A 55723-nucleotide genomic window follows, 5' to 3' on the forward strand; every position below is an offset into this window, starting at 1 on the left:
ACGGAACGAGAAGAGGACGAAGCAGCGATGAGCCCCGCCGAAGACGATCCGCAACGCATCCTGATCGTCGACGACGAGCCCGCCGTGCGCGAGGCCCTGCAGCGCAGCCTCGCGTTCGAGGGGTACGGCACCGAGGTCGCCGTCGACGGTCTCGACGCCCTCACCAAGGCGGAGTCGTACGATCCCGACCTCATCGTCCTCGACATCCAGATGCCGCGGATGGACGGGCTGACCGCCGCCCGCCGCATCCGTGCCACGGGCACCACCACCCCCATCCTGATGCTCACCGCCCGCGACACCGTCGGCGACCGCGTCACCGGACTCGACGCGGGCGCCGACGACTACCTGGTCAAGCCCTTCGAACTGGACGAACTCTTCGCCCGCATCCGGGCCCTGCTGCGCCGCAGCTCGTACGCGGCCACAGCGGGCGGCCCCCTGCCCGACGACAACGTGCTGGCCTTCGCCGACCTGCGCATGGACCTCGCGACCCGCGAGGTCATGCGCGGCACCCGGCACGTGGAGCTGACCCGTACCGAGTTCACCCTGCTGGAGATGTTCCTGGCGCACCCGCGCCAGGTGCTGACCCGCGAACAGATCCTCAAGGCGGTGTGGGGCTTCGACTTCGAGCCGAGCTCCAACTCCCTGGACGTGTACGTGATGTACCTGCGACGCAAGACCGAGGCGGGCGGCGAACCCCGCCTGGTCCACACGGTGCGGGGTGTGGGGTACGCACTGCGGGCGGGGGGTGGGGACGGATGACGGGGGCCCTGCACCGCATCCGCGCCCTGCCGCTGCGCTCCCGGCTGGCGCTGCTGGTCGCGACGGCGGTGGCGGTCGCGGTGGCGGCGGTGGCGGGCGCCTGCTGGTTCGTGACGAAGGCGCAGCTGGAGCACCAGCGGGACGAGACCTTGCGCAACACCACGGTCGACGTGGACTACCTGAACAAGCTGTACGCGTACTGCAAGAGGGCCACCACACTTCCGCCGAGCAGCGACTCCGGCCTCACCGTCCAGCTCATCGACGCCCAGGGCGAGGTCTGCATCAACCCTGATTCGGAAGAGATCACGGTGGGCGCGGTGGACCTCGCTGTGGTCAACCACGAGGCGCGCAGCGTTCTGCACTCGGCGGACAACAAGGACGGCGTGAAGATGCGCGTCTACACCTACCCGGTGAAGGCGGTCCAGCCGGGCACCGGGCTGCCGCCCACGGACCTGGCCGTCTCCGTCGCCCGCCCCGCGAGCGAGGTGGACAAGCCCCTCTCCACCCTCGCCTGGGTCCTCCTCATCGTCTCCGGCATCGGCGTCATCGGCGCCGGCGCCGCCGGACTCTGGGTCGCCCGCTCCGGCCTGCGCCCCGTCGACGAGCTCACCGAGGCCGTCGAGCACGTCGCCCGTACCGAGGACCTGACGGTCCGCATCCCGGTCGAGGGCGAGGACGAGATCGCGCGCCTCTCCCGCTCGTTCAACTCGATGACCGCGTCCCTCGCCACCTCCCGCGACCGCCAGGCCCAGCTCATCGCCGACGCCGGCCACGAACTGCGCACCCCTCTCACCTCGCTCCGCACCAACGTCGAACTCCTCGCCCGCAGCGACGAGACCGGCCGGGCCATCCCGCCGGACGACCGCAGGGCGCTGATGACGTCGGTGAAGGCGCAGATGACGGAGCTGGCCTCACTCATCGGCGACCTCCAAGAACTCGCCCGCCCCGACGCGGCGGACCCCGGCCCGCTCCAGGTGGTGGCCCTGCACGACATCACCCGCACCGCCCTGGAACGCGCCCGCCTGCGCGGCCCCGAGCTGACCATCACGGCGGAGCTGGCCCCCTGGTACGTACGGGCCGAACCGGCCGCCCTGGAGCGGGCGGTCGTCAACGTCCTGGACAACGCGGTGAAGTTCAGCCCGTCCGGCGGCACGATCGACGTGGTCCTGCACCGGGGCGAGCTGACGGTCCGCGACCGCGGCCCCGGCATCCCCGCCGACGAACTCCCCCACGTCTTCGAACGCTTCTGGCGCTCCCCGTCGGCCCGCCAGCTCCCCGGCTCCGGCCTGGGCCTGTCGATCGTGGCGCGTACGGTCCAGCAGGCCGGCGGCACGATCGAGCTACGCCCGGCCCCGGGCGGCGGCACGGAAGCGGCCATCCGCCTGCCGGGGGCGCCGCAGCCGCCGCCGGAAGCCCCGCAGGGGCAGTAAGGCCCTACGCCCCCTCCAACCGCCCCGCCAGCGCCCGCAGCCCCGCCGCGATCTCGCGGGCATCGGGGGCCCCCTCCGGATCGGTCAGCCACTGGATCATCACGCCGCTCATCAGCGCGAGCTGCACGGACCCGAGCCCCCGCACATCCGCCTCGGCCACCTCCGCCTCCGGCACCCCGGTCAGCTGCGCCGCGACCCCCCGGCGCCCCTCGCGCTGACCGGCGGCGAGCAGGGCCAGCAGCTCCGGGGAGCTCTGGGCATGCACGAAGGCCTCGACCGAGGCGGTCCAGAGCCAGCGGTCGGCGCGGTACGAGGCGATCTCCCGCGTCCACATGTCCGCGTACCGCTCCGCGGCCGAACCGCCACCCTCCCCCGCATCCGCCCCGAACGCCTGGCCCCACTCGTCGATGGCCGCGAACAGGGCCTGGTTGAGCAGGGCCTCGCGGGAGCCGAAGTGGTAGCCGATCGCCGCCATCGAGACCCCGGAGGCGGTGGCGATGTCGCGCACGGTGGTACGGAGATAGCCCTTCTCCTCCAGGCAGCGCCTCGCCCCGGCCAGCAGATCCTCGCGGTTTCCCATGCCCGGGATCGTACGGCTCCAGCACTTGGGCAAGCGATCTATACAAACGTATTGCGCGCGTGATCTATACATGCGTACAGTCACTGCCATGACTCAGCACAGCGCATCCCGACGTGAACTGACCATCGACGGCCGCCGCCTCTCCTACCTGGACCACGGCCCCTCCACCGGCCGCCCGCTCCTCGCCCTGCACGGCCACCTCTCCGAGGGCGCGTCCTTCGACGACCTGGCCGTCGAGCTCGGCCCCGAGTGGCGGGTCATCGCCCCCGACCAGCGCGGCCACGGCGACTCCGACCGGGCGGACGACTACAGCCGCGAGGGCTACGTCTCGGATCTGGCCGCCCTGCTCGACCACCTGGACCCGGGCCCGGTCGTCGCCCTCGGGCACTCGCTCGGCGGCATCAACGCCCTGCACCTCGCGGCCACCCGGCCGGGCACGGTCACCGCGCTCGTCAACACCGACGCCCCGGTCGACCTGCCGCACCAGGACCCCGGCCCGCTGGCGTTCCTCGCCGGCTTCCCTTACACCGCACCCACCCGGGAGGAACTGATCGCCGCCTGCGGACCGTTGGGCCCGATGGTGGGGCCCCTGCTACGGCCACTGCCGGGCGGCGGCGGCTGGCGGCTGCCGTTCCACCCGCAGGACACGCTCGACTCCGAGAGTCAGGTGCACGGCGACCACTGGGCGCAGTGGCTCGCCAGCGACTGCCCCGCGCTGGTGATCAACGGCCGCACCAGCCAGGCACTCCCCGCCGAGCAGGCCGCCGCGATGGCGTCACTGCGCCCCCGCACCTCGCTCGTCACACTGGAGACGGATCACTTCGTGCAGCTCCAGGACCCGAAGGGATTCGCGCGGGCGGTGGCGGAGTTCCTCGCAACCGTGTGACAGCGGACCGTGAACAACCGGCCCCGCCCGCAAAGTTGCCGGTGATCACGTCACGTACACCGCCTCGCGAAAGGGCCCGATCCGCTCAGGCCGCCCCTCTCGGATCACCGACCGGCATACGGGGCGCCACCTCCCGCACGGCCGGAAGCAGACAGCGTGAAATCCGGGCCATCCGCACACCGGGCCTTCAGATCCCGGGAAGCGAGCGTGCTCTGATGCGCGCCAACCGCCCGCAGCACGTGCTCGTCCTGCGCGGTGAGGTGCTTGAGACGGTCCCGGACCGCCACCCCGGACGGGCCCGGGGCCACGAACGACGCAGCCAACTCACGCACACCACTCACCGCCACACCTCCGCCCCAAAACCGCCGAGCAACCCGCCACCTATACAACGAACTGCCACCGCCAAGGTCACCCATTCGGCCCTGAACGTCTGTTCCCACCCTCACCCACGGCACCACCCGACTCACTCACAGGCACCACCACTCACTCATACACACTTCGAAGGCAACAGCCCACAACCCCCAGTTTCTGCATTTCTATCTGGAGGACGGGAAGCCGCAGATGGATGGGACTGTCTACGCGGACGGCGGCGACCGCTATCCCTACGAATGTCACTACAAACGCACTTCTACCGACCCCGAGGCCCAGGGCGCTTCGTCCGGATCACGCTGACCGGATGACGCCGGCGCCGATCGACCATCGCATCCTCATGAGGTCGAAAGCGGAAGCGCAGCGGATCGGCACCCGGACCACCTTCTCCGACCATCTTGATCCCGCTCCGGGAATGGGGCGCTTCTGACGCGTTCGGGTGAGACATCCACGCACAGCTTGCCGAATACTCTCCGTATCCGTCTGCATACCCTGAGTCACCATGCCGCTTCGGCGGTCACGCCCAGGGAAGGAAACCATGTTCAAGACCATCAAGGCGCGCCGGGGAATCATCGGGACAGCTGCCGCGCTGAGCCTCCTGGCTGCAGGAGCGGTCGCGGGTGTCGCCATCGCGGATGACGCGGCCGTGAAGGCCAAGGCCCCGCACGCGATGGCCTCCGCGCTGATCAACGCGGACGGCACCCGCTCACAGTCCCAGGGGATCAAGTCGTCCACCAAGGCCGCCAAGGGCACCTACTGCGTGATGTTCGACGACAACACCAGGATCGACGTGAGCCGTAGCACCCCGGTCGCCACCCTCGTCACGTCCGGCGGCCCGCAGTACGCGATCAACCTCGCCACGTACCCGACGCCTTCATGCGGAAACGCGGCAGACACCCTGACCGTCTACACCGGCGAACGCCTTCTGCTGACCGACGCACCCTTCATGCTGCTCGTCCCCTGACCGTCCCGCCTCAAAGCCTGTGGGCGGGATCACCCGCTCGTCGGCATGACCTGGCCGCCCCGATACACGGGTGACGCGGCCGAGAAGAAGGAAGACCCCCCATGTCTCACAGCACCACCGGGCGTGCTCGCGCCATCGCCCTGACCGCCGCCGCCCTGGTGTCGGTCCCCCTCCTGGCCGGTACGGCAGCGGCGGACCCCATCGACCTGTACGCCCCCCACGCCCGCGCCGCCGCCAAGGTGGCGACAAACGGCACGCTCCTGGCACAGAAGAACGTCTCCGAGTCCTGGAGGACCGCCGCCGGTCAGTACTGCGTCAGGGTGTCGGATCCCGACATCGACGATCTGAAGGACGCGGCGGTCCACGTCACCAGCAACAGCAACTGGGCCACGTTCATCGTCCAGGCCCCGCCGAACACTCGCTGCGGCGGTGACCCGAACACCGTCTCCGTGCTCAGCATCAACACGGCCAACACCTACGCGGACACTGCGTTCACCCTCACCGTGCAGTAGCCACAGCAGTATGCGTTGCCGGCCGGCCTGAGGCCGGAGGTAGGGGGCGGCCCGACCGGGTCGCCCCCTACCTCCCGCCGTCCATGTGCTCAAGCAGCGTGCGGGCTTCGACGGTGCGGCGGTGGTCCGGGCCGAAGGAGTCCAGGCAGGCATCGTGAGCGGCCGCAGCCTGGCACCGGGCTTCGAGAGCGCGCCCCAACCCCAACAGGGCGGTAGCAAGGGCCAGTTCGACAGCGCCCGTATCCGGGTGGCGCTGGGATTCGGGCAGCGCGCGGTACTGCCTGTCCGCGCCCTGCGCCTCGGTGAGGGCGTCTTCGTAGCGGGCCTGGCCGTTGAGGCTGCGAGCCAGGCCGAGTCGCAGGACGAGGGACGCCCGGTCACGTTCGGGACGGCCGTCCAGGGCCTCGCGGGCGAGTGCCTCGGCCTCCTGGTGACGCCCCTGCCCATTGAGGGCGAAGACCAGCCCATTGCGGGCGGCCGCTGCCAGGAGTGACATTTCCGGTCCGGTACCACGGCCCGCGGCCTCGGCGACGGCCGCACATTCCGCCTCGCACTCGGCGTGCCGTCCGAGCGAGGTCATCTGCTGGGCGCGGTCCGAGCGCAGCTTCAGGGTCAGCCAGTGATCGGCTCCGAATATCCTGCTGAAGGCGGCCAGCGCCTCGTCATAGGTGGCGAGTGCCTCGGCATGGCGGCCCTGGGCGCCCGTAGCGAGCGCGGCGATGTTCAGCGCCACCGCCGCGTACTCGTCGCCCCGTGGCCGCGACCGGGCCACGGCACGGGCTTCGGCCTCCGCCTCGGCGTAACGCCCGGCTTCGTACAGGGCTTTGGCCTCCGCCACCGGCGTTCCCGCCGTGCTTCGGGCATCAGCTCGGCCGCGCGGCCGCAAGAGTCTCATGCCCGGGAGCATACGGATGCCCGGTCCGGTCGCCGACAGCCCACTACGACGAGGATCCCGACGACGCCGCCGGGTCCCTGTGGTGAGCCGTAACGCCGCTCTCAGGCCGCCGGATTGTGCCGGATCAGCGACTCCACCAGCCCCGACCGCGTCGCCGGGAAGTCCAGCGGGACGGTGCCGAGCCCGGTCCAGTCGGCCGTCTCCGACGAGTCGAGGAACGACTGGACCTGCGGGTTGAGGCGGTCCGCGTTCCAGCGGGGCGGCATCAGGGCCGCGGTGCTCACGTAGTTCATGAAGAGCTTGCCCGGCTGCGCGGCCGCCCTGCGGAACTGGCCCTCGATCTTGGGGTACTTGGCGAACGGCTCCGCCATGTAGTCGTCCTGGATGTCGAAGAGCGCAGGGTCTGCGTACCGCACGCCGGGCAGCCCTCCGTTGTCGGCGAGCAGCACCACCTTGCCGCGGGCCCGGCCGAGCGTCGGCAGCGCGCTGTCGATGTAGAACAGCGGACGCCAGCCCTTGGTGTCCAGGTACAGATCGAAGATCCGGCGGAACGCGTCGTTGCTCTCCTCCGAGTACTCCTGCTTGACCCGCATCAGCACGGTCTCGGTGGGCCGCTGGGCCAGGAAGTCCCAGCAGGCACCGAGTACATCGCCGAACATCAGGTTCTGGTACGAGGCTCCGTGATGGATCGCGAACGAGTCGCCGGTGATCCGGCACCGTACGTCGAGGAAGCGGATGCCGCTGTTCAGCTGCTCGGCGATCGTGGTGTTCTGGCACTCGGTCCAGGGGCCGCCGTAGCGGGCGCCGGAGTCGTGCGTGCCCGGGATGGTCAGCCGCTGGAGCGCGGTGGCGTCCGCGATGCCGCTCATCCAGTCCTGCACGGTGAGGGCCTGCCGGGCCGACGCGCGCGCGGGCGCCGTACCGATGAGGGTGGTGGCGGACGCGGCCAGCGCTCCGGCCAGGAAGGTCCGGCGGTTGGCGGTGTACGGGCTCATGCGGGGACGCCTCCGGGGTGCCGTGTGGGGTGAGCCGTCAGAGTATGACCGGTGCACGTCATGCAATCCAGGGTGCCGGACACCCGCCCCGGGCCTCTGGCGGTCCCCGACCGCCCCCCGCCACAATCGCCCGATGAGCATCGAACTGATCGTGGCATGCCTCTCGGGTGCGGTCGCTCTCGGCAGCATCGCTCTGAGTGGCAGGGGTGCCCGTCGACAGGCCCTGTTCGCCACCCAGCTGGAGCACGGCTCCGCGCAGCGCTCACGCCACGAGCAGCGTCTCGACGTCATGAGCCGGTACCGGGACCCCCTGCTGATGGCCGCCTTCGACCTCCAGTCCCGGCTGGAGAACATCGCGGACCGGCAACCGGGCTTTCTCACCACGCACTACCTCGGGGGCACACCGCGCAACCGGTCGTACGCCCGCACCAGCACCCTGTTCGTCCTGGCCGAGTACCTGGGCTGGGTGGAGATCATCCGCCGTCGTATCCACTTCCTGGACCTGGGCACGGACAGCTTCAACCGGACCGCCGTCGACCTGTTGTTCCGTACCCGCGCGGAGCTGGCCTCCGACGCACACGACAGCTGCTTCCTCCTCTACCGGACGGAGCAGCGCGCCATCGGCGAGATCATGGCCACCGAGGACGGCGAGGCCTGCATCGGCTATGCCGAGTTCTGCCTGCGGCTCGGCACCGACCCCGTGTTCTCGGAGTGGTTCGCCGGGCTCAGTGAGGACATCAAGGAGCTGGCGTCGAGGCCCGGACCCTCCTCGCGACTGACCGACCTGAGGACTGTGCTGCTGGAACTGGTCGACTGCCTCGATCCCCACCAGGTGCACTTCCCGCCCGAACAGCGCATGCTGATGCTGCGCCATCCCTCGGCCGACGCCCTGCCCGGGGCCCCGGACCGCCCCTGACACGCGGACGGGGCGGCAGGCCACCGGCCCACCGCCCCGCCCGCACATCCTCTGTGCCGTACGTCCCTACTGAACGACCGTGATCCGGTCCGTCGCCGGCGGAGCCAGCGGCGCCGCGGCCGTGGAGTGCGCGGCCAGGTAGGCGTTGAACAGGTCCAGGTCGGAGGCGCCGACCAGCTTGTTGGTGCCCGCGCCGAGGGCCGCGAAGCCGTCGCCGCCGCCCGCCAGGAACTCGTTCATCGCGACGCGGTACGACTTGGCCGGATCGATCGCCTCACCGTTCAGCCTGATCGTGTCGGTGACCACGCGAGCCGCACCGGTCTTCGTCATGTCCAGGGTGTAGGTGAGGCCCTTGGAGATCTGAAGGATCTTCGGGCTGGCGTCGTTGGAACCGCTGACCTGCTGCTGGAGCGCGGACACCAGCTGCGCACCGGTCAGGTCGACGACGTTCATCATGTTGGTGAACGGCTGCACGGTGAACGACTCCCCGTACGTCACGACGCCGTCGCCCTCGCTGCCGGTCGCCTTGTAGACCAGGTCGGCACGGATGCCGCCCGGGTTCATGAAGGCGACGACCGCCCCGCCCTTGTCCGCCGGGGCCAGACCCTCCAGCTGCGCGTCGGCGATCAGGTTGCCGAGCGGCTTCTCGGGGGCCGTGGAGCCGCGGCCGTTGATGTCGGCGGAGATGAAGCCCTGCGGCCGGTTCGCGATCGGCGCCGCGAGGGTGTTCCAGCGGGCGATCAGGTCCGTCATGTCGGTCGCCTTGGCCTGGTCCCGCGTGACGATGTGGTTCGCCGAGACCGGGTTCGCGGGCGCCGGGTGGTGCTTCGAGGACGTCTTCACCGCGGTGCGCACGATGTCCTTGGTGCGACGGTCGTACGTGAGCGTCGTGTCCGTGTACAGCTTGCCGAACGACGAGGCCGAGGTGACCAGGCGCGGGTTGCCCGCCGGGTCCGGGATCGTGCACACATACGCCTGGTGGGTGTGGCCCGTCACCAGGGCGTCGACCTTGGGCGAGATGCCCTTGGCGATGTCGGTGATCGGCCCGGAGATGCCGTCACCGGCTGCTGGGCTGTCGCAGTCGTAGTTGTACGAGGACGAGGCCGGGGCGCCGCCCTCGTGGATGAGCGCGACGATGGACTTGACGCCCTGGCGGTCCAGCTCCTTGGCGTACTTGTTGACCGTCTCGATCTCGTCGTGGAACTTCAGGCCCTTGACGCCGTTGGCCGTCACGATGTTCGGCGTGCCCTCCAGGGTCACCCCGATGAAGCCGATCTTGACACCGTTCTTCTTCCACACCGTGTACGGCTTGAGGATCGGCTTGCCGGTCTTCTCGTCCGTCACATTCGCGGCCAGGTACGGGAAGTCGGCACCCTCGAACTTCTTGCCCTCCTCGTAGCACCCCTCGACCGGGTGGCAGCCGCCGTTCTGGAGGCGGCCCAGCTCCGTCGCGCCCTCGTCGAACTCGTGGTTGCCGACGCTCGTCACATCGAGGTCGATCTTGTTGAGCGCCTCGATGGTCGGTTCGTCGTGGAACAGGCCCGACAGCAGCGGGCTCGCCCCGACCATGTCGCCGCCGGCCGCGGTGATGGAGTACGGGTGCCCCTTGCGCGCGGCGCGCAGCGAGGAGGCGAGGTACTCCACGCCACCGGCCGGGATCGCCTTCGTCGTGCCGTCGGCCTGCGTCTCGGTGACCGACCCGGCCGAGCCGGCCGGCGGCTCCAGGTTGCCGTGCAGGTCGTTGAAGGACAGCAGTTGCACGTCCACGGTCCGGGCCGGCGTGTGGTGGCCGTGTCCCTTGCCGTGCCCGTGCGCGCCGGCCGGCATGGCGGCGACCAGTGCGCCGACGGTGGCCAGACCGGCTGCGGCGGCGAGCACCCGCCGGGACGCGCGGTTCTTCTGCGGTGTCGCTGACATCGATCCCCTTGTGAGCTCAGCGGGAGGTGTGAGGGTGGTGACAAGACTGAGGACTGCGTGCCGCAGCCTAGAGTCAACGCGCGTAGCGCGACAGATGTTTGGGGTTACGAACTGGTTGCCGACCGATCGGAACGGGGCCATTCACCCATATGGCGTACACATGCGAGCAGAAACGTCACAGCTCGCATCAAGGCCGCAAATCTGTACGCCATGGACAGCAACATCACGCCGAAGGCCGTCGTCCCTGCCCAGCAGGGTTCCGAACTGCCTTCAGGATTCCACGAGATGATCGGCGATCTGAAGTCGATCGTGCGGGGCGCGCATGTGCGCGCACAGCTCAAGGTGAACACCGCGATGCTCCAGATGTACTGGGAGATCGGACGGACGATCCTGGAGCGGCAGCAGGAGGAAAAATGGGGCGCCAAGATCGTCGGGCGCATCGCGACAGAGCTCCGTACCGAGTTCCCGAACCAGCGGGGGTTCTCCCGCAGCAGTCTGCACTACATGCTGAAGATGGCCCGCCTCTGGCCTGAGCCAATTGTCCAGCAGGCTGCTGGACAATTGCCCTGGACTCACCTCCAGGTCCTCATGGACAAGTGCAAAACCCGTCCCGAGCTGGACTTCTACATTCAGCACGCCGTCAGCAACGGCTGGTCCCGGGACGATCTGACCTCAGCTATCCATCGCACCCTGCACCTCTCCCACGCGGCTGCTCTCAACAACTTCGACACCGTGATGCCCGAGCGGTCGGCCGCCGCGAAGGAGATCGTCAAGGACCCGTATCGCCTCGACTTCACCGAGCTGGAAGGCTGGCGCACGGAACGGGACCTGGAGAACGCACTGGCCTCCCGGCTCGTCGCGTTCCTCACCGAACTGGGGGTGGGCTTCGCCTTCGTCGGACGCCAGTACCCGGTCGTCGTGGGCGACAGCGAGTACCGCATCGACCTGCTCTTCTACCACTGCAAGCTGCACTGCTACGTCGTCCTGGAACTCAAGACCCGCAAGGCCCACCCCGAGCACTTCGGCCAGCTCGGCTTCTACGTCTCGGTGGTCGACGGCCTTGTCCGGGACAAGGAGCACGACGCTCCCACCATCGGCATCCTCATCGCCGAGAGCCGCGACCGGTCGATGGTCGAGTACGCACTGGGCAGCTACAACCAGCCACTCGCCGTCAGCACCTACGCCGGTCTTCCCGACCGGGTACGCAAGTTCCTGCCCGCCGCCGAGGACCTCTCCCGCATCGCCGACGACGTGCTGCAAGGCCCCGCCGGACCCGGCTCAGCCCCAGAGCAGCCGTAGCGCGGCCTGCGACGGGCTTCCGGCCGTGGCGCTGTAGAGAAGCAGACGGTGATCGGGCTCATCGGCCAGGAGCAGCGTCTCCAGCTCCAGCGTCACCTCGCCGACCACGGGATGCCGCAGTCGACGCGGACCGGACGCGTGCTCGGCGACCGGATGTCCGGCCCAGAGCGTGGCGAACTCCTCGCTGCTCATGGCCAGATCGCCGATCAGAGCGGCCAGTTCCCGGTCGTCCCGGTTCCGGCTGACCATCAGCCTCAGCGACGCGACGGCGCAGGACACCGAGGTCTCCCACTGCGGGTAGAGGTCGCGGTGGTGGGGATCCAGGAACAGCATCCTGGTGAGGTTGGGGCGCAGGTCGGGGCGGTCCGGCGCGGCCTCGTCGAGGTGCCCCGCCAAAAGCCGGTGCCCGAGGGGGTTCCATGCCAGCACCTCGGTGCGCGGTCCGACCAAGACCGCGGGCACGTCCAGAGAAGCGATGAGCTGCCGGGTGCCGTGGCGTGCCGTCGCGGGTGCAACCGGATGCGGACGAGCCGGTACGGGTCTGGCGACGTTGTGCAGGTATAGCCGTTCGTCGTCGCTCAGTTCCAGCGCGCGGGCCAGCGACTCGATGACCTGCTCCGACGCCTGGTGACTCTGCCCCTGCTCCAGCCGCGTGTAGTAGGTGACGCTGACTCCCGCGAGCTGGGCCAGCTCCTCACGGCGGAGTCCGGGGACACGACGTGCTCCGTACGAGGTGATCCCCACGTCCTCCGGCTTGAGCCGGCCCCGCCTGATCCGCAGGAACTCACCGAGCGCGGTGCTGGTTTCCATGTGTTCCATAGTGCCCGCGCAGGCATCGCGTTGCCTGACCCTGGCAGTGCCAGGCAGCCGCTGCCCACCCACGACAGGGTCTGGAGGCCGCACCGCGCAGGCGCGAGGTTGAACGCCATGAAGCACATGAGGCACATGCAGCAGATGAAGCAATGGACGATGAACGCGACCGGCCGCGCCAACCTGCGACTCACCGGCGCCCCCGTCCCCGAACCGGGACCCGGCGAGATCCTGGTCAAGGTCTCGGCCGTCTCGCTCAACTACCGCGACCGGCTCGCGATCGACGAGGGGCTGACCATGGTCTTCCCCGAGAACGGCCCGTTCGTGCCGGGCTCCGACATGGCGGGCGAGGTGGCCGCCGTGGGAGTGGGGGTGGACCGCTTCGCGCCGGGCGACCGGGTGATCTCCACCTGCCTGCCCGGCTGGATCGAGGGACCGGGTCCGGGCAACGCCCGGCTCGGCGGCCCGGAAGCTCTCGGCAGCGGCCACCACCCCGGCGTCCTGGCCGAGTACGTCGTACTCGACCAGAACTGGGCCGTACGGGCACCGCAGAGCCTGAGCGCCGTCGAGGCGAGCGCGCTCCCCATGGCCGGCCTCTCGGCCTGGACCGCCCTGGTCGAGCAGGGCAGGGTGCATGCGGGCGAGACCGTGGTGGTGCAGGGGACGGGCGGAGTGGCGCTCTTCGGCCTGCAGATCGCCGCGGCCCACGGTGCCGAGGTCGTCGCCATCTCCGGCGACGACACCAAGCTCGCCCGCACCAAGGAACTGGGCGCCGCCCACCGGATCAACCGGCTCACCCAGGACTGGGTCGCGGCCGTCCACGAACTCACCCGTGATCACGGCGCCGACCACATCCTGGAGACCATCGGCGGCCACCACCTCGCCCGTTCGATCGAGGCGGCGGCGGTCGGCGGCCACATCTCCCTCATCGGCATCCTGGAGGGCTACGAGGTCTCCGGTCACGTCGGGCACCTGGCCCGCAAGAAGCTGCGCATCGACGGCCTCCAGGCAGGTCACCGGCGGGCGCTGGAGGATCTCGTCCGTGCGGCCGACCGCATCACGCTGCGTCCCGTGATCGCAGCCGAGTACGCCCTGCCCGATCTCCCGTCCGCGCTCGCCCACCTGGAACGCGGCGCCTTCGGCAAGGTGGTGGTCACAGCCGCCTGATCCGTCCCCACCCCACCCCCGCCCCGTACGCTCGTACACATGACGACTGACGTACCCCTCCCCGCCCCCGGACGCGAGATCCAGACGCTCGACACCCTCTCCCCCGACCAGGCGGTCGCCGTCTCCGAGCTCCTCGCCGAGGCCGCGCGGTCCGACGGCCGGCAGGCCGTGTCCGAGCAGGGGCGGCTGCAGTTGCGAGGCGGGCACCGGGAGGGCGTGCGGCATTTCCTGCTGACCGCCGCGGGCGTACTGGTCGGGTACGCGCAGCTGGAGGACACCGACCCCGTCGAGGCACCGGCCGCCGAGCTGGTCGTGCACCCCTCACACCGCGGGCACGGGCACGGGCGGGCGCTCGGGGCGGCGCTGCTCGCCGCGACCGGCAAGCGGCTGCGCGTCTGGGCGCACGGCGGGAAGTCCGCGGCGCGCCACCTCGCGCAGGTGCTCGGCCTCTCGCTCTTCCGGGAACTGCGGCAGCTGCGGCGCCCGTTGAGCCCGCTGAACATCGCGGAGCCGGTGCTGCCGCCCGGCGTCACCGTCCGCACCTTCGTCCCCGGCCGGGACGACGCCGCCTGGCTCGCCGTGAACAGCGCCGCCTTTGCCCACCACCCCGAGCAGGGTTCGCTGACCCAGCGCGACCTGGACGACCGCAAGGCCGCGGCGTGGTTCGACCCGAAGGGGTTCTTCCTCGCCGAGCGTGCGACCGATGGCGGCGGCGCCGAGCTCATCGGCTTCCACTGGACGAAGGTGCACGCCGAGGAGCAGCTCGGCGAGGTGTACGTGCTCGGCATCCGGCCCGACGCCCAGGGCGGCGGCCTGGGCAAGGCGCTGACCGCGATCGGGCTGCGCCACCTGGCCGCCGCGGGGCTGCCCACCGCGATGCTCTACGTCGACGCGGACAACACCGCGGCCGTGGCCGTCTACGAGCGGATGGGCTTCACCACCCACGAGGTCGACCTGATGTACCGCACGGAGTCCTGAGCTCTCACAACTCATCCGGGGGCGGCGGCTCTTGACGCCGCCCCTTCCTTACGCCACCCTTTCACTACTCAATTAGTGAAAGGGGTGAACATGGCAGAGTCCGCAGCGGTCGAGTTCCGCATCGACCGGCGCAGCGGCGTCGCCACGTACCTCCAGATCGTCCAGCAGACCAAGCAGGCCCTGCGGCTCGGACTGCTGGAGCCGGGTGACCGCCTGCCCACCGCCCGCGAGGTCGTGGAGGCCACCGCCATCAACCCGAACACCGTGCTCAAGGCCTACCGCGAGCTTGAGCGCGAGGGGCTCGTCGAGGCGCGACGGGGTCTCGGCACCTTCGTCACCCGGACGCTCGGCGGCGCGGCCGCCGCCGATGACGGCCCGCTGCGCGCCGAACTGGCCGCCTGGGCGGGCCGGGCCCGCGCGGCCGGGCTGGAGAGGGACGACGTGAGCGCGCTCTTCACCGCTGTACTCGACCGCACATTCCCAGGGGAGAACTGATGACAGGTGCAGTGATCGAGGCCGTCGGCCTCGGCATGCGATACCGGCGCAGAGACATCGGGTGGGCGCTGCGCGACTGTTCGTTCCGGCTGCCTGCCGGACGTGTCTGCGCACTGGTCGGCCCGAACGGCGCCGGGAAGTCCACGCTGCTCGCCCTCGCGGCCGGATTCCTGCGCCCTACGCAGGGCACGCTGAGCGTTCTCGGAACGACCCCGGGCGAGGCCCGCGCCCGGATGGCGTTCGTAGCCCAGGACAAGCCTCTGTACCCGTCGTTGACGGTCACCGAGACGCTCTGGGCGGGCGCCGAGCTGAACCCGGACACCTGGGAGCAGGAGACCGCCGAACGCATCACCGCGCCGCTGCCCGGGGACGCGAAGGTCCGCACCCTCTCCGGAGGTCAGCGCACCCGGCTCGCCCTGGCCCTCGCCCTCGGCAAGCGGCCCGAACTGCTGCTGCTGGACGAACCGATGGCCGACCTCGACCCGCTCGGCCGGCACCAGCTGATGGGCGCGCTGATGGCCGAGGCCGCCGAGTACGGCACCACCATCGTGATGTCCTCGCACATCCTCACCGAGCTGGAGGGCGCCTGCGACTACGTCCTGCTCGTCGACGGCGGCCGGGTCAGGCTCGGCGGCGAGACCGACGACCTGCTCGCCGCGCACGCCGTGCTCACCGGTCCCGTACGCGACCTCGCCCCGCACACCGTGGTCGAGTCCCGCACCACGGGACGGCAGCTGACCGCACTCGTCCGGAAGGAGGGCCCAGTGGACACCGACGGGTGGGAGGCGGCCGAGCCGTCACTGGAGGAGTTGCTGCTGGCGCACCTGCGTTCGCCGGGAGCGCCGGGTCTGATGACACCGAGCGCCGCGACCGGCAGCAAGGCGGCGGCCGCATGAGCACCACTGGCCTGCGCACCCGCGCCCGCAGCGGCCCTGCCGCGCTGCGGGGCCCCGTCCGCGTCCTGCTCCACCAGCACCGCCGTGCGCTGTGGGCGGCCTGCGCGCTCCTGGCCCTGGGCATCGCTTTTGTGGTCGGGCTCCGGATATGGGTCGCCACCTCGCCCGAACGCTGCGCCGACGGCGACACCACCCGCTGCGGCGACAGCACCTACCTGCCCACCTACGCCCGCACCGCCACCGAGACCTACCTGGCGGACGGCGGCACCGCCCTCCTGGTGCTCGCCGGGCTCATCGGCGTGTTCGTCGCAGGTCCCCTGATCGCCCGCGAGCTGGAGAGCGGAACATTCCGGTTCGTCTGGGCCCAGTCGGTGTCGCCCGCCCAGTGGCTGGCGGCCCGGATCGCCCTGCCTGCGGCCCTCGTGACCGCCGGGACGACCGTCCTGGTCCTCGTCTATCGATGGGGCCTGTCCGGCGTACAGGGGAACGCGAACGCCTACGGACTCGGCTGGTCCGAGAACGGTGTCTTCCCCGCCCTCGGTCCGACCGCCGTCGCCTACGCTCTGCTGGCCGTGGCCGTCGGCGCCCTGTGTGCCGTCCTCGTACGCCGGACGATCCTGGCCATGAGCCTCACCGCCCTCGTCCTGGGCACGGTCATGCTGGGGTTCGGCAAACGCCGCTACGAGCTCTGGCCGAGCGCCCGCCGCCTGGGGAGGGGGGCATGGCCCGACAACGCCTGGAACATCGAGTCGGGCATGCTCACCCCCTCCGGCAAGGAGATCTACTGGCAGGACTGCTGGGACGCGGGACGGATAGACCTCGAGGACCCCTCGAGCTGTCTGCGTAATCAGGGTGGGGTCACCGAGTTCTCCGACTACCACCCCGCCTCGCACTTCTGGCCCCTCCAGCTCGTCGAGACCGGCATCCTGCTCGTCCTCGCCGCTGCCGCGGTCGCACTCGCCTTCCGGTTGCTGCGCCGCCACCACGGCTGAGCCTGCCGGCAGCCGTGCCCGGAGGGCCCCACCGCCCCCGGGCACGGCCACACCGCTTCCTGCATGTCATGTCGCCGTTACCGGGCATTCAGACGCCCTTGCGACCCTCTCAGGATGCAGCCAGCTGTGCCGACCCCCCGCAACGGGAGAAATCCCGGCGGAGAGCGCGCCGACCACGCGATCTCCGCGATCTCATCTCCCTTCGACGCGCCCCCCGAGCACTCCGCGCGGAAGAATGGGCCCATGAGCCAGCAGCCCAGCTCCGAGGTCCCGGTCCAGCCGGCCGCCCAGCCGTCCGTCGGCTCCCTCGCCGCACACCGGCCGCACGCCGTCGCCACCCCGTCGTCCGCCCCCGCCGCCCTGTCCACCGCGGCCGACCTGGACCCCGACATCGATGCCGATGCCGACGCGTACGAACCCGATGTCGATGGGGACGAGCTGCCGCAGGGCCGGTTCCTCGACCGGGAACGCAGTTGGCTCGCGTTCAACGAACGGGTGCTGGAACTGGCCGAGGACCCGGCCACACCGCTCCTCGAACGGGCTAATTTCCTCGCCATCTTCGCCTCGAACCTGGACGAGTTCTTCATGGTCCGGGTGGCCGGTCTGAAGCGCCGTATCGCGACCGGTGTCGCCACCCGGTCCGCCTCCGGCCTTCAGCCCCGCGAGGTCCTCGACCTGATCTGGACCCGCTCGCGCGAACTCATGGCCCGGCACGCCGCCTGCTACCAGCAGGACGTCGCGCCCGCCCTGTCCGACGAGGGCATCCAGCTGATCCGCTGGCCGGATCTGACCGAGAAGGAACAGGCCCGCCTGTTCACCTTCTTCCGCCAGCGCGTCTTCCCCGTGCTGACCCCCCTCGCCGTCGACCCGGCGCACCCCTTCCCGTACATCTCCGGCCTCTCGCTCAACCTCGCCGTCGTCGTACGCAACCCGGTCAGCGGCCACCGCCACTTCGCCCGGGTCAAGGTGCCGCCGCTGCTGACGCGTTTCCTGGAGGCGTCGCCGCAGCGCTACGTCCCCATCGAGGACGTCATCGCCGCCCACCTGGAAGAGCTCTTCCCGGGCATGGAGGTCCTCGCGCACCACATGTTCCGGGTCACCAGGAACGAGGACCTGGAGGTCGAGGAGGACGACGCGGAGAATCTCCTCCAGGCCCTGGAGAAGGAGCTCATGCGGCGCCGCTTCGGCCCGCCGGTCCGCCTGGAGGTCGAGGAGTCCATCGACCCGTACGTGCTGGACCTGCTGGTCCGCGAGCTGAAGGTGTCCGACGCGGAGGTCTACCCGCTGCCCGGACCGCTCGATCTCACCGGGCTGTTCGGCATAGCGTCGCTGGACCGGCCCGAGCTGAAGTTCCCCAAGTTCATCGCCGGCACCCACCGCGACCTGGCCGAGGTCGAGTCCGCGTCCGCGCCCGACATCTTCGCCGCCCTGCGCGAACGCGACGTGCTGCTGCACCACCCGTACGACTCCTTCTCCACCTCCGTCCAGGCCTTCCTGGAACAGGCGGCCGGCGACCCGGACGTCCTCGCGATCAAGCAGACGCTGTACCGGACCTCCGGCGACTCCCCGATAGTGGACGCCCTCATCGACGCCGCCGAGTCCGGCAAGCAGGTCCTCGTACTCGTCGAGATCAAGGCCCGCTTCGACGAGCAGGCCAACATCAAGTGGGCGCGCAAGCTGGAGGAGGCGGGCTGCCACGTCGTCTACGGGCTCGTCGGCCTGAAGACGCACTGCAAGCTCTCCCTCGTCGTCCGCCAGGAGGGCGACACCCTGCGCCGCTACTCCCACGTCGGCACGGGCAACTACCACCCCAAGACGGCCCGGCTGTACGAGGACCTCGGCCTGCTCACCGCCGACCCTCAGGTCGGCGCGGACCTCTCCGACCTCTTCAACCGGCTCTCCGGCTACTCGCGCCGCGAGACCTACCGTCGTCTGCTCGTCGCCCCGAAGTCACTGCGCGACGGGCTGATCGTCCGGATCAACAAGGAGATCGCGCACCAGCGTGCCGGCCGGCCCGCCTACGTACGCATCAAGGTCAACTCGATGGTCGACGAAGCGATCATCGACGCCTGCTACCGGGCCGCGCAGGCCGGCGTCCCGGTCGACATCTGGGTCCGCGGCATCTGCGCGATCCGCCCCGGCGTCACCGGCCTCTCCGAGAACGTCCGGGTCCGCTCCATCCTGGGCCGCTTCCTCGAACACTCCCGGGTCTTCTCGTTCGGCAACGGCGGCGAGCCCGAAGTCTGGTTCGGCAGCGCCGACATGATGCACCGCAACCTCGACCGCCGTATCGAGGCCCTGGTCCGGGTCACCGACCCCGCGCACCGGGCCGCTCTCAGCCGGCTCCTGGAGACCGGCATGGCCGACACCACCGCCTCCTGGCACCTGGGCCCCGACGGGAACTGGACCCGGCACGCCACGGACGCGGAAGGCCGGCCGCTGCGCCACGTACAGGAAATGCTCATTGACGCCCGGAGGCGCCGGCGTGCGACGCCCTGACCATCAGACACAGACGGACGTGACTGCGGGCACGGTGCTCGCACCGTATCTGCGGGCACAGGCCGCGGACTTCCTGCGCAGCCTGCGTCTGCACCGCGAGAACAGTGCCCCCAGCGACGCCGGACCCCAGGCCGCCGAACAGGCCGCCTGGGCGCTGCGCCGCTCGTCCCGCCGCATCAGCGGCACCCTGCACACCTTCCGGGCGGCGCTCGACCCGCTCTGGGCCGAGCAGCTGCGGACCGAGCTGGCCTGGCTGTCCGGCACGCTCGCCCGCGAGCACGCGTACGCGGACCGGCTGACCCGGCTCCTCGAAGCGCTGCACGGACTGTCGGGGGCGTCTCTGCCGACGGCCCGGTCCGAGTCCGGCACCGCCTCCGCCTCCGCCTCCGCCTCCGCCGACAAGGAGCGTGCCGTCCTCGGCGTCGGCGCGGCGCGCGCCGGCGCCCTGCTGGAACGGCAGCTGACCCTGGCCAGGACCCGCGCCCACTCCGCGGCGCTCCAGGCGCTCGGCTCCTCCCGCTTCCACGCGGTGGCCGACGCGGTCGCGCTGCTCGCCTCCGAGGTCCCGCTCTCCGCCGCGGCCGCCGAACCCGCCGGAGAGCTGCTGCGCGAGCCCGCCGACCGGGCGGAGCAACGGCTGCTCGGCGCCGTCGCGGCGCTCCCCCGGTGCGAGACGGCCGAGCCGTACAACGAGGCGCACGACGCGCCCTGGCACCAGACCCGGCTGCTGCTGCGCCTGCACCGGTACGCCCACGAGGTGGTACGGGGCACCCCCGATCCGGTCCTGGCCGGCTCCGGTCACGCGCTCGATCTGCACCGGGACGCGGCGGAGGCGGCCGCTGCGGCCGCCTCGGCGGCCCGTACCCCCCGCATCGCACCGACGACGGCGTACGCCCTGGGGGTGCTCCACGCCGACCAGCGCCACGAGGTGGAGGCGGCGCGGTCGGTCTTCCGGGAGAGCTGGCCGTACGCCACGGCGGCGGCGACCCGGCCATGACCCGGACGGCGAGCGGCACGGTACGGGCGGCGGGCTGCGTGCTCTGGCGCCGCCCGCCCGCACCGTCTTCCGGTGGGGGCGTGGAGCTCTGCCTCGTACACCGTCCGCGATATGACGACTGGTCGTTCCCGAAGGGCAAGCTGAAGCGCGGTGAGTCCCCGCGGGACGCGGCCCTGCGCGAGGTCCTGGAGGAGACGGGCCACCACTGCGTGCCGGGCGCCGTGCTGCCCATGGTCCGGTACGTCGCGAACGGCCGGCCGAAAGAGGTCACGTACTGGGCCGCCGAGGCCACGGCGGGCACCTTCGTGCCGAACGACGAGGTGGACGTCGTGCTGTGGCTCCCGCCGTCGGCCGCCCGCGCCCGCCTGACCCAGCCCCGCGACCGCGATCTGCTGGACGCGGCCCTGCGGACCCTGCCGCGCGCGTAGCCGGCCACTCCAGCCCGCCCGGCACGCCCCGGCCGCTCCAGCCCGCCCCGGCCGTTCCGGACTGCGCCGGCCTGTCCAGCCCGTCCGGCGTTCGAGGACGGAACCCCCGCCCGGGACCGGGCCCCTCTCATGTGTGCCCCGCGCCGGGGAACCGTCACTCCGCGGGACCCCGCCGGACCGGAACCAGGCCGCCCGACACGGTTCACCTTCCGTTCACTCACCCCCGCAGACCGCTTCACCTGTTCTGCCTAATTTCGGCAGTGCACGGTGCGAGGCACAGACCGCACCGGACACGACTTCCGCTCCACCCACCACATCGCACGCCGTCGTAGACCGAAACCACCGCGGCGGCTTCTGGAAGGAACACCCGAAAGTGAAGCTTCAGCGCAAGAACCGGCTTCGTGCCACCGCGCTCGGTGCCCTCGCCGTCTCCGGCGCCCTGGTCCTCACGGCGTGCGGTTCGGACAACAACAGCGGCGGCGACACCGGCGGCACCGCCGGGGCGACGAAGGCCGCGTCGAACGTCAAGTGCGACGGTGCCAAGGGCCAGCTGCGGGCCTCCGGCTCCAGCGCGCAGAAGAACGCCATGGACCTCTGGGTCAAGGAGTACATGGCCGCCTGTTCCGGCGTGGAGATCAACTACAACTCCTCCTCGTCCGGCGAGGGCATCGTCGCCTTCAACCAGGGCACCGTCGGCTTCGCCGGCTCCGACTCGGCGCTGAAGCCCGAGGAGGTCGCGGACTCGAAGAAGACCTGCAAGACCGGCCAGGGCATCAACCTCCCGATGGTCGGCGGCCCGATCGCGGTCGGCTTCCACCTGGAAGGTGTCGACAGCCTGGTCCTGGACGCCCCCACCCTCGCCAAGATCTTCGACACGAAGATCAAGAAGTGGAACGACGAGGCGATCGCCAAGCTCAACCCGGGCGCCAAGCTCCCGGACAAGGCGATCCAGCCCTTCCACCGCTCCGAGGACTCCGGCACCACGCAGAACCTCGGCAAGTACCTGTCCGCGACGGCCCCGAGCGACTGGAAGTACGAGGCCGAGAAGAAGTGGCCGGCCCCCGGTGGCCAGGGCGCGACCGGCTCGTCCGGTGTCGCCACCCAGGTCAAGCAGGTCGACGGCTCGATCGGCTACTTCGAGCTCTCGTACGCCGCCTCGCAGCAGATCCCCACGGTCGACATCAACACCGGTGGCGCCGCCCCGGTGAAGGCCTCCTCGGAGAACGCCTCCAAGGCGATCGCCGCCGCCAAGGTCAAGGGCACCGGCAAGGACCTGGCGCTCGACCTCGACTACACCACCAAGGCCGAGGGCGCGTACCCGCTGGTCCTGGTGACGTACGAGGTCGTCTGCGACACCGGCAACAAGGCCGACACCCTCGGCACCGTCAAGTCCTTCCTGACCTACACCGCCTCCGCGGACGGTCAGAAGCTCCTCACCGAGGCCGGCTACGCCCCGATCCCCGAGGCGATCAACGCCAAGGTCCGCGAGACGGTCGCCGGCCTCTCGTAACCCGCACACCCCGCACGACGAACAACAGCACAACGCGACACAGGCGGCCCGGTCCGGTGCACCCCTCCGGACCGGCCCGCCACCCCCATCCGGTGCACCGCCGCCAGGGGAGCTCCCGCTCCCCCACACAGACCGGAAAGACCATGGCTTCCACCACACAGACAGAAATTCCACCGGCCCCGCCGGGCAGGCGCACCCGCGCCAGGTCCACCGGCCGCGCCGGTGACAAGATCTTCCTGGGCCTCTCCCGCGGCTCGGGCATCCTGCTGCTCGTGCTCATGGCGTCGATCGCCGTGTTCCTCAGCTACCGCGCCGCGATCGCCATCTCCGGGGACGAGGGAAACTTCCTCACCACCTTCGACTGGAACCCGGCCGGTGACCCGCCGGTCTTCGGCATCGCCGTCCTGCTCTTCGGGACCGTCGTCAGCTCGATCATCGCGATGGCCATCGCGGTTCCGATCGCTGTCGGCATCGCCCTGTTCATCTCGCACTACGCGCCGCGCAAGCTGGCCGGCCCGATCGCGTACGTCATCGATCTGCTCGCCGCGGTGCCCAGCATCGTCTACGGCATCTGGGGCGCGCTCGTCCTCGTGCCGTATCTCGAAGGCCTGAACCTCTGGCTCGACCAGTTCTTCGGCTGGACGTACATCTTCGAGAAGACCGAGATAGGCGTCGCCCGCTCGCTCTTCACCGTCGGCATCCTGCTCGCGATCATGATCCTGCCGATCGTGACGAGCGTCAGCCGCGAGGTCTTCCTCCAGGTCCCGAAGATGAACGAGGAGGCCGCGCTCGCGCTCGGCGCCACCCGCTGGGAGGTCATCCGGCTCTCGGTCCTGCCGTTCGGCCGCTCGGGCATCATCTCCGCCTCGATGCTGGGCCTCGGCCGCGCGCTCGGCGAGACGATGGCCGTCGCCACGGTCCTGTCGCCGAGCTTCCTCATCTCGCTGCACGTGCTCAACCCGGGCGGCGGGACGTTCGCCCAGAACATCGCCGCGAAGTTCGGCGAGGCCGACGCGTTCGGGCGAGACGCCCTGATCGCCTCCGGCCTGGTCCTCTTCGTCCTCACCCTGCTGGTCAACGGCGCCGCGCGGCTCATCATCGCCCGCCGCAAGGAGTACTCGGGGGCCAACGCATGAGCCACGCATCCACGAGCGTCCAGGAACGCCCGACGCCGGTCCCGCCCGCACCGGCCAACAGCCTCAGCAGCCGGGCCCTGCCCCGCCTGGCCCCGCTCGGCTTCGCCGCCGTCGCGGTCGTCCTGGGCGTCGGCATCAGCCTGGCGGCCGGCTGGCAGAGCCGCGTCCAGTGGGGCCTGATCTCCGCGCTGCTCTTCCTGGCGATCTCGTACGTCGCGACCAGCGTCGTGGAGAACAGGCGCCAGGCGAAGGACCGCCTCGCCACCAGCCTCGTCTGGGTCTGCTTCCTGATCGCCGTCGTCCCGCTGGCCTCCCTGCTCTGGACGACCATCAGCCGCGGCTCGGAGCGCCTGGACCTCTACTTCCTGACCCACTCGATGGCCGGTGTCCTCGGCCCCGAGGCCAGCGGCGGCGTCTACCACGCCCTGATCGGGACGCTGGAGCAGGTCGGCATCGCCACGGTGATCTCCGCCCCGCTCGGCCTGCTGACCGCGGTCTACCTGGTGGAGTACGGCAAGGGTGCGCTGGCCAAGGCCGTCACCTTCTTCGTCGACGTGATGACCGGCATCCCGTCCATCGTCGCCGGTCTGTTCATCCTCTCGATCATGCTGATCGCGGGACTGGAGCCCTCCGGTCTGATGGGCGCCCTGGCCCTGACGATCCTGATGATCCCGGTCGTGGTCCGCTCCACCGAGGAGATGCTGAAGCTCGTCCCGAACGAGCTCCGCGAGGCCTCCCTCGCCCTCGGCATCCCGAAGTGGCGCACCATCCTGAAGGTGGTCCTGCCGACCGCGATCGGCGGCATCGCCACCGGCGTCATGCTCGCCATCGCGCGCATCGCCGGCGAGACCGCGCCGATCATCCTGCTCGTCTTCGGCAGCCAGCTGATCAACCCGAACCCCTTCGAAGGCGCCCAGTCGTCACTGCCGTTCTACATCTACGAGCAGTACAGGATCGGTGAAGCCGCGTCCTACGACCGCGCCTGGGCCGCTGCCCTGGTCCTGATCGCCTTCGTCATGATCCTCAATCTGGTGGCCCGCGGCATCGCCCGCTGGAAGGCCCCGAAGACCGGCCGATAGGGCCGACGGAAAGCAGTGATTCAGATGGCCAAGCGCATCGACATCAGTGGCCTGTCGGCCTACTACGGCAGCCACAAGGCGATCGACGACATCTCCATGACCGTGGAACCCCGCTCGGTGACCGCCTTCATCGGCCCGTCCGGCTGCGGCAAGTCCACCTTCCTGCGCACCCTGAACCGGATGCACGAGGTCACCCCCGGTGGCCGCGTCGAGGGCAAGGTGCTGCTGGACGACGAGAACCTGTACGGATCACACGTCGACCCGGTCACCGTGCGCCGCACGGTCGGCATGGTCTTCCAGCGCCCGAACCCGTTCCCGACCATGTCGATCTTCGACAACGTGGCGGCGGGCCTGCGGCTGAACGGCAAGGTCCGCAAGAGCGCCCTGAACGACATCGTGGAGAAGTCGCTGAAGGGTGCGAACCTCTGGAACGAGGTCAAGGACCGGCTGAACAAGCCCGGCTCCGGTCTCTCCGGCGGTCAGCAGCAGCGTCTGTGCATCGCCCGCGCCATCGCGGTCGAGCCCGACGTCCTGCTGATGGACGAGCCGTGCTCGGCGCTGGACCCGATCTCCACCCTCGCCATCGAGGACCTGATCGGTGAGCTGAAGGAGCGCTTCACGATCGTCATCGTGACGCACAACATGCAGCAGGCGGCGCGCGTCTCGGACCGCACGGCGTTCTTCAACCTCGCGGCGGTCGGAATGCCCGGCAAGCTCGTCGAGATCGACGAGACGGAACGCATCTTCTCCAACCCCTCGGTCCAGGCCACGGAGGACTACATCTCCGGCCGCTTCGGCTGAGGGCTCCCACAAACGGCCTTGGGGTGCTGCATGGCGGTGCCACCACAAGGCGAAGGGTCCGCCCCGCTCTCCGTGAGGAGAGCGGGGCGGACCCACATCAGGCAGATCAAGCCCGTCCGGCGCTTGAGGACAAGGCGCCCGCCGGGCGCACCCGGCACCCGCCCCACCACCGTCAGCCGAACAGCAACACAACAACCCCATAGCTCGCCGCCGCGACCAGCGCCGCAGCCGGCATCGTGATGAACCACCCCAGGATGATGTTCTTCGCGACACCCCAGCGCACCGCGTTCACCCGCTTGGTCGCGCCCACACCCATGATCGCCGAGGTGATCACATGTGTCGTCGAGATCGGCGCGTGGAACAGGAACGCCGAACCGAACATGATCGACGCCCCCGTGGTCTCGGCGGCGAAGCCCTGCGGCGGGTCCAGCTCGATGATCTTCCGGCCGAGCGTCCGCATGATGCGCCAGCCACCGGCGTACGTACCCAGCGACAGCATCAGTGCACAGACGAGCTTCACCCAGACCGGGATCGGATCGCTGTAGGTCTCGTGGCCGGAGATGACCAGGGCCATCACCACGATGCCCATCGTCTTCTGCGCGTCCTGCAGACCGTGGCCGAGCGCCATGCCCGCGGCCGAGACCGTCTGCGCGATCCGGAAACCACGCTTGGCCTTGTGCGGGTTCGACTTCCGGAACATCCACATGATGGCGACCATCACCAGATAACCGACCACCAGGCCGATCACCGGCGAGATGAACATCGGGATGACGACCTTGTCGAGCACCCCGCCCCAGTGCACCAGCGTCCCGCCCGCGAGCGCGGCGCCGACCATTCCGCCGAACAGGGCATGGGAGGACGACGACGGCAGGCCGAAGTACCAGGTGATCAGGTTCCAGATGATCGCGCCGACCAGTGCAGCGAAGAGGATTCCCATCCCCTTGTCGCCCGTGGGCGTCGCGATCAGGCCCTCACTGACGGTCTTGGCGACCCCGCTGCCCAGGAAGGCGCCCGCGAGGTTCATCACCGCCGCCATGGCCAGTGCGGCACGTGGGGTGAGAGCCCGGGTGGAGACCGACGTGGCGATGGCGTTCGCCGAGTCGTGGAAGCCGTTCGTGTACGTGAAGCCGAGCGCGACGCCGATGGTCACGACCAGTACAAAGGTGTCCACGTGGTTCAGGACTCCTTGACCGCGATGGTCTCCACCGTGTTCGCGACGTGCTCGAACGCGTCGGCAGCCTCTTCCAGCACGTCCACGATCTGCTTCAGCTTCAGCACCTCTATGGCGTCGTACTTGCCGTTGAAGAGCTGGGCCAGCAGTTTGCGGTGGATCTGGTCGGCCTGGTTCTCCAGACGGTTGACCTCGATCCAGTACTCGGTGAGGTTGTCCATCGTCCGCAGGTTCGGCATGGCCGCGGCGGTCAGCTCCGCCGCCCGTGCCAGGACCTCGACCTGCTGCTCGACACCCTTCGGGAGCTCATCGACCTGGTACAGAACGACCAGGTCGACGGCCTCCTCCATGAAGTCCATGATGTCGTCGAGCGACGAGGCGAGGTTGTAAATGTCCTCGCGGTCGAACGGCGTAATGAATGAGGAGTTCAGCTGGTGGAAGATCGCGTGGGTGGCATCGTCCCCCGCGTGCTCCGCTGCCCGCATGCGCTCCGCGATCTCGACTCGGGAGGCAGAATCCGCCCCGAGCAGTTCCATCAGGAGTTTCGAGCCCGTGACGATGTTGTCCGCTGATGCGGAGAACATGTCGTAGAAGCTCGTCTCCCTGGGGGTCAGACGAAAGCGCACGTGGGGTCCTCGGGGTGCTTTGGATTCGGTCAGGCTGATGCTAGGCGCATCATCCGGCCACGGCTAACCGGCATTCTTCAGTGTCGCGCATCAGGCACAGTGATCAGCACGGGGCCCCGGTCACGTTTCAGCTGAATTCGTTAGGATATACCCACCAGGGGTATATAAACGGCAGGGTAAAGGGAAAACGGGAGGCAGCAATGACCACCACCGAGGCGGATCGGGCGCCGGACGCGACGGACGGCACGGGCACCGCCGACGGCATGGGCACGGCCGACGCCACGGCTCCCGCCGAAGCGATCGTGACCGACCACGACCGGGGGATCCACGGCTACCACCACCAGAAGGCCGAGCACCTCAAGCGCCTGCGCCGCATCGAGGGCCAGATCCGCGGCCTGCAGCGCATGGTCGACGAGGACGTCTACTGCATCGACATACTCACCCAGGTGTCGGCGTCCACCAAGGCGCTCCAGTCGTTCGCGCTCCAACTGCTGGAGGAGCACCTGCGCCACTGCGTCGCGGATGCCGCCGTCAAGGGCGGCGAGGAGATCGACGCGAAGGTCGAGGAGGCCACCAAGGCCATCGCCCGCCTGCTGCGCACCTGACCAGGGCCTCGGCTTCCCCCGTCACCCCCGGTGGTCCGCCTGCCGGGGGACGGTGGTGCGCTCGGTGATCGCCTTGACGTCGAGCACCTCGTCGATACGGTCCGCGCTCAGCCGCTCCCCGATCGCCGCCGACGCCGCGATCATCAGCTCCCCGCACAGCTCGATCTCGGCGAGAGCCACAAGGTCCGATACGGTCCGCGGGCTGAGCGTCACCACGTCACTCACCTCTCACTGCCGTCGCCGGCTTACCAGGGTAGGGATGGCGACACACACCGCGCATGGCACGGACGGACCATTTCGCTGCCGCCAGATGCCTAGAAGAGGCCGAGGACGACGGCCCCGGGCCGGTCACTCCCGACTCCCCTGCTCGATCTCGCCGGTGTAGATGTCGCCCGCGTCCGGCAGCGCTACGGAGACCGCCACCCCGAACCCGTACAGCAGCGTCGTCGACACCACCTCCCGCGGCTGCCCCTCGTTGGCGAAACTGAACCGGTGCCGCACCTTGCGCAGCCGGCCCTGCTCGTCCAGATACGCGTCGAACGGCACCGTGTCCGTGCGGAACCCCTTCGCCGCGGCCGTCAGCGCACCCCGCGAGGCAGCCGAGGCCCGGCGCGCGGCCCGTGCGATGTCGGCGGTCCCCCGGTAGTGCCGCACCGTCACCCCGGCCAGGTCGGTCTCGCCCACGTACATCACCGTGCGCGCCCCGCCCAGCAGTTCGGCCGCGGCCATCGGGTCGGTGACGCCACCGGTCACCAGATTGCCGTCCGCCAGCGCCGTCGTGTCGATCCTGACCCACTTGTCCGCGGGCACCCCGGCACCGCGGTTCATCATGTAGAGCGCGCCCGGGGCCAGCAGCTCCGTGATGGGCCGGTGCTCGTCCTCACCCGCCGCGTCCTGCGGCAGCACGACCTTGAGCCGGCCGGACTGGGTACGGAAGTCGTACGTCCCCCTGCCCCGGATCGTCACCCGGGTGCCGCCGGCCGCCGTCTCCATCGACGTGACCACCTCGGCGCTTCCGGCAGCGGCCCCGTCCCCCGTCCCCACGAGGACCGCCGCGGCCCGTTGCACCGCTTCGGCCGCGGCGGGACCGGACCGGTCGCCGTCCGCCGCACCGTCCCCGCCGTCCACCGCGCACCCGGCGCCCGCCACCATCACGCCCACCACGACGAGGGCGCACACAGCGCGCGTCCCGCCTCCGGACCTGTGCTGCTGCACCACCATCGCCTGCCAACCCCCAACGCCGACCGACTGCCCGTGCCCCCACCCGTTCCGCATAACGACGGCCCCAGCGCCCCGTAACGACCGCGCATGAGGTCGTCACGCAGCCCGCACACCCCTCACCACCGGACGGCCCCGCCCAGTACCGTGGACGCGTGTACGACCAACACACCACCGAGGTCCCGCCGGCCGTTCCATCGCCCCGGCCCGCCCACCAAGCCACCACCGTCGAACGCGGCTCGTTCTGCACCGCCCGCTGCAGCTGCGGCTGGTCGGGACCGGCCCGCCGGTCCCGCGACCTGGCCCGCACGGACGCCGAGGGACACCGCACGTCGGTGGCCTGACCTCCACCCCTCTCCCCTCCCCCGTCCTCGTCCTCTCCCCCCACCCCGGAGGTCCGATGACCCTGCCGAACCGGCGCACCGTCCTGACCGCCGGCGCCGCGGCCGTACTCACGGGCGCCGCCGCCACCGCGTGCGACACCGCCGGCCCCGGCACACCGGCCGGGGGTTCCACCCCGGCCACGTCGGCGGCCACCGGCACCTCCCCCGCCACATCGCCGACGGCCTCACCCTCCGTCCCGGCGGACTGGCCGGCCCTGGGCAGAAGCCTCGCCGGTTCCCTCGTACGGCCCGACGACGCGGCCTATCCGACCGCCCGTCAGCTCTACAACACCCGCTACGACGACCAGAAACCGGCCGCTGTCGCCTACGTCCGGCACGAGGCCGACATCCGCGAGTGCCTGGCGTTCGCCCGGCGCAGCTCCGTGCCCGTCGCCCTCCGCAGCGGCGGACACTCCTACGCCGGCTGGTCCAGCGGCAACGGGCGGCTGGTCATCGACGTCTCGTCGCTCAAGCGCGTCGACCGGGACGGCACGATCGGTGCGGGGGCCCGGCTCCTCGACGTCTACCAGGGCCTCGCCGCCCACGGCCTGACGATCCCCGGCGGCTCCTGCCCCACGGTCGGCATCTCCGGCCTGACCCTCGGCGGCGGCCACGGCGTCGCCTCGCGCGCGTACGGCCTGACGTGCGACAGCCTCACGGCCGCGACGATCGTCACCGCCGACGGCAAGACGCTCACCGCCGACGCCACCCACCACCCGGACCTGTTCTGGGCGCTGCGCGGCGCGGGCAACGGCAACTTCGGCGTCGTCACCGAACTCAGCTTCCGCACCCGCCCCGCCCCGCAGACCGTCTCCGCGTACATGTCCTGGCCGTGGTCGCGCGCCGGGGCCGTCCTGACGGCCTGGCAGGAGTGGGGCCCGGACCAGCCCGACGAGATCTGGTCCGCCGCACACGTCGCGGCGGGGCCGGGAGGCGGCAACCCGACCGTGTCGGTCTCGGCCTTCAGCCTCGGCACGTACGGCGATCTGCAGAACGCCGTCGACCGCCTCGCCGACCGGATCGGCGCCTCCGCGTCCTCGGTCTCGCTGCGCCGCCGCAGCTACCAGGAGGCGATGCTCGTGTACGCGGGCTGCTCGGGCATCACCGACGCCCAGTGCCACCTGCCCGGCACCACACCGGGCCGCGATCCGCAGGGCTCGCTCCAGCGCGAGACGTACGCGGCGGCATCCGACTTCTACGACCGCTCGCTGCCCCCGGCGGGCGTCCAGGCCCTGCTCGACCGGACCGAGGCCTTCACCCGGATCGGCGCGGACGAGGGCGGCGGCGGCTCGGTCGCGCTCACCGCCCTGGGCGGCGCGGTCAACCGGGTCGACCCGCAGGCCACCGCCTTCGTCCACCGCGGTTCACGGATGCTCGCCCAGTACATCGGCGCCTGGCGCACGGGCACCGCCGGCACCGCTCAGCAGAAGTGGCTGAAAGACACCCATGGGGCGCTGCGCCGTTACGCATCGGGGGCGGCCTACCAGAACTACACGGACCCCGCCCTGACGGACTGGCGCAAGGCCTACTACGGCCCGGCCGCCGCCCGCCTCGACGAAGTGAAGAAGACGTACGACCCCGAGGGATTCTTCACGTACCCCCAGTCACTGTGACCGGCTGGGGAAACCGGCACCGGCCCTGACCAGCTCGGGACACCGCCCCTGAACGGCTCGGCCCGGCCTCCCTCAGGCGGCGAGGCCCTTCTCGCCCTCCGAGCCGCCGCCCGAACCGGGGCGCGGCTCGGGAATCCCGCGCGCCTCGCCGCCGTCCCCGGCCGTCACCGCGAGCGGGCTGCGCGACCTGACCAGCCTGCCGAGCCGGCCGGACCGCGAGACGGCACCCACCAGCGGAGTCAGCAGCATCATCGCGAGCGGCGCGAGCAGCAGCGCGGCGGCCGTGCCGAGCGCGAAGCCGCCGATGACGTCGGTCGGGTAGTGAACGCCCATGTAGATCCGGCAGAAGCCCTCCAGCAGGGCGAGCGCGATCGCCGCGATGCCGAACTTCCGGTTCGCCACGAAGAGCCCGACGCCCAGCGCCATCGCCATGGTGGCGTGATCGCTGACGAAGGAGAAGTCGTTCTTCCCGTCCACCAGGACATCCAGCCCCTGGTGGTCCCTGAACGGTCTCGGCCGTTCCACGAATCCACGGATCGGGATGTTGATCAGCAGGGCGATCCCGGCCGCGAGCGGCGCCCAGACGAGCCCGGCGACAGCGGTCACCGAGTCCTCGGCCGTGCCGCGCCGGCGGACACTCCACCAGCACCACAGGACCACCAGGACCATGCCGAGCATGATCCCGTACTCACCGACGAACTCCATGATCCGGTCGAACCAGGTGGGAGCGGACTTCGCGAGACCGTTGATGTCGTAGAGCAGGCTGACATCAGGGTTCGACCCATCCAGTGCGAGTCCAGCCATCTGCCGCGGCCCCTTGCCTTGTGTGCTGCTGCGGCACACGCCCGTGTGCGCCGCTATGACGAACCCCCGTATTCGGTTCGATCACTTACGTGCGTCGGGGCGACGATAGGTCAATGGCTGCGGCCCCGGTCCAACCAGAGAACGACGCGTCCCGTGTGTACGTTCCACTCTCCACCGAATGATCACCATGACGTTATCGAAGAGTGACTCATCGTCGCAGCTCAGGGCCCAGGCTTCACGGAGAGTTCCGGCCATCGGCGCCCGGCGGTCATGCCGCCGGCCCGGCGGTCGGAAGAGCCGCGGCCCCGTCCTTCGTGACGCGTGTCGCACCGAAGTAGTCGGGCGTGTCGATCTTGTCGAACCGGATGACGGCACCGGTGTACGGAGCGTTGATCATGTACCCGCCCCCGACGTACAGGCCGACGTGATGAATGGCACGCGAGTTGGTCAGGTCGTCGGAGAAGAACACCAGGTCCCCGGGGAGCAGCTCGTCGCGCGAGGGGTGCGGACCGGCGTTGTACTGGTCGTTCGCCACCCGGGGAAGCTCGATGTCGACGGTCCGGTACGCGGCCTGGGTCAGCCCCGAACAGTCGAACCGACCGCCCTGCTCCGCCGTGCCGTTGCCGCCCCACAGGTACTTCGTACCGAGCTTCTTCTGAGCGAAGTAGATGGCGCCCGCGGCCTGCTGGGAGGGCTGCACCCGCCCCACCGGCCGGGCGAAGCTCTTCTCCAGCGAACGGATGATCCTGACGTAGTTCTGCGTCTCCGAGATGGCGGGAACCCCGCCGGCCTTGATCACCCGGTACGCACCGGCGTTGTAGGCGGCCAGCATGTTGTCGGTCGGATCCCCGGGGACCTTCTTCACATACCCCGCCAGCTCGCAGTCGTACGAAGCCGCGGACGGAATCGCGTCGGCGGGGTCCCAGACGTCCCGGTCACCGTCCTTGTCCCCGTCGACCCCGTGCGAGGCCCAGGTCCCCGGGATGAACTGCGCGATGCCCTGAGCGGCGGCCGGACTCTGCGCGCGCGGGTTCCAGCCGCTCTCCTGGTAGAGCTGGGCGGCAAGGAGGGCGGGGTTGATGGCCGGGCAGAGGTTGCCCCATTTCTGCACAAGGGGCTGGTACTTGGCCGGCACGGCCCCCTTGGCCAACGCCACGGCCCCGCCCCCGCCACCTACGAGTCCGGCGGCGGCGGAGTACGTACCGACGACGAGCAGCGCCACGAAACACATGGCGACGCCTACGCCGATCCCACCTGCCATCCAGTATTTCCGCACCCGTCAACCATCCCCCATCGGCGCGGGGTTCATGGCTGTTTTCGACGGTGTGTACGAGTCATGCGAGGCATTGGGGTCACGGACCGGCCAATCCGGCGCACCGGACCCCCGGCCCGGCGCGCCGGGTGCGCCGGGCCGGGAGTCCAGTGCGCTGCCATGTCCTGACCGCCCCTCACCTGCCGTCAGGATGCTCCGGCGGACCAGTAGTCGGACCGTACGTTGGGGCTGGGAAGCGGGTAGACACCTTCATAATCCGGCCCGTTCGGCTCGGACGCGGAGTCGACGACCTTCGACTCCTTCACGCACGGGGTGTCCGCCTCGAAGAAGGCCTGTCCCTTGGCGCGGACGCTCACACTGATGCCGAATCCGTCCTTCGTCACCGCGTAGACCGCCGGGAACACCGCGTCGTCGTTCTTCGCCTTGATGCGGTAGTCGCTCGTGCGCCAGAACTGCTCGACCTGGTCCAGGAAACTCTGCCGCCGGTCCGCGGACACGATGGTCATGACGGTACGTCTGCGCGTCACGTCGCAGCTGCCCTTGGTCGTCGGCCCATGGGCCCACTGCACCTTGGGATCGATCTTCTTCAGTACGGCGTCGAGCATGCCGTCGGCCCGCTCGGCGGCCTCCTGCATGTCCATCTTCTTCCCCTTGGTGTCCTTGGGGCTTTCCGAGGCGGCGGTGCCCGCGTGCACACCCGCCGCATCCTTCTCGGTGCCGCAGGCGGACAGCGTGAAGCCGACAGCCAGAGCCACCGCGACGATCTGGAACCTTCGGCTCATCGCTGTTCCTCCATCTTGAGCCGGTCGGCGTGTCCCGACACGATAAGAGCAATGGCGTCGGCGGACATGGCGTCCCGTGCCGGGTTGAAGTAGTTCGAGTGTGCGTCGAAGCTCAGACCGTCACCGCTCACGAGTGGCTGGCCGGGGGCCACGGGGAACCGTACGGCCCCGAACGCCTTGCTCGCCGGATCCTTGCCGAACCAGAGGTCGTCGTCGCCCGGATCGGCCAGGTCCCCTGCCCCGTACGCACCGCCCGGCCCGCCCAGGATCATGCCGATCGCGCCGACGACCACCTGCGTCTTGGACGGGAGCTTGGTCACCGGGTCGTTGGCGGCCGCTCCGACGTAGACGTGCGCGGCACCGACCCCGAGGTCCACGGCCTGGTCCACGCCCACCCCCGGGCTGCCGACCAGGATGATGTCGTCCACCCCCGGTATCCCGCCGAGGCGCTGGGTCGCGGCTCCGACGGTGCGGGAGCCGTAGGAGTGCCCGATGGCCGTGAGGTGGGGGTCCTTGTTCTGGTTGGTGGCCGCGATGCCGCCCATGAAGTCGTCGTAGGCCGCGCCGCCCGTCTCCGCCCGGCCGGTGCCCGCGACGGCCAGGCTCTTCCACCCGTCCGGAGTCTGCGGGGCGTCGTACCCGAGCCAGACGATCGCCGCGCTGGACGGGTCGTAGCCCTGGGCGCCGATCGCCGTGTCACGGGCGCGCTTGAGGTCGTTCTTCGCGAACTCCTCGTCGAGGGAGGTGTTCAGGCCCGGAACGTACGCCGACACGTTCTGCGAGGTGTCGGGGTTCCCGAAGGCGACGATCGCCCGCCCGTTGCCCTCGTCGCCGATGCCGATGAGGTACATCGGGGGCTGGCTGCCCTCCTTCAGCTGCCGGTCGATCTCCCGGAGCCCGGCCAGCTGTTCCTTCGAGGTCTTGTCGCTCCGGCCCTCCAGCTCCGAGATCAGGTCCGGAAGGTGCCGGCGGTTGGCCGTGTCCCGGTCCGCCACCGGAATACCGTCGAGCCCGCCGATCCGGTCCGGGGAGAGCTCCAGGTACCGATCGCGCTCCTGCTGCGACAGCCCGTTCCACCACGCCTTGCGGCCGGCCGCGCTGGAACCGGTCGGGATGCGGTCGTTGAGGTACTGCCGTTCCTTGTCCCGTACGGCCGACTCGACGCGCGTACCCGACCCGGGCAGCCCGGTGAGCGCGCCACCGACCCCGCCGGGTCCCTTGGCCACGTCCCAGGCGGCGGCCACGTACTGACCCTTGCCCCACTTGTCGCCGCCCTTGTTCGCAACCTGGGCGTACTGGTCGACGACGTCCTTGGCGGTGTCGACGGGGTGCGCGATCGTGTCGACGGCCCCGGTGACATCGCCGAGCAGTCCGTCGTCGCCCACGAGACCGGTGAAGAAGTTGCCTTCCGAGCCGTTGGCGGAGGAACCACCCGTGGTCGAGGCTTGTCTACCCGCGTCGACCACTGAAGAGGAACCACCGGCCGCACCCGAACCACCGGCTGCGCCGGCGGCCCCACCGGCACCGTTGCCGTTTCCGTCGGACCCGCTTCCGCTTCCGCTTCCGCCAGAACCGGTACCGCCGGTCTCGCTCCCGCCGGTCTCGCTCCCGCCGGTCTCGCTCCCGCCGGGCCCGCCTTGGCCCGAACCGGTTCCACCGGCCACGGTGGCGCCTTCGAACCCGACCCCGGAACTGCCACCGCTACCGGCGCCGTTGCCGGCGCCCTTCCCGTTGCCGTGGCCGTCAGCGACGGCCCCGGATGACGAACAGCCACCTCCGGTGACCTGGCAGATGGCGTCACCGAATCGGCCGGCTATCTGCCCACCCATTCCTGTGGCCACGAGCCCGCCGACGAGGGCGGCCACCACGAGGATCAGGCCCACGTACTCCAGCGCGGACTGCCCGGTGTCCACACGCCACTTGATCATCCGGGGGATGCTGAACGGCCGGTGCTCAGCGCGCTGTTCGGGCGCGAGCCTGAACCATGCGCGGGACTGGGGCCTGCACAGCAGGACGAGAACGATGACGGGAAGGACCAGTTGCGTCACGCCCCGGTTGCTGTCCGCGTCATTGAGTGTGGCCAGCCCACCGAGCACGAGCCAGCCATGCACGGCCAGCAACCCGCGCCAGACCCGGGGACCACCGGCTCGCACGTACAGCGACAACACGAACCCGGTGATGCCGGGGAGCACGGTGTACAGCACCATGCCAAGCAGCCGGCCGTCCACCGCGTCGACGGACGAGGCCACGAGCAGCGCGTTGAGCGCGCCCACGACTGTGACGACGAAGAGCAGCCGGACGAGAGTCAGCACCACCTGCAAGGCGCTCGACAGCGGCTGTCTGCCCGAACGAACCTCGGTGGCGCCCACCTCAGCACCATCCGGTAATGAGACTTCTCCTATGCCAGACACGACGAGTCTCCCCAGCTTTGTGAGCAGGCGCAGCGACGATTCCCCCGGTATCCGTATGCGACCACAACACTGCGGGGTTCGGCATGGGCCCCAGGGCCCAATGCCGGACTCAACGTCCGACTATCGGGCCCTCACTTACCGCCACCGATCGGGCCGTTACCGGTCATTGAGGGCGGCGACGAGGCGTCAGGACGCTCCGGCGGACCAGAAGTCGGAGTGGACGTTGGGGCGAGGGATCACTTCAATCCCCGCATAACTCGGCCCGCTCGGCTTGGCAACGGGGTCAGCCACGTCAGACTCTCGGACACACGGGCTGTCAACTTCGAAGAAGACTTGCCCCTTATCCCCGACAATCAGACTCACACCGAATCCATCGCCCGTCTGCGCGAAGATGGCCGGCACATCCACGTCATCATTAACCGCTTTGATCCGGTATTCACTCTTTCGCCAGAATCGGTCCACGAGTCCGAGGAAACTTCCGCGACGCCCCGCAGAGACGATGGTCATCACGGTCCGCCTGCGGGTCACATCACAGACTCCGGTAGTTGTAGGACCGTGCGTCCACTCGACTCCTGGTTGAATCTCAGCCAGAACAGCGTCCAGGATGCCGTCAGCGCGTTCGGCAGCCTCTTGCATATCCATGCGGCTCCCCTCAATCCCACTTACCTCCGCACCATCCTTGGTGCAAGAACTAGCTAGGGCGACCAAAATCAACACCGTTGCCGCCCTGCCGACTTTCCCTTTCATCGGTACTCCTCACTCTTAATCTTCTCTGGACGCCCAGCCGCCACAAGAGCAATATTGTTTGCCGACACCGCATCTCTAGTTGGGTCGAAATATCGAGAGTGCGCGTCGAGCGATACGCCTTCCGAACTCACCAACTGCGGCCCTTCGTCAACCTGGAAGCGTCGTGCACCGAACGCTCTGCTCGCAGGGTCCCGCCCGAACCAGAGATCGTCGTCGCCCTGGTCCGCCACCTCGCCGAGAAGCAGACTGCCGACAGGTCCTGCAGCAGCCCAGCCGACAGCACCGACAGCACTCTGCTGTTTCGATGGAAGCTTGGTCACGACATCGTTCTCTGCTGCACCGACAAAGACATGATCCTTACTCACACCGAGATCCTCTGCACGGTCCACGCCAACCCCAGGGCTTCCAACTAGAACGATGTCGTCAACCCCCGGAATCCCGCCGCCTTGTTGCGTGGCCGCACCTACCGTCCTGGAACCGTAGGAGTGCCCGATCGTCGTCATATGAGGATTCTCATTCTCGTTCGTAGCCGAGAGGCCCCCCATAAAGCCGTTGAAGGAACCCCCACCCCTTTCGGCTCGCTCATCCCCTATAACGTCTAGGCTGTCCAGACCATCGGGCGACTGAGGTGCGTCGTAACCAAGCCACACAATGGCAGCACTCGATGAGTCGTAATACCGGGCACCAATCGCTGTATCGCGAGCCCGCTTCAAGTCACCTTCTGCGAACTCCTTGTCAAGCGAGGTATTCAAACCCGGGACGTACGTGGCAACATTCCTTGACGTGTCAGGGTTGCCGAACGAAACGATCGCTCGCCCGTTACCCTCATCTCCGATACCCAGCAAGTACATGGGCGGCTCTCCAGATCGCCGCCCCGCCTGCAACTGCCGGTCAATCTCCCGCAGCCCCGCCAACTGCGTCTCCGCCCGATCACCGTCCTGCCCCTCCAGCTTGCCGATCAGCAACTGCAGGTTGTCCCGGTTCGCCGTGTCGCGGATCAGGGCCGGAATGCCGTCCAAGTTGCCGATCAGGTCCGGGTACACCGCCAGGTACTCCTCGCGCTGTTCGTCCGTCAGACCCGCCCACCACTCCCGCCGCGCCGCAGGCCCCGCTTCGTACGGGATGCCCGACTTCAGGTACCCGCGCGCCGCGGCCCGGACCGCCGCCGCGTCGCCCGCCGCGTCCGTCCACGTCCGGTCCGGGACCGTCAGGCCCTCCTCGGCCTTCAGATTTCGCAGGATCCTGGCGAACCTCCAGTCGACCTCCGCCGCAGTCCGCACCGCCTTCGCCACCCGGTCCGCGATGTCCTGCGCCTTGGCCGTATTGGGGTTCGGGGCCACCAGTCCCGACGGCGGCAACAGCCCCGGCGCCGCCCCCACCGACGCGGTCCCGCCCGCCAACGGCTTCCCGTCGACCAGGCCCTCCCCCGCCTCCGGGTACGTCACCGAACCATCCGCGTGCACCGTGAACCTCAGCGCCGCCGCATCGTCCAGCGCGTCCCGCAGCGCCCGCTGCTGGGCCTTCATCTCGTGCGCGAGGCTGTTCAGGGCCGTACGGACCAGGCCGCACTCCGTATACACGTACTGGAGGTTCCGGCCCAGCTGCCGCAGCCTGCTCACCGCCGCGTCCGCGGCCGCGCCCTGCTGGGTCTCGCGCAAACCGTTGAGCAGCTGCTTCTCGATCCGGTCCCGCCCCGCGTCGGCCCGGTTGCTCGCCTTGCCCCAGCCGTCGGCCGCACCCTCCAGCTCGGCGCACTTCAGGTCCCGTAACTGGGCCCAGGTAAGCCGGGAGGTCCCCGCCGTCATCGCTCGACCCCCCGCGTCCGCCTCGCCACGGGCGCGAAGGACGACTTCACGGTTTCGTTCGTTTCGGCCTGGGCCCGGGCGACGGCCCGCAGATTGCCGGCCAGCGACCCGCACTCCCGGCGCGCGGTCTCGAAGCGCCGCTCCCACGACTCGCGTACGGAACCCAGCTCGGCCAGCGCGCTCAGGCCGACGGTCCCGGTGAGCAGCCCTTCGTGCGCGGTCGCCAACTCCGCCCTCACCGGCCCGAGATGCACCCCCATCCCCTCCGCACCTCCGGCCGCCTTCAGCCACGCCCCGTCGCTGTGCCTCAGCTGGTCCCCACCCGCGCGACCGCCGCCCCCGCCACCCGCCAGATCGCTCAGCCTCTTCTGCACACCACTCACCCCGTTCCTTGATCGTGGAGCGGCACTGTGCCAAACCCGGCAGCCGCGACACGCCGCCCCCGGACGCCGGGGAGCGGCCCGGTCCCCCGCTCCCCGGGCCCCCCAACGCATCGCGTCCCGGCCGAGATCACCCGAACGGTGGACCGGGCGCTACGCCCCGTACGTCCTCGGGTCCACCGTGGCGAGTCGGCGCAACGCGTCGGCGGCACGGTCCTCGGGCGGGGTGCCGTCCTCCGGGATGTGCCACATGCGGTACTTCGGGGAGCCGTCCGCCTCCTCGTACCTCAGGCACAACGCCGTACGGTCCGGGTCCCGGAAGTCCGTACCGGCCCAACTCAGCTCCATGTCCCAGCGGCTGAGCAGCTCCGGCCGGTCACGCAGCCCTGCGGCGATCAGCCGGGCGGCCTTGCGGGCCGGCCACGTCCACGCGTGGTCGTTCTCGGCCCGGCTGATCTCGGCGTCGTACGCGGCGGCGTCGAAGCGGAGTTCCGGGATCTCACGTACGTGCAGCGGGGAGGGCGGTGGCGACGGACAACGCCAGTCGGACCAGACGACCTCGTCACCGTCCCGCCGGATCGTGACGTGCAGGGCACCGCAGCAGCCCTCGGTGCAGTACGCCTCCGCGAGCTGGACCTCCCGTGGCTCCTCTCCGTCGCCCGCAGCCGGCCACTGTCCAGCAGCCACTCCGGGCTGTGCGCGGGCCCCCGGCCGAACACCTCCGGCACCAGCGGCCGGCCGTCGATCAGCATGCGGACCTCGACCGTGTCGGAATCGACCGGATCGCGCACGACGATCTCGACCCGAAGAACCTGAAGAACCCGAAGAACCCGTAGAACCGGCAGATCCCGCAGATCCCGCAGATCCCGAAGGACCCGCCCCACTGGGCCCATGGGGCCCACCGGGCCTACCGGGCCCACCGCATCCACCCCACCGCCGAACGGCCGCCGCGCATTGCGCCAAACCCACTGGAACCGCCGGCGCTCGACCCCGTCCGCACCCTCCCTGGGCTCGGCGTCCGGGGCCGTCACGGCGCACCACTCGGGCCGCCGCAGTACGGACTCCAGCTCCGCCAGCAACGCCTCGCGCCGGCCCGGACCCCAGTCGCGCAACCGGCTCGGCCCGCTGTGCAGGTCGAACGCGGCGGAGAGCAGCAGCCCGTAGTGATCGAGCGTGGGCTCCAGCACTCCGGCGCACGACACGAAAGCCTCGTACGAACTGACGGCCTCCGAGCAGTAGAGGATCTCCGCCCGGTCGTCGCGCAGGCTCGTCGCACGGAACAGCAGCCACCCGGTGCAAGCGGCCAACTCGCCGCGCTGGGATGGCGGCAGCTCCCCCGCTCCCAGGATGTCGGCCGGCCGCACCGCCTCCATGATTCTCCGCGCCGCCTCGGGCCCTACGATGCCCGGGTCCCGCGGAAGCGCCGCCAGTTTCAGGCGCACGGTCTCCATGTCGCCCGCCTCAACGGCACTGACCAACCCGCGCAGTTCCGGTCTCCCCGAGCGAAGCCCCAGCCACACCACGGCTGCGGCCTGCCGGTCGATGGCGTCGAGCGCGGACACGGCCGGGCTCATCAGATCGCGGAACCCACCGAGCGCCTTGAGATACGGCACGTCCTCCGGCTCACCGAGACGGCCCAGCAGGGCAAGGCCGACACAGACGGCGGCGGGACTGCTTCCCGTACGCGCGAGGCACCGCCCGAGCGCACGCGCCCGCTCCTCGTCCTCCAGCACCACATCACGTACGGCCCAGAGGATCTGATGATCCCTCACAGCGGGTTGCAGCGCGGCGAATCGTCGTTCGACCCCGGCCGCGGCCCGGACCGCATCGGGGTCGGCGAGCAACGGTTTCAGCAGGTCCACCACCGCAGTCCGGGCCTCGCGCCAACTGCGGCTGGACCGGCGGTTCAGCACGGCCGGACCGGGCAGCGCGTACCCGCTCCCGGGAGGCCGCCCATCGGGCTCCGCGCGAGAAAGGCGCAGGGCGTAGGAGTACAGCGAGGGCCGGGAAGTGAGCGCTCCGCGCTCTTCCGGGGCGCTCAACGGGCGGGGTGGTTCTCGATTCGTGAAGTCATGCGGCGGATTCTGGCAGGACCCCCGCCGCGGCACCAGCGGATTTCGCCCGCACCGCCCTCAAGCGGGGTCCACGAGGGCGCGGCCGACTGCTCCCGGCCGAAACAGCGGGAAGAATGGGCCCCCATGAGCCATTCACCCCCCTCCCCGTCCTCGCCGCCTTCCCCCTCCTCCTGGCGTCGGCCCATGGTCGCCCGCCTCGCGGACGAGGAACACCGCACCGCGACCATGCTGGAGCTGTTCTTCGACCTCTGCTTCGTCACGGCGGTGGCCCAGGCGGCTGCGGCGTTCGAGCACGAACTCGCCGAAGGGCACATCGCCCACGGTGTCCTCGGCTACGCGATGGTGTTCTTCGCGATCTGGTGGGCCTGGATGAACTTCACCTGGTTCGCCTCCGCCTACGACACCGACGACGTGCCCTACCGGCTGCTCACCCTCGTCCAGATCACCGGCGCCCTCGTCCTCGCCGCCGGGGCGTCGGAGGCCCTGCAGCAGGAGGACTTCACGGTCATCACCTGGGGTTACGTGATCATGCGGCTCGCCATGGTCACGCAGTGGCTGCGCGCCGCCCGGTCCGACCCCGAGCGACGCCCCACCTGCCTGCGTTACGCCGTGGGGATCTTCTTCGTACAGATCGGCTGGGTCGTACGCCTGACGCTCCCCGAGGACGCCGGGCTCGCCACCTTCGCCGTCCTCGTCCTGGCCGAGATCGCCGTCCCCGCCTGGGCGGAACGCGCGGCCACCACCACCTGGCATCCGCACCACATCGCCGAGCGGTACGGCCTGTTCACCCTGATCGTGCTGGGCGAGTCCATCACCGCCGCCACCGGAGCGGTACATGCCGCGCTCGACTCGGACGCGGCGCTCGCAGACCTTGCCGCCCTCGTCGTCGGGGGCATCCTGACCGTCTTCGCCCTGTGGTGGCTCTACTTCGCGCGGAGTGCGAGCGTGCACGACCGGCTCACCACCCTGCGCATGGCACTGCTGTGGGGATACGGCCACTACCTGGTCTTCGCGTCCGCGGCGGCCGTCGGCGCCGGTCTCGCCGTCAACGTGGCTCACGCCACCGGCCACGGCCACCTCTCCGACCGTACGGCGGCAGCGGCCTACACCGTCCCGGTCGCCGTCTTCGTCACCCTCGTCTGGGTACTGCACCACCGCGCCGGCGGGCTGCGCCGCGCGGCCGACGCGCTCCATCCGCTCGCGGTCATCGCCGTCCTGGCGGCGACGTTCGGGCCCTCCCCGGTCCTCGTCACGGGCATCATCACGGCTCTCCTCATCGCCGCGACGCTGGTCCTCTCCGCGCGAGGCGAAACCGCCGGGACCACCGGAACAACCGAACCCACTGGAACCACCGGCCCGGCCGGCGCCCCCGGAACCCCCGGAACCCCTGGAACCCCCGACAAGACGGACTCCTGAGCCCCGCGGGCACGAGCCGGCCCCGCCCGGCGCCTCTCAGGTCAGCGCGTACTCCGGGCCGCCGCCGTCGCCGTCCCCTGGTCCGTCCCCTGCCCCGTCCCCTGCCCCGGCAGCACGATCCCCTGTGCCTGGGCAGCCTTCCCCGGGCGCAGGGTCCACGGCACGGGAGCGGTCTCGGCCAGCCATCCATCGGCGACGATCCCGCTCACGACGAGCCCGCGCACCGAGCGCGAGAGCTTCTTCCAGCCCAGCCCCTTGCACAACTGCCCGTACGAAGGACCGTGGCCGTGCTCCGCGCGGAACGCCACAGTGAACGCGGCCGCCTCCCGGCCGCAGTCCGGATGCGCATCCCTCCACGCGTCGTGGTCGCCGGCCGCCGGCCGGGGCGCGGGGACGGGCGACGGCACGGACATGAACGCCTTCGCGACCCGCACGAAGGAGCACCGGCACACCGCGCACTGCTCGACGGCCTCCACATGCCGCAGCAGCGCCGGGCTGACGCCGGACTTCCACTCCGCCCACTCGGCCGGGGTAATCTCCACCAGTTCGGCCGCGGCTGCCGCCTCACGCGCCGCCCTGCGCTCCGCCTCCGCGGCCGCGAGCTCCGCGACCTCCTCAGGGGTACGGAACATGCCGGCGAGGTGCCGCACCGCCGGGCCGAGCCGGTACGTCCGCCCGGAGATCTCGGCCAGGAACCCCTTCTCAAGGAGGACGGGCACGGCCGCGTAGCAGGCGACGGGCAGATCGTCGGGCGCCTCTCCGGCGAGTTCGTCCGTGCAGTAGGCCGCCAGGAACAGCGCGGCAAGCCGGGCGGCGGGCGAGGCCTTCTTCACGGGCTTGGCGATCCGCGTACGCATGGCCCATCCCGAGACCTTCGACCGCGTGCCCTTGCCCAGGGGCAGCACGTGGTCGGGCCCCGGAGTCATCTCCGGCACGATGATCCGGGACGGCTTGTCCGGATCCCCGTCGAGCAGCGAGCCGGGCACCTGCCATCCGGCGGCGGCCAGCTCGGCGACGGCCTGCTCCGGATCATCCAGCCGGAGCGACCGCAGATCCGTTCCCGTGAGGTTCCCGACGCCGGCCCGCGCGGCCCGGATCGCCACGACGACGGCGAGGAGTTGAGCGTCGACGGAGGTCAGCGGCAACCCGGCCACGTACGAGAGGAGCTCACGCGCCGCCTCCCCCTGGCGCGACGTCAGCAGGAAGGGCAGGGGCGCAGGAGGCGGAGGCGACACGGCAGCGGTCTCGGCCGAAAAGGCAGGCTTGGGCACATCACATCTAACGGTGATCAGACCGCAGAAGTCACGCGTGACGTGTAGCACAGATGCATCCCGGTTCCCCGGCCCAGGCAGCCGCCCCACCCGACACGGCCGGTGAAGAAACACGTTGCACCACCGCGCCCGCTCGCCCATGATCTCCCGCGATGACAAATGAACTCGCGGGAGCGGCAAAGCTCCTGGATGCCGGGGACGTACCCGGAACCGTGCGGGCCCTGCGCCCCCTCGCCGACACGGCACCCCTCAAGGACCTGGCGAAGCTCGTGCACCGGCTCGCCACCACCGCCGGCGTCGACGACCTCGCCGGCAGGGCCAAGGCCCTGGCCAAGAAGCCCGGCCGGCCGCAGGAGCTCTACGACTTCGGGTACGCCTGCGTGGAGCACGACCTCGCCTTCCTCGCCGTTCCCGCCCTGCGCGAGGCCCTGCGCCAGATACCCGCTTCCCGGGCAGTGCGGGCCGAGCTGGTCTCCGCGCTGGAGCGCGAGAACCGCAACGGGGAGGCGGTGACCGTACTGGCCACGGCCGGCGAGGAGCTGCCCGCCTGGCCCGAGCGGTACCTCCTCGTCCACAACTCGCTTCTTGCGGGGGACCTTTCCGGCGCCCGGACCGCCTTCGACCTGCTGCCGGCGCCCGACGACGCGAAGTGGGAGTGGGCGCACGGCCGCGTCACCCACATGCTGCGCCGGGCCGAGCGCGCCGCGCAGGCGGGCCCGCTCGACCGCCGCGACCTGCGCGGCTGGCACTACGCGCTCACCGGCGGATACCTCGCCGTGCTCTCCCCGTACGGTTTCGAATCCGCGATGACCGGCCGGTACGCGTACCTGGGGGACACCGTCGAGCTGTGCCGGCAGGGCCTCGACCGGCTGGCTCTCGTCCTGCGCACCACGGGGCGCGCGCCGCGCTCCGTCTCCCTGCTGCCCGGCCGGAGCGACCGCATTCTCGGTCTCGCCGCGGCGCAGATGCTGGGACTGCCCACCGAGCCGTACGACCCGCAGCGGACGGACACCCTGGTCGTCGCCTACGACATCAACGCGGTCGAACCGGACGTGGCCGTCACCCTGCGGCGACGCCCGGCCGGGCAGATCCTCTTCGAGCACGCCACGTGCTGGACGAACCCGCCGGTCGCGACCGCCGACGTGAGCACGTTCCTGGTGCAGACCGTGGTCGAGCCCTGGGGCGCGACCATGCGGATGGGCGACAACGGTGTGGAGCAGTCCCCTCCGGACGACCGCCCGGAGCAGGACATCGCCGCCGGGATCGTACGGGCGGACGGCACCCCCGACGCCGGCGACGGCGAGACCCCGCCGGACGGCGATGCGGTGTTCGGCGCCTTCGTCTCCGCCACCTCGGCAGGCTGGGCCACTGCGCTGCGCGACCGCGTCGACGCCCCCGGACCGGTCCCGAGCTCCCGGTTCGCGTAGCAGCGGAACGGGACCGGGCGGGACGGGACAGGACGGGGCAGGCGGGGGGCTGCACGCCGATTCCGGGCGCGTCAGCGGGACGACAAGCGGGCGTTAGCAGAACATGAGCGGCGGGCGGGAAGCTTCAGAAGTCAGCAGGTCAGGAGGGGGAGCGGTTCGCCGCAAGTTCCGGGCCTCGGCAGCACCGCCACACTCGACCGCCACACACTCGGGGTATTCACATGCGTACGATCCACACCCGCAAGCGCACCGTCGCCGTCAGCGCCGCAGTCACCGCCGTGCTCGCCCTGGCCCTCACCGCCTGCGGTGGAGACGGCAGCGGCACGAAGTCCGCCGGCCCGGCGAACAACCGCGCGAAGACCGCCGCATCGGCGGACGGCTCGAAGCCCGCTGACGCCGCCGGATCCACGGACACCGCAACGACCGGCGGCTCCGCGAAGACGGTCACCTCCAACACAGGCACGGGCTCGTCCAAGGGCGGCACCGCCAAGACCGGCACGACCACCGGCGGCAACACCAGCGACAGCTACGCCTACAAGCACCCGTGCAAGAGCGAGGACCTGTCGGTGCGGGTGTACGCCCGCGAGGGCTCGGCCACCCAGCAGGTGATCGAGGTCAACAACACCGGCGCGAACGCCTGTGGCCTGAGCTACTTCCCGCGGGTCAGCCTGGGCAGCGCGAGCGCGAAGGACCACAGCGGCGACATCACCCCGCTGGTCCCGAGCGGCCTGGGCGGCGCCCCTGCCTACCCGGTCAAGCCGAAGAACGCCGCCATCGCGGTGATCGACCTCAACCCGAGCGGCGGGAACGGTGTGACCTGGATCAACGAGCTGAACGTGCTGGCCGACGGCGACCACATGCCCAACGCCGAGCAGCTCAACTTCCCGCTCGGCCCCGACGTGAAGGTCCTCGACCCGAAGCTGGGTCTGTACCGCAGCACGATCGCGGACGCGGTGAGCTCCATGCAGCAGGCAGACTCGAAGTCCTGATTCCGGCCCGCCAGACGGCCCGCCGGACGGTCCGGCGAGCGTCACGGCGAGCACCACGACAAGCGACTCGGCGAGCGACTCGGCAGGCAACACCGAAACGACCTCCTGACGGGCGACCACAACGGCGGCCCGCCGGGAGGTTCTTCCGTGTCGTCAGCCGACCTGCTTCGGCTGCGTGAAACGGATGCGGTTGCCGAACGGGTCGCGGAGACCGCAGTCCGTCCCGTACGGACGCTCGGTGGGCTCCTCGGTGAACTCGACCCCCTGGGCGAGCAGCGTCTCGTACGTCTTGCGGCAGTCGTCCGTGGTGAGGATGAGCCAGCCGCCCATCGCCCCCTTGGTCACCAGGTCGCGGACCTGCGCCGCCGTCTCCTGGGACATCGCCGGAGAGCCCGGCTTCTCCAGGAGGATCTGGCGTTCCGGATGCCCGGGGACGCTGACGGCCAGCCAGCGCATGAACCCGAGGTCGGTGTCGGCGGCCACCTCGAGACCGAGCTTGCCGACGTAGAAGTCGAGGGCCTCGTCCTGGTCGAGTACGTACATCTGCGAGTGCGTGATTGCGTTGAACATGACGTTCACGCTACGGGGACGGCCGCGCGAAAACTTATCCAGAACTGCTCAGTCTGCGCGCAGAGAATGGCGACCGCCGAGCGGGGCGAGCGCTCAGCCGCTCGGCCGCGTCCACGCCATCGTGAAGCAGGTCGGAACCCCGGTGGCCACCGTTTCGCTGCGGTACGTCCTAGGTGACCGGCCGACGATGTCGCGGAACGTCCGGCTGAACGTCCCCGTGCTGCCGAAGCCGACCTCGAAGGTGATGTCCGTGATGCTGCGGTCGGTCTCCCGGAGAAGGAACATCGCCCGCTCGACCCGACGCCGCTGAAGGTACCGGTGCGGCGTCTCGCCGAACGTGGCCCGGAAGGTGCGCGAGAAGTGCGCCTCGGACACATGGGCGAGCCGGGCAAGGGCCGGTACGTCGAGCGGCTGGGCGTACGAGCGGTCCATCGCGTCGCGGGCCCGCAGCATGCGGCGGTTGGACTCTTCGGAGGCACGGCTCACGCCACCGCCCCGGTCCCGTACCGAGGGAACGCGTCCGTCGCCAAGACGAGGCCCAGGGGCTCCGGCAGCGGAATCCCCTCGCCGTATTTGCCGCCCGATCTCTCCTGGTACGCACCGCCCCCGGGCCGCGTATGCAGAGCCCATGTCCCGTGCCGGGGGTCGATGACCAACAGGGCGACGACCCCGGCGACGGCGTACCAGTCGTTCTTCTGACTGATGTCGCGCGCCTTTTCCGACTGCGAAATCACCTCTACGGCAAGCACCGCATCCGCCGGGTCGGCGAGCCACGCGTCGTCCTCGTCCCACTGGTCCGGAAGCACCACGAGGTCGGGCGTCGCGTAGTCGTCCGGGGCATCGGGCATCCCGACCGACGTGACCTCGTACGCCCCGAACCTCGACGGCAGCGTCGGTTCGAGCTGGAGCCGCAGCCGCCTGATGGTTCCGGCGAGCTTGCCGCGCGGCGTCGGAGACATCACGAGACTTCCTCCCAGGACCTGCACCCGCAGCCCCGTCGCTTCCTCGATCTGCTCGGCGATGGCACGGAGATTCCCCGGACGTGGGCGCAGCGGTCGCGGAACGGGCATGTGTCTCGGCCTCCGTCTCGGCGAAGCGGGTGCGGCGCCTGCGGAGCGCGCGCGTGATCCCGGACCGCGCTCGGCGGCTGTCTCACCGTACTGCGAGAGGTACTCATACGCTTCGGACATCACGCCCCCGGATGCCAGGAAACCGACACGTTCACTACACACAGTCACGATAGGTCACCCCACTGACAATCGGGCTTGGCAACGCATTCGACCCAGAGCAGCTTCCCGCCCTGCCCGGGAAGTCCGCCGCGCATCGGATAGCCGCCCCAGCTCTCCGCGTAGAGCGTGACGAGGTACAACCCGCGCCCGCGTTGGGCGAGTTCCTGCGGCGCTTCGGCGGTCCAGCGGAAGGGGGCGGGGATGTGCGGTGCGGTGTCCCAGACGCCGAGCCGGATCCGGTTGCGGCCGGCGTCGCGCATGCGGAGGGAGTACGGGCCCGAGGAGTGCTGATAGGCGTTGGTGACGAGTTCGCTCGCCAGGAGTTCGGCGGTCTCGATGAGTTCGGACATGCCGTGGGCGCGGAGCACGTTACGGAGGGTGGCGCGGGCGACGCCGGGGGCCCGGGGATCCTGCGGGAGTTGGAGGGTGTACGTCCAGGGCGGCGCTACGGTGGTGCTGACCATGGAAGTCTCCGTTCACGGAGGGAGGTTGAGGATGCGCTTCGAGTTGCCCGGTGACGAGGCCGCTCCGTCGAGCGGGGTGCTTCCGGGCGGGTGGCCTGACGCCGAGACTAGGTGCACGCAAAGATTCCTTTCACCGCAGAACCGGAATCCTTGCGCGGAACCACTCGTGTGAGTGACCAATCAACGGGACGTATTGCAAGGGGAGTTCGAGATGGCAGGCAGGCCCGCCCCCACCGCGCGCCGCTCACGGCTCGGCGCCGAACTGCGCAAGCTGCGGGAACGCGCCGGCATGACCACCACGCAGGCGGCCGACCTCCTGGGCACGAGCTCGGGCCAGCTCAGCAACATGGAAGTGGCGCGCTTCGGAGTGAGCGCCGATCGCGTACGCGTCGCGGCCCACACGTACTCCTGCGCAGACCAGGAGCTGGTCGAGGCGCTCGTGTCCATGACGGCCGACCGCAAGCGCGGCTGGTGGGAGGAGTACCGCGAGATCCTGCCGCCCAAGCTGCTCGACCTGGCCGAGATCGAGCACCACGGGACGAGCCTGCACGCGGCCCACAGCATCCACATCCCCGGCCTGCTCCAGACCGTCGATCACGCGCGCGAGATCTATCGGCAAGCCGTCCCGGAGCTACCACCGCCGGAGATCGAGCACCGGGTCTCGTACCGGATCAAGCGCCAGGCTGTGCTCTACCGCCCGAACCCCTCGCCCTATCGGGCCGTCATCCACGAGGCCGCACTCCGCATGAGGTTCGGTGGCGCGGAGGTCGCCCGGGGCCAACTGGAGCACCTGCTCAAGGTGAGCGAGCTCCCTCACGCATCCATCCGCGTGATCCCGTTCGAGGCCACCTACTATCCGGGCTCGGGACAGTCCCTGTACTACGTGCAAGGTCCGGTACCCGCACTCGACACCGCGCAGCTCGACCAGTCACACGGTCCGGTCTTCATCGACGCGGAAGCCCAACTCGCCCAGTACCGTCTGCTGCTGGAACGGCTGGAAGCGGCATCCTTGAACGCCGAAAGGTCCCAGGAACTCATCCACAAGGTCGCCCAGGGCCTCTGAAAGGAACCGCGATGTCACCGCACACCTGGCAGAAGTCGTCGTACTGCGCACAGGGCGAAGCCTGCGTTCACGTGGGCACCGACCGAAGCGGATCGATAGGTCTGACCGAATCGGGCGACCCCACCGGCGCGATACTCCGCACCACCCCCACCGCCCTCCGCGCCCTCCTCCGCACCCTCAAGGAGGACCACCCTCATGGCTGACGACGCCCCCGCAACGCTCACCTGGATCCGCGCCGCCCCCGAGGACGAACCCGGACCCGGCCCCTGGATCGAGATCGCCTTCGGCGAGGGCGACGACCTCGTGCACCTGCGCGAGACCAGCGACCCCGGGAACGTCGTCACGACCACCCGCACCAAGTGGGAGGCCTTCGCGAAGGGTGTCAGGGCAGGCGAGTTCGACCACTTCGCCGGGCTCTGACCACCGGCTCTCTCAGGGTTGGGCGCCAGGCCCCAGAGCCGTCCGGGACTGCGTCGGCGGCAGAGCGTCCGTGGCACGAATCTCGTCGCCGAGGTGGTCGATGGACGGCCTCAGCGAACGGGCCTCGCCCTTCGGCCTCCAGCTCTCTATCGCCACGGGCAGACCCGCTTCCTGCCGGATCCGCTCCGCGAGTGCCGCGAGGTAGCCGCTGTCCCGCACACAGGTGATCAGGATGACGGCGTCGCAGCCGGTCGTCGGGAGAACCTCCATGAAATCGTCGTCGAACTCCGTCGGCAGAGTCCCGCTCTCGCTCGGGGCGAACATCGCGAAGACGCCCAGCCTCGCGCCGTCCGGTCGCACGACATGGAGCAGCGGCTCTCCGATGTCCGCCTCGGGGTGCACCTCGGCACGCTCCGATTCGCCGAGGGACTCGGTGACAGCGTCCCGGACGCGCGCCTCGAAAAGCAGCGAATCGACGAGTGCCAGCAGGTGCTCGACGTAGGAGGTGCCACTGGTGGTCTCCTGGAGGTGTCGCATGAGGCGGATGGCCTCACTGTGAGGCAGTCGGCTGGCCAGGTCGCTCGCCTGCTCGCGCTGGCGGATACCGAAGAACAGCTCCATTTCCTTGAACCTCACACGGTGCACGGACTGTCCGATGACCGCGATGAGCAGGAACGCGAGTCCGCCGAGCAGGAGCGCCACGCTCCCCGCCTGGCTCTTGCCGCGAAAGACCGAGACGGCACCGCCCACTGTCAACAGGAGGCCGATGGTCGCGGCGGCAGTTCGCTGCCACTTGCCGAGGGGAGCAGCGAACACCGAATCCGGGTCCGGCCGGCCGTCAGACGCACTGGTATCCGTGTTCGACATTCATCAACCGTATCGCCATCTAGCCTTGCAATTAAGGGAGTTGAGGCCGACATCGGAAGGGAACCCCGCCGGAGGTGGTGATGAGAACCGGCTCGGAGAACGACGCCGATGTCAGGACGGTGGACCTTCCCGCACGCAGGGAACGTTCCGACACGCCCCCCTCGTTACGCCTGCGGCCGTCCAACGTCACCCGCAGCCGCCCGAGGAGCACCGTGCCCGAACCCACTCCCGTAACCACCGCTCCCCTCCCCACGCTTCCGCCCCTGAGCACGCAGGCCGAGACACTGATCGGGCTCGGGGTGCACGAGATCGCCGGCCTGTCGGCTGCCGAGATCCGCAACTTCGCCAAAGCGGCCGGGGCCAACGGCGACGGCAAGACCGGTCTACTCGCCGTCCACCCGGACCGGGCCCCCGCCTCCGCCCTCGCCCCGCTGCTCCGCCGCGAGGACAAACCGGGCTTCATCGTCGTCGACATGCCGGACGTCGACCTCTTCACCCCGCTCGACACCGTCGCGGTCCCCGACGCACAGCTCTACGTTCTCAGCGACATCGACCGCGGCGACCACATGGCCAACTGGAGCCCGGACGAGGCACTGCCCGCCCTCACCGAGCAGGGCCGCACCCCACTGCTGCTCACCGAGGGCATCCACTGGGTGCTGCAACAGCCCGCCGCCCTGGAGCGCAACCACTGCTTCATGACCATCGGCTCCCGGCTGCGCAAGCCCAACGGCACCCTGGACTCCCGCACACCGGCGCTCTGGATCAGCAACGGCACCGGGCGGGACGGCCGCGAGCGGCGCAACGCCCCGAAGGCAGGCTGGTGCTGGGCCGGAAACCGCCACACCTGGCTGGGCTTCGGCTCCGCCACGGGCCGCCGCGGCAAGGACGCGTAGGGCCCCGCACGGCGGGCCGGTCCGGGAGACTCATGTCATGTCCCTCACCACGCGTCTCAGTCAATCAGCCGCAGCAGCCGCCCTCCTCGCGCTCACCGTGACCGCGTGCGGAACCGAACACGCCGGGCAGCAGCAGGCCCAGTCGGCCATCCCCCGGCCGTCGTTCACGCCTCGGCCGAAGTGTGCCCAGCCCGCCGAGGCTCCCCCGACCCCGGCCTCCTCATCGCCCACCGCGAGCACGACCGCAACGCCGCAACAGGGGACCAACGACGACCAGCCCCCCAATTACGCCGACAACCACGCCTACCGCATGGCGGCCGAACTCAGCCCGGCCAAGCGCGCCATGGGCGAGGCGTCGGCCGCGCTCATCGAGTCCGAGCTGGAGAAGGCCCGGAAGGAGGGCGACGTCAGTGAGAACCGGATCACGAAGGCACTGGCGCACCTCGGCTGCGGGAAGGAGCACGGCGTCTTCATCTGGGACAGCTTCTACAGCGTTCACACGGGGGACGTCTGCGTGTCCGGGCATGTGACGGAGCAGGAGCTGACCATCCAGGTGCACGGCGCGTACGCCGAACCCCAGCCGGGAACGGGGCCGTGCGTGGAGAACCGGGGCGGCCACTGAGCCGGCCGGACGGGCACGTGTCCCAAGGCCTGACCGCGGGCATGATCAATCGCATGAAAGTGGGCAAGCGGGACGACGCGAGCAACGGCACCACAGGAGCCGATTCGAGAATCGGCACGAGCAACCGCGGGAGCAACGAGCCGGGCCGGATCCTGCACTGGAACTTCTTCATAGGCGGCCACCTGAGCGCCTCCGTACCCGTGCGACTCGTCGAACGTACGCCCGAGGGCCAGCTCGTCTGGATGGAGGCGGGCACCCCGATGTGGTGCACCGCTCTGCCACGCGGCGCCACCCACCTGCGCGACATCGCACCGCACGAGCGCCCAGCCGCCGGCTACCCCGTGGTCGCCGGCCGGTGGCCGATGGGCAACGCCCTCTTCTACCAGCCGACCGGCGCCGCGCACTCCGTCCTGTGGCTCTTCGGCCGCAGACAGAAGTTCGGCGGCTGGTACGTGAATCTGGAGCGCCGGGTCCACCACGGCGACGACATCGACATCGCCGACCACGAACTCGACATCAACGTGGCGCCGGACCGGACGTGGCAGTGGAAGGACGAGGAGTCCTTCGCCGAGAAGACGGGCCATCCCGCGTACTGGACGGCCGAGGAGGCCGTGGCCATCAGGACCGAGGGCGACAGGGTGGTCCGGCTCGCCGAGGCCGGAACCTTCCCCTTCGACGGCTCCTGGTGCGATTTCCGGCCGCCGGCCGCCTGGCGAACCCCGCCCCGGCCACCGGTCCCCCGCCACCCGCTCCTCTGACCGACGACCGCCCCGACCTCCTCGCCACCGCCCCTGATGGGTGCGGTTCGGCACCCCTTGCAGGTCTCGGCCAGGGTGGCGCGATGGCGATCATTGCCCGGCGTCACCCTCCGTGATACACAGAGTAATCAGACGCAAATCGCCCACACACCGATTCGATCCGCAGGTCAGGACGGTCAGACCGGTCATATGTGCGAGATCCGGGTAAAGAGAGCCGTCAAGTCGTCGTACGAGAGCAGTTTCATCAGCGAAGATAGAGGGTGACCCGTGCCATGCGGTGCGGGCACCGAACTACCCAACAGGGGCGGTGACTTACATGATCCTGGCAGCTGAGAAGGGCGACATCACCACCATCATCGGCGGAATCGCCCCGAACTGGGGGCCGTTCGGGACCTTGGGCAACGAGGCCCGCGTAATGATCGAGGTCGTGATGGCGATCGCCATCCTGCTCTGCCTCGGCATCGCGGTCTGGGGCGCGGCGAAACAGCGCATCGGCGCGACCGCCCTGCGCGACACGTTCAGCGCGGAGCAGGGCAAGGGGCTGATCGTCGCGGGCCTGACCGGTGTGTTCATCATCGGATCGCTGGGCACCGTGTTCACCATCGTCTACGGGATGGCCGTCTAACCAGCCGTCAGCCCGCGCCCGGGGGCAGTCCCGCCCCAGCCCTCACCATCCGTCCGTCGTGCCCACCGGCAGAGGTTGCGTCCCCCTGATGTCGACTCACCACACCGCGTCCACGCGAGAACCAGCACGGCTACCGTCGTACCACGACACGGTTCAGGCAACGGTTGAGGGGGCGTACGCGGCATGAGTCACGACGACGGCTACGGCAACGACTCGGGGCGTACGGGCGACGGCTACAGCACCATCGGCGGCACACGCCAGACCCGCACCCGCCTCCCCGACGGCGAAGGCAGCGACGGCTACGGCCCCCGCCGCCCCGCCCGCAGCTCGCGTTCACTGGTCACGGTCGTGGGCGTGATCGTCCTGCTGCTCGCGGCCATCGCCTTCGCCAACATGGGCGGGGACGACGGGAACGGCAAGGACGGTGCGTCGGGGAGCGACGGCAAGAAGGCGGGGGCTGCGCCGACTGCGGCCACGGGGACGAAGCCGGTGACGGGGAAGAACGGCGAGATTCCATCGGGGTTCGCGCACGATGAGCAGGGGGCGCAGAGCGCGGCGTCCAATTTCGCGGTGGCGCTCGGCTCTGTCGAGATGTTCACGAAGGACAGCCGTCACGCGATCGTGGACAGCGTCTACACCTCGGCGGCTGCGAGCAAGCTCAGAGACCCGCAGGATGCCGCCTACTCCTCCGACTTCCTACAGAAGCTCGGTCTCGATGCCAATGGCAACGCACCACAGGGCAGCACGTTCGTATCGCGCACGGTCCCTGTGGGAACCAAGGTGGAGTCCTTCGGCGGAGATACGGCCAAGGTATCCGTCTGGTACACGGGGTTGATCGGTATGTCCGGTGCAGGGTCCACCGACCCGGTCCGCACTTCCTGGAAGACCTGGACCGTCGAACTCGCATGGACGGACGAAGGCTGGAGGGCCGTCAGCGACACGCAGAAGGACGGGCCTGCCCCGGTCCCCGGCGATGTGGCGGCATCCAGTTCTGACGAGATCAGTAAGGCTGTCGAGGAATACGGAGGCTTCACTTATGCCAGGTAGCCCTCGGCTCCGCGTTCGCTCCGCCGTTGCCACTCTGGTTGCGGTACAGACAGCTGTTGTCCTTCTGTCTGCACGTGCCGTTGCCGCGCCCACGCCGTCCCCATCGCCGTCGTCGAGCCCAGGCAACAAGGCCTGCGATCTGCTCATCGGCCCCGCCAAACAGTACTGCGAGGACGGCGACGCAGCCGCCCCCAAAATCTCACCCCCCAACAGCGTCGACTCCGCCCAGGACCCCCTCACCTCCCTAGGCCGCGGCTGCGCCGACGCCGCAGCGTGGATCGTGGGCAAGCTCAGCGAGGCCGTCAAAAGCACCGCCAACGTCGACTTCACCAACACCCGCTTCCTCCAGCAGTACGCGATCGTCTTCGCCGCCTCCACCGTGCTGACGCTCGTCCTGTGGCTCCTCGCCGTCGCCAAGCGGGCGATCCGTGGCGTGCCGTTGACCACCGCGATCTCCGAGGCCATCGGGTTCCTCTGGCTCACCGTGCTCGCCTCGGCCTTCACGCCGCTGATCCTCTACACGATCGTGTCCGCCACCGACGGCGTCACCGAGGTCATCGCCTCGTCCTCCGGCGGGCAGACCGACGTCTTCTTCGGGTCGTTCGCCGAGGCGCTCAAGAAGGACTCCGACATCGGCGGCGGGCCGATCATGCTGATCGTCGTCTCGCTCGTGTCCATCCTCGCCGCGGGCATCCTCTGGCTGGAGCTCGTGATCCGCGCCGCCCTGCTCTACGTCGGCGCCCTCCTCGGAACCGCCGTGTACGCGGGGCTCGTCGACAAGAACATGTGGGGGCACGTACGCCGCTGGGCGGGCATCATGATCGCCGTGATCATGGTGAAGCCGGTCATCGTCATCGTG

Annotated in this window: 58 protein-coding genes and 1 pseudogene (1 of these 59 only partly in view); 35 read left to right on the top strand and 24 right to left on the bottom strand. The window is 70.0% G+C overall.

Translation table 11 applies throughout. The features are described 5' to 3' along the window. The first annotated feature begins 27 nt into the window (after window positions 1-27). Together OG912_RS15010 and OG912_RS15015 are read left to right on the top strand one after the other, a co-directional pair. The gene (locus OG912_RS15010; protein ID WP_326737651.1) at window positions 28-759 is read left to right on the top strand and encodes a response regulator transcription factor; all 732 of its coding nucleotides are present in this window, start codon (window positions 28-30) and stop codon (window positions 757-759) included. Then, window positions 756-2189: a sensor histidine kinase gene (locus OG912_RS15015; protein ID WP_327709769.1), complete on the top strand. Its 1434-nt coding sequence runs from the start codon at window positions 756-758 to the stop codon at window positions 2187-2189. Before OG912_RS15010 ends, OG912_RS15015 begins: the two co-directional genes overlap by 4 nt. 4 nt (window positions 2190-2193) lie before the next feature. Here OG912_RS15015 and OG912_RS15020 read toward each other — a convergent pair whose 3' ends face one another. Further along, entirely contained in the window at window positions 2194-2769 is a 576-nt protein-coding gene (locus tag OG912_RS15020; RefSeq protein WP_327709770.1) for a TetR/AcrR family transcriptional regulator, read from the bottom strand. A gap of 88 nt (window positions 2770-2857) precedes the next feature. Here OG912_RS15020 and OG912_RS15025 point away from each other — a divergent pair, with 88 nt between their 5' ends. Next, window positions 2858-3655, top strand: coding sequence for an alpha/beta fold hydrolase (locus tag OG912_RS15025; RefSeq protein ID WP_327709772.1), 798 nt, complete (start codon window positions 2858-2860; stop codon window positions 3653-3655). A 167-nt stretch (window positions 3656-3822) separates the two neighbouring features. On the opposite strand, the pseudogene OG912_RS15030 reads toward OG912_RS15025, so the two are convergent. Next, window positions 3823-3996 (bottom strand): annotated as a pseudogene (locus OG912_RS15030) (IS200/IS605 family accessory protein TnpB-related protein); the annotation flags it as partial. 566 nt (window positions 3997-4562) lie between these two features. Between OG912_RS15030 and OG912_RS15035 the strand changes: the two are divergent. Together OG912_RS15035 and OG912_RS15040 are read left to right on the top strand one after the other, a co-directional pair. Beyond that, entirely contained in the window at window positions 4563-4988 is a 426-nt protein-coding gene (locus OG912_RS15035) for a hypothetical protein (RefSeq protein ID WP_327709773.1), read from the top strand. A 101-nt stretch (window positions 4989-5089) separates the two neighbouring features. Continuing rightward, the gene (locus OG912_RS15040; protein ID WP_327709774.1) at window positions 5090-5500 is read left to right on the top strand and encodes a hypothetical protein; all 411 of its coding nucleotides are present in this window, start codon (window positions 5090-5092) and stop codon (window positions 5498-5500) included. Window positions 5501-5567: 67 nt separating this feature from the next. On the opposite strand, the gene OG912_RS15045 is transcribed toward OG912_RS15040, so the two are convergent. Next, window positions 5568-6395 (bottom strand): tetratricopeptide repeat protein, encoded by an 828-nt coding sequence (locus OG912_RS15045; RefSeq protein ID WP_327709775.1) that lies wholly within the window; start codon window positions 6393-6395, stop codon window positions 5568-5570. A 101-nt stretch (window positions 6396-6496) separates the two neighbouring features. After that, on the bottom strand, window positions 6497-7390 hold the full coding sequence (locus OG912_RS15050) for a phosphatidylinositol-specific phospholipase C (protein WP_327709776.1): 894 nt from the start codon (window positions 7388-7390) through the stop codon (window positions 6497-6499). Between the two features lie 133 nt (window positions 7391-7523). Here OG912_RS15050 and OG912_RS15055 point away from each other — a divergent pair, with 133 nt between their 5' ends. Then, the gene (locus OG912_RS15055) at window positions 7524-8306 is read left to right on the top strand and encodes a hypothetical protein (protein ID WP_327709777.1); all 783 of its coding nucleotides are present in this window, start codon (window positions 7524-7526) and stop codon (window positions 8304-8306) included. 66 nt (window positions 8307-8372) lie between these two features. On the opposite strand, the gene OG912_RS15060 is transcribed toward OG912_RS15055, so the two are convergent. Beyond that, window positions 8373-10223, bottom strand: a complete 1851-nt coding sequence (locus OG912_RS15060; protein ID WP_327709778.1) for a bifunctional metallophosphatase/5'-nucleotidase — start codon at window positions 10221-10223, stop codon at window positions 8373-8375. 210 nt (window positions 10224-10433) lie between these two features. Here OG912_RS15060 and OG912_RS15065 point away from each other — a divergent pair, with 210 nt between their 5' ends. After that, complete coding sequence (locus tag OG912_RS15065) at window positions 10434-11522, top strand: PDDEXK nuclease domain-containing protein (RefSeq protein WP_327709779.1); 1089 nt, start codon at window positions 10434-10436, stop codon at window positions 11520-11522. Here the strand turns inward: OG912_RS15065 and OG912_RS15070 are convergent. Continuing rightward, on the bottom strand, window positions 11502-12332 hold the full coding sequence (locus tag OG912_RS15070) for a helix-turn-helix transcriptional regulator (RefSeq protein WP_327709780.1): 831 nt from the start codon (window positions 12330-12332) through the stop codon (window positions 11502-11504). The genes OG912_RS15065 and OG912_RS15070 overlap by 21 nt on opposite strands. 117 nt (window positions 12333-12449) lie before the next feature. Here OG912_RS15070 and OG912_RS15075 point away from each other — a divergent pair, with 117 nt between their 5' ends. The 12 genes from OG912_RS15075 (at window position 12450) to pstB (ending at window position 25310) form a co-directional block, all read left to right on the top strand. Continuing rightward, window positions 12450-13499, top strand: a complete 1050-nt coding sequence (locus OG912_RS15075; RefSeq protein ID WP_327709781.1) for a zinc-dependent alcohol dehydrogenase family protein — start codon at window positions 12450-12452, stop codon at window positions 13497-13499. Window positions 13500-13538: 39 nt separating this feature from the next. Beyond that, entirely contained in the window at window positions 13539-14477 is a 939-nt protein-coding gene (mshD, locus tag OG912_RS15080; RefSeq protein WP_327709782.1) for a mycothiol synthase, read from the top strand. Window positions 14478-14567: 90 nt separating this feature from the next. Beyond that, window positions 14568-14972: a GntR family transcriptional regulator gene (locus tag OG912_RS15085; RefSeq protein ID WP_327709783.1), complete on the top strand. Its 405-nt coding sequence runs from the start codon at window positions 14568-14570 to the stop codon at window positions 14970-14972. Continuing rightward, window positions 14972-15868, top strand: a complete 897-nt coding sequence (locus OG912_RS15090) for an ABC transporter ATP-binding protein (RefSeq protein ID WP_327709784.1) — start codon at window positions 14972-14974, stop codon at window positions 15866-15868. Before OG912_RS15085 ends, OG912_RS15090 begins: the two co-directional genes overlap by 1 nt. After that, on the top strand, window positions 15865-16860 hold the full coding sequence (locus OG912_RS15095; protein ID WP_327709785.1) for an ABC transporter permease: 996 nt from the start codon (window positions 15865-15867) through the stop codon (window positions 16858-16860). The genes OG912_RS15090 and OG912_RS15095 overlap by 4 nt, the downstream gene beginning before the upstream one ends. A gap of 243 nt (window positions 16861-17103) precedes the next feature. After that, window positions 17104-19359 carry an RNA degradosome polyphosphate kinase gene (locus OG912_RS15100; RefSeq protein ID WP_327709786.1) on the top strand — a complete coding sequence of 752 codons (2256 nt, stop codon included), beginning with the start codon at window positions 17104-17106 and terminating at the stop codon, window positions 19357-19359. 19 nt (window positions 19360-19378) lie between these two features. Further along, window positions 19379-20356: a CHAD domain-containing protein gene (locus tag OG912_RS15105; RefSeq protein ID WP_443060978.1), complete on the top strand. Its 978-nt coding sequence runs from the start codon at window positions 19379-19381 to the stop codon at window positions 20354-20356. Continuing rightward, the gene (locus OG912_RS15110; protein ID WP_327709788.1) at window positions 20353-20784 is read left to right on the top strand and encodes an NUDIX hydrolase; all 432 of its coding nucleotides are present in this window, start codon (window positions 20353-20355) and stop codon (window positions 20782-20784) included. Before OG912_RS15105 ends, OG912_RS15110 begins: the two co-directional genes overlap by 4 nt. A 373-nt stretch (window positions 20785-21157) precedes the next feature. Further along, window positions 21158-22294 (top strand): phosphate ABC transporter substrate-binding protein PstS, encoded by a 1137-nt coding sequence (pstS, locus tag OG912_RS15115; RefSeq protein ID WP_326737620.1) that lies wholly within the window; start codon window positions 21158-21160, stop codon window positions 22292-22294. Window positions 22295-22437: 143 nt separating this feature from the next. Beyond that, window positions 22438-23430, top strand: a complete 993-nt coding sequence (gene pstC, locus OG912_RS15120; protein ID WP_326737619.1) for a phosphate ABC transporter permease subunit PstC — start codon at window positions 22438-22440, stop codon at window positions 23428-23430. Further along, window positions 23427-24509, top strand: coding sequence for a phosphate ABC transporter permease PstA (pstA, locus tag OG912_RS15125; RefSeq protein WP_327709790.1), 1083 nt, complete (start codon window positions 23427-23429; stop codon window positions 24507-24509). The genes pstC and pstA overlap by 4 nt, the downstream gene beginning before the upstream one ends. A gap of 24 nt (window positions 24510-24533) precedes the next feature. Next, window positions 24534-25310, top strand: a complete 777-nt coding sequence (pstB, locus tag OG912_RS15130; RefSeq protein ID WP_326737617.1) for a phosphate ABC transporter ATP-binding protein PstB — start codon at window positions 24534-24536, stop codon at window positions 25308-25310. 172 nt (window positions 25311-25482) lie between these two features. Here pstB and OG912_RS15135 read toward each other — a convergent pair whose 3' ends face one another. Further along, window positions 25483-26481: an inorganic phosphate transporter gene (locus tag OG912_RS15135; protein ID WP_326737616.1), complete on the bottom strand. Its 999-nt coding sequence runs from the start codon at window positions 26479-26481 to the stop codon at window positions 25483-25485. Window positions 26482-26486: 5 nt separating this feature from the next. After that, the gene (locus OG912_RS15140) at window positions 26487-27107 is read right to left on the bottom strand and encodes a DUF47 domain-containing protein (RefSeq protein WP_148019498.1); all 621 of its coding nucleotides are present in this window, start codon (window positions 27105-27107) and stop codon (window positions 26487-26489) included. Between the two features lie 200 nt (window positions 27108-27307). Between OG912_RS15140 and OG912_RS15145 the strand changes: the two genes are divergently transcribed. Beyond that, complete coding sequence (locus tag OG912_RS15145) at window positions 27308-27712, top strand: metal-sensitive transcriptional regulator (protein WP_443060979.1); 405 nt, start codon at window positions 27308-27310, stop codon at window positions 27710-27712. Window positions 27713-27733: 21 nt separating this feature from the next. On the opposite strand, the gene OG912_RS15150 is transcribed toward OG912_RS15145, so the two are convergent. Further along, window positions 27734-27928: a hypothetical protein gene (locus tag OG912_RS15150; protein ID WP_327709791.1), complete on the bottom strand. Its 195-nt coding sequence runs from the start codon at window positions 27926-27928 to the stop codon at window positions 27734-27736. A gap of 132 nt (window positions 27929-28060) precedes the next feature. Further along, window positions 28061-28933 (bottom strand): hypothetical protein, encoded by an 873-nt coding sequence (locus OG912_RS15155; protein ID WP_327709792.1) that lies wholly within the window; start codon window positions 28931-28933, stop codon window positions 28061-28063. Window positions 28934-29085: 152 nt separating this feature from the next. On the opposite strand from OG912_RS15155, the gene OG912_RS15160 reads away from it, so the two are divergent. Beyond that, window positions 29086-29274 (top strand): hypothetical protein, encoded by a 189-nt coding sequence (locus OG912_RS15160; RefSeq protein ID WP_326737612.1) that lies wholly within the window; start codon window positions 29086-29088, stop codon window positions 29272-29274. A gap of 56 nt (window positions 29275-29330) precedes the next feature. After that, window positions 29331-30926 carry an FAD-binding oxidoreductase gene (locus OG912_RS15165; protein ID WP_327709793.1) on the top strand — a complete coding sequence of 532 codons (1596 nt, stop codon included), beginning with the start codon at window positions 29331-29333 and terminating at the stop codon, window positions 30924-30926. A 72-nt stretch (window positions 30927-30998) separates the two neighbouring features. Here the strand turns inward: OG912_RS15165 and OG912_RS15170 are convergent, their stop codons facing one another. The 8 genes from OG912_RS15170 to OG912_RS15205 form a co-directional block, all read right to left on the bottom strand. Next, window positions 30999-31730, bottom strand: coding sequence for a phosphatase PAP2 family protein (locus tag OG912_RS15170; RefSeq protein WP_327709794.1), 732 nt, complete (start codon window positions 31728-31730; stop codon window positions 30999-31001). 268 nt (window positions 31731-31998) lie between these two features. After that, entirely contained in the window at window positions 31999-33006 is a 1008-nt protein-coding gene (locus tag OG912_RS15175; protein ID WP_327709795.1) for a C40 family peptidase, read from the bottom strand. A gap of 182 nt (window positions 33007-33188) precedes the next feature. Next, window positions 33189-33785: a hypothetical protein gene (locus OG912_RS15180; protein WP_327709796.1), complete on the bottom strand. Its 597-nt coding sequence runs from the start codon at window positions 33783-33785 to the stop codon at window positions 33189-33191. Beyond that, window positions 33782-36118 carry an alpha/beta hydrolase gene (locus tag OG912_RS15185; RefSeq protein WP_327713442.1) on the bottom strand — a complete coding sequence of 779 codons (2337 nt, stop codon included), beginning with the start codon at window positions 36116-36118 and terminating at the stop codon, window positions 33782-33784. Before OG912_RS15185 ends, OG912_RS15180 begins: the two co-directional genes overlap by 4 nt. 264 nt (window positions 36119-36382) lie before the next feature. After that, on the bottom strand, window positions 36383-36943 hold the full coding sequence (locus OG912_RS15190; RefSeq protein ID WP_443060980.1) for a hypothetical protein: 561 nt from the start codon (window positions 36941-36943) through the stop codon (window positions 36383-36385). Further along, complete coding sequence (locus OG912_RS15195; protein ID WP_327709797.1) at window positions 36940-38748, bottom strand: alpha/beta hydrolase; 1809 nt, start codon at window positions 38746-38748, stop codon at window positions 36940-36942. The genes OG912_RS15190 and OG912_RS15195 overlap by 4 nt, the downstream gene beginning before the upstream one ends. After that, entirely contained in the window at window positions 38745-39122 is a 378-nt protein-coding gene (locus OG912_RS15200; RefSeq protein WP_327709798.1) for a hypothetical protein, read from the bottom strand. The genes OG912_RS15195 and OG912_RS15200 overlap by 4 nt, the downstream gene beginning before the upstream one ends. 159 nt (window positions 39123-39281) lie before the next feature. Beyond that, on the bottom strand, window positions 39282-39815 hold the full coding sequence (locus tag OG912_RS15205; protein ID WP_327709799.1) for a hypothetical protein: 534 nt from the start codon (window positions 39813-39815) through the stop codon (window positions 39282-39284). A gap of 8 nt (window positions 39816-39823) precedes the next feature. Between OG912_RS15205 and OG912_RS15210 the strand changes: the two genes are divergently transcribed. Both OG912_RS15210 and OG912_RS15215 read left to right on the top strand, forming a co-directional pair. Continuing rightward, complete coding sequence (locus OG912_RS15210) at window positions 39824-39964, top strand: hypothetical protein (RefSeq protein WP_327709800.1); 141 nt, start codon at window positions 39824-39826, stop codon at window positions 39962-39964. A gap of 1362 nt (window positions 39965-41326) precedes the next feature. Beyond that, window positions 41327-42619, top strand: a complete 1293-nt coding sequence (locus OG912_RS15215) for a low temperature requirement protein A (RefSeq protein ID WP_443060981.1) — start codon at window positions 41327-41329, stop codon at window positions 42617-42619. 41 nt (window positions 42620-42660) lie between these two features. Here the strand turns inward: OG912_RS15215 and OG912_RS15220 are convergent, their stop codons facing one another. Continuing rightward, the gene (locus OG912_RS15220; RefSeq protein ID WP_327709801.1) at window positions 42661-43854 is read right to left on the bottom strand and encodes a hypothetical protein; all 1194 of its coding nucleotides are present in this window, start codon (window positions 43852-43854) and stop codon (window positions 42661-42663) included. Window positions 43855-44042: 188 nt separating this feature from the next. Here OG912_RS15220 and OG912_RS15225 point away from each other — a divergent pair, with 188 nt between their 5' ends. After that, window positions 44043-45317: a hypothetical protein gene (locus tag OG912_RS15225; protein ID WP_327709802.1), complete on the top strand. Its 1275-nt coding sequence runs from the start codon at window positions 44043-44045 to the stop codon at window positions 45315-45317. Between the two features lie 221 nt (window positions 45318-45538). Next, the gene (locus OG912_RS15230) at window positions 45539-46306 is read left to right on the top strand and encodes a DUF4232 domain-containing protein (RefSeq protein WP_327709803.1); all 768 of its coding nucleotides are present in this window, start codon (window positions 45539-45541) and stop codon (window positions 46304-46306) included. A 153-nt stretch (window positions 46307-46459) separates the two neighbouring features. Here OG912_RS15230 and OG912_RS15235 read toward each other — a convergent pair whose 3' ends face one another. The 4 genes from OG912_RS15235 to OG912_RS15250 form a co-directional block, all read right to left on the bottom strand. Beyond that, window positions 46460-46876 carry a VOC family protein gene (locus OG912_RS15235; RefSeq protein ID WP_326737599.1) on the bottom strand — a complete coding sequence of 139 codons (417 nt, stop codon included), beginning with the start codon at window positions 46874-46876 and terminating at the stop codon, window positions 46460-46462. 93 nt (window positions 46877-46969) lie between these two features. Continuing rightward, window positions 46970-47362, bottom strand: a complete 393-nt coding sequence (locus OG912_RS15240) for an AraC family transcriptional regulator (protein WP_326737598.1) — start codon at window positions 47360-47362, stop codon at window positions 46970-46972. After that, the gene (locus OG912_RS15245; protein ID WP_327709804.1) at window positions 47359-47946 is read right to left on the bottom strand and encodes a Uma2 family endonuclease; all 588 of its coding nucleotides are present in this window, start codon (window positions 47944-47946) and stop codon (window positions 47359-47361) included. The genes OG912_RS15240 and OG912_RS15245 overlap by 4 nt, the downstream gene beginning before the upstream one ends. Window positions 47947-48110: 164 nt before the next feature. Then, window positions 48111-48569, bottom strand: coding sequence for an ATP-binding protein (locus OG912_RS15250; protein WP_327709806.1), 459 nt, complete (start codon window positions 48567-48569; stop codon window positions 48111-48113). A gap of 211 nt (window positions 48570-48780) precedes the next feature. On the opposite strand from OG912_RS15250, the gene OG912_RS15255 reads away from it, so the two are divergent. From OG912_RS15255 to OG912_RS15265, 3 genes are read left to right on the top strand one after another with little or no spacing between them, the layout of a single operon-like run. Continuing rightward, on the top strand, window positions 48781-49632 hold the full coding sequence (locus tag OG912_RS15255; RefSeq protein WP_327709808.1) for a Scr1 family TA system antitoxin-like transcriptional regulator: 852 nt from the start codon (window positions 48781-48783) through the stop codon (window positions 49630-49632). Window positions 49633-49643: 11 nt separating this feature from the next. Continuing rightward, window positions 49644-49835 (top strand): DUF397 domain-containing protein, encoded by a 192-nt coding sequence (locus OG912_RS15260; protein ID WP_327709810.1) that lies wholly within the window; start codon window positions 49644-49646, stop codon window positions 49833-49835. Further along, a complete protein-coding gene (locus OG912_RS15265) occupies window positions 49828-50052 on the top strand; it encodes a DUF397 domain-containing protein (protein ID WP_327709811.1) in 225 nt (74 codons plus the stop codon). The genes OG912_RS15260 and OG912_RS15265 overlap by 8 nt, the downstream gene beginning before the upstream one ends. A 12-nt stretch (window positions 50053-50064) precedes the next feature. Here OG912_RS15265 and OG912_RS15270 read toward each other — a convergent pair whose 3' ends face one another. Continuing rightward, window positions 50065-50919, bottom strand: coding sequence for a hypothetical protein (locus OG912_RS15270; protein ID WP_327709812.1), 855 nt, complete (start codon window positions 50917-50919; stop codon window positions 50065-50067). A gap of 212 nt (window positions 50920-51131) precedes the next feature. Between OG912_RS15270 and OG912_RS15275 the strand changes: the two genes are divergently transcribed. From OG912_RS15275 to OG912_RS15300, 6 genes are all read left to right on the top strand, one after another. Then, the gene (locus OG912_RS15275; RefSeq protein ID WP_327709813.1) at window positions 51132-51812 is read left to right on the top strand and encodes a DUF5701 family protein; all 681 of its coding nucleotides are present in this window, start codon (window positions 51132-51134) and stop codon (window positions 51810-51812) included. A 37-nt stretch (window positions 51813-51849) separates the two neighbouring features. Then, complete coding sequence (locus OG912_RS15280; RefSeq protein ID WP_327709814.1) at window positions 51850-52434, top strand: hypothetical protein; 585 nt, start codon at window positions 51850-51852, stop codon at window positions 52432-52434. 53 nt (window positions 52435-52487) lie between these two features. After that, window positions 52488-53192: a DUF402 domain-containing protein gene (locus OG912_RS15285; RefSeq protein WP_327709815.1), complete on the top strand. Its 705-nt coding sequence runs from the start codon at window positions 52488-52490 to the stop codon at window positions 53190-53192. A 316-nt stretch (window positions 53193-53508) separates the two neighbouring features. Then, complete coding sequence (locus OG912_RS15290; protein WP_072489575.1) at window positions 53509-53817, top strand: hypothetical protein; 309 nt, start codon at window positions 53509-53511, stop codon at window positions 53815-53817. A gap of 183 nt (window positions 53818-54000) precedes the next feature. After that, window positions 54001-54864, top strand: a complete 864-nt coding sequence (locus tag OG912_RS15295; RefSeq protein WP_327709816.1) for a hypothetical protein — start codon at window positions 54001-54003, stop codon at window positions 54862-54864. Beyond that, a protein-coding gene (locus OG912_RS15300) for a hypothetical protein (protein WP_327709818.1) crosses the window boundary here: on the top strand, window positions 54854-55723 show its 5' portion. The gene runs 522 nt beyond the window's last position; only the first 870 of its 1392 coding nucleotides appear in the window; the start codon lies at window positions 54854-54856; its stop codon lies beyond the right edge, outside the window. Before OG912_RS15295 ends, OG912_RS15300 begins: the two co-directional genes overlap by 11 nt.

The organism is Streptomyces sp. NBC_00464 (assembly GCF_036013915.1).
Lineage (GTDB): Bacteria > Actinomycetota > Actinomycetes > Streptomycetales > Streptomycetaceae > Streptomyces.

Bases quoted from the DNA above. Each gene is read 5' to 3' on its own strand.
- OG912_RS15230 (WP_327709803.1), top strand. From the start codon at position 45,539: ATGCGTACGATCCACACCCGCAAGCGCACCGTCGCCGTCAGCGCCGCA.
- OG912_RS15050 (WP_327709776.1), bottom strand. From the start codon at position 7,390: ATGAGCCCGTACACCGCCAACCGCCGGACCTTCCTGGCCGGAGCGCTG.
- OG912_RS15045 (WP_327709775.1), bottom strand. From the start codon at position 6,395: ATGAGACTCTTGCGGCCGCGCGGCCGAGCTGATGCCCGAAGCACGGCG.
- OG912_RS15265 (WP_327709811.1), top strand. From the start codon at position 49,828: ATGGCTGACGACGCCCCCGCAACGCTCACCTGGATCCGCGCCGCCCCC.
- OG912_RS15195 (WP_327709797.1), bottom strand. From the start codon at position 38,748: ATGACGGCGGGGACCTCCCGGCTTACCTGGGCCCAGTTACGGGACCTG.
- OG912_RS15280 (WP_327709814.1), top strand. From the start codon at position 51,850: ATGTCCCTCACCACGCGTCTCAGTCAATCAGCCGCAGCAGCCGCCCTC.
- OG912_RS15060 (WP_327709778.1), bottom strand. From the start codon at position 10,223: ATGTCAGCGACACCGCAGAAGAACCGCGCGTCCCGGCGGGTGCTCGCC.
- OG912_RS15190 (WP_443060980.1), bottom strand. From the start codon at position 36,943: ATGAAAGGGAAAGTCGGCAGGGCGGCAACGGTGTTGATTTTGGTCGCC.
- OG912_RS15090 (WP_327709784.1), top strand. From the start codon at position 14,972: ATGACAGGTGCAGTGATCGAGGCCGTCGGCCTCGGCATGCGATACCGG.
- OG912_RS15180 (WP_327709796.1), bottom strand. From the start codon at position 33,785: ATGAGCCGAAGGTTCCAGATCGTCGCGGTGGCTCTGGCTGTCGGCTTC.
- OG912_RS15155 (WP_327709792.1), bottom strand. From the start codon at position 28,933: ATGGTGGTGCAGCAGCACAGGTCCGGAGGCGGGACGCGCGCTGTGTGC.
- OG912_RS15110 (WP_327709788.1), top strand. From the start codon at position 20,353: ATGACCCGGACGGCGAGCGGCACGGTACGGGCGGCGGGCTGCGTGCTC.
- OG912_RS15170 (WP_327709794.1), bottom strand. From the start codon at position 31,730: ATGGCTGGACTCGCACTGGATGGGTCGAACCCTGATGTCAGCCTGCTC.
- OG912_RS15095 (WP_327709785.1), top strand. From the start codon at position 15,865: ATGAGCACCACTGGCCTGCGCACCCGCGCCCGCAGCGGCCCTGCCGCG.
- OG912_RS15065 (WP_327709779.1), top strand. From the start codon at position 10,434: ATGGACAGCAACATCACGCCGAAGGCCGTCGTCCCTGCCCAGCAGGGT.
- OG912_RS15010 (WP_326737651.1), top strand. From the start codon at position 28: ATGAGCCCCGCCGAAGACGATCCGCAACGCATCCTGATCGTCGACGAC.
- OG912_RS15225 (WP_327709802.1), top strand. From the start codon at position 44,043: ATGACAAATGAACTCGCGGGAGCGGCAAAGCTCCTGGATGCCGGGGAC.
- OG912_RS15075 (WP_327709781.1), top strand. From the start codon at position 12,450: ATGAAGCACATGAGGCACATGCAGCAGATGAAGCAATGGACGATGAAC.
- OG912_RS15145 (WP_443060979.1), top strand. From the start codon at position 27,308: ATGACCACCACCGAGGCGGATCGGGCGCCGGACGCGACGGACGGCACG.
- pstB (WP_326737617.1), top strand. From the start codon at position 24,534: ATGGCCAAGCGCATCGACATCAGTGGCCTGTCGGCCTACTACGGCAGC.
- OG912_RS15255 (WP_327709808.1), top strand. From the start codon at position 48,781: ATGGCAGGCAGGCCCGCCCCCACCGCGCGCCGCTCACGGCTCGGCGCC.
- OG912_RS15270 (WP_327709812.1), bottom strand. From the start codon at position 50,919: ATGTCGAACACGGATACCAGTGCGTCTGACGGCCGGCCGGACCCGGAT.
- OG912_RS15285 (WP_327709815.1), top strand. From the start codon at position 52,488: ATGAAAGTGGGCAAGCGGGACGACGCGAGCAACGGCACCACAGGAGCC.
- OG912_RS15055 (WP_327709777.1), top strand. From the start codon at position 7,524: ATGAGCATCGAACTGATCGTGGCATGCCTCTCGGGTGCGGTCGCTCTC.
- OG912_RS15165 (WP_327709793.1), top strand. From the start codon at position 29,331: ATGACCCTGCCGAACCGGCGCACCGTCCTGACCGCCGGCGCCGCGGCC.
- OG912_RS15035 (WP_327709773.1), top strand. From the start codon at position 4,563: ATGTTCAAGACCATCAAGGCGCGCCGGGGAATCATCGGGACAGCTGCC.
- OG912_RS15040 (WP_327709774.1), top strand. From the start codon at position 5,090: ATGTCTCACAGCACCACCGGGCGTGCTCGCGCCATCGCCCTGACCGCC.
- OG912_RS15215 (WP_443060981.1), top strand. From the start codon at position 41,327: ATGAGCCATTCACCCCCCTCCCCGTCCTCGCCGCCTTCCCCCTCCTCC.
- OG912_RS15020 (WP_327709770.1), bottom strand. From the start codon at position 2,769: ATGGGAAACCGCGAGGATCTGCTGGCCGGGGCGAGGCGCTGCCTGGAG.
- mshD (WP_327709782.1), top strand. From the start codon at position 13,539: ATGACGACTGACGTACCCCTCCCCGCCCCCGGACGCGAGATCCAGACG.
- pstC (WP_326737619.1), top strand. From the start codon at position 22,438: ATGGCTTCCACCACACAGACAGAAATTCCACCGGCCCCGCCGGGCAGG.
- OG912_RS15235 (WP_326737599.1), bottom strand. From the start codon at position 46,876: ATGTTCAACGCAATCACGCACTCGCAGATGTACGTACTCGACCAGGAC.
- pstA (WP_327709790.1), top strand. From the start codon at position 23,427: ATGAGCCACGCATCCACGAGCGTCCAGGAACGCCCGACGCCGGTCCCG.
- OG912_RS15295 (WP_327709816.1), top strand. From the start codon at position 54,001: ATGAGTCACGACGACGGCTACGGCAACGACTCGGGGCGTACGGGCGAC.
- OG912_RS15015 (WP_327709769.1), top strand. From the start codon at position 756: ATGACGGGGGCCCTGCACCGCATCCGCGCCCTGCCGCTGCGCTCCCGG.
- OG912_RS15070 (WP_327709780.1), bottom strand. From the start codon at position 12,332: ATGGAAACCAGCACCGCGCTCGGTGAGTTCCTGCGGATCAGGCGGGGC.
- OG912_RS15100 (WP_327709786.1), top strand. From the start codon at position 17,104: ATGAGCCAGCAGCCCAGCTCCGAGGTCCCGGTCCAGCCGGCCGCCCAG.
- OG912_RS15085 (WP_327709783.1), top strand. From the start codon at position 14,568: ATGGCAGAGTCCGCAGCGGTCGAGTTCCGCATCGACCGGCGCAGCGGC.
- OG912_RS15025 (WP_327709772.1), top strand. From the start codon at position 2,858: ATGACTCAGCACAGCGCATCCCGACGTGAACTGACCATCGACGGCCGC.
- OG912_RS15245 (WP_327709804.1), bottom strand. From the start codon at position 47,946: ATGCCCGTTCCGCGACCGCTGCGCCCACGTCCGGGGAATCTCCGTGCC.
- OG912_RS15260 (WP_327709810.1), top strand. From the start codon at position 49,644: ATGTCACCGCACACCTGGCAGAAGTCGTCGTACTGCGCACAGGGCGAA.
- OG912_RS15250 (WP_327709806.1), bottom strand. From the start codon at position 48,569: ATGGTCAGCACCACCGTAGCGCCGCCCTGGACGTACACCCTCCAACTC.
- OG912_RS15290 (WP_072489575.1), top strand. From the start codon at position 53,509: ATGATCCTGGCAGCTGAGAAGGGCGACATCACCACCATCATCGGCGGA.